Source organism: Epilithonimonas sp. 33E (assembly GCF_059372615.1).
On the sequence record NZ_CM182009.1, the window covers coordinates 807,401 to 865,071 of the forward strand.

The following is a 57,671-nucleotide window of genomic DNA, read 5'->3' on the forward strand; positions in this document are numbered from 1 at the left end:
TCTCAGGACGGAAGCTTTGGAGGATATTGTTCATGTTCATAAAAAAGTGATCAAAAACTTTATAGTGGAATTGAGTAGTTCTGGCTTGAGTAAAAGAAGCATTAACAGGAAGTTGTCATCACTTCGCAGTTTCTATGCTTTTATGCTTCGGCTGGAAGAGATTAAGGTTTCTCCTATGGAAACCATCGATTCTTTAAAATTCTATGCTGAAAAACGAATCCCTTTTTCAAAGGAGGAGATGGAGCTGATGAAGACAGAAGTGGAGGAGAAAGGTAAAATGACGCTTCTTGATAAATTAATCATCGAGACATTATATCAAACCGGAATCAGAAAATCTGAGTTATGTAACCTTTTATTGAACCATGTGGACTTCTCCAAGAAAGAAATCTTAGTTATAGGTAAGGGGAACAAAGCCAGAGTAATTCCAATTTCGGATGAATTGGTTTCAGATTTTCAAACATATCTTAATATAAGAGCGGCTAATGCAGAAAACGAACATTATTTTTTCGTTAATAAGAATGGAAAAAAACTGGGTGAAAAGTTTGTTTATCTGGTCGTTAATAAGTACTTTAGTGTAGTGACTTCGAAGCAAAAAAGAAGTCCTCATATTTTAAGACATACTTTTGCAACCCACGTTCTGAACGAGGGTGCAGAGATTTCTAAAGTTCAGAAAATAATGGGACATTCCAGCTTGGCAAGTACACAGGTCTATACGAGCGCAAATATAGAGAAGTTGAAAGAAGCTTATAGAAATGCACATCCAAGAGAAAAAGAAAACTGATAAAACAAATTATATGAAATGATTTTTACATTTTTTTCATTGTTTAACCATTAAAATCAGACATTATGAAGATTACAATTCAGACTGCAGGTGTTACGCCGCACGAACCATTGAAAGAGAGAATTGAAAAAAAATTAAGTAAACTAGAGACGTTTTATGACAAAATTGTTGAGTCTGCGGTATATCTGAAAGTTGAAAACACATCAGAGAAACAAAATAAAACAATAGAGCTGGTTGTGAAGATACCCGGCAATGATATCGTAGTGAAGAAGACTTGCGCCAGTTTTGAAGAAAGTTTAGACGAATGTGTTGAAACGGCTAAGAAACTGTTAATCAAGAAAAAAGAATTGGCTTAAAAAAATAATTAAATTTTTTTCTAAAAATATTTGTAGATTTCAAAAAAGTGTCTCATATTTGCACTCGCAAAACGGAAGTAACCGCGGCGCAGAAAGACAGTTCTTTTGAAATCTATTTGCCTCCATAGCTCAGTTGGCCAGAGCACGTGATTTGTAATCTCGGGGTCGTGGGTTCGAATCCCTCTGGAGGCTCTAATATAAAAGTATCGGGGAGATACCAGAGCGGTCAAATGGGGCTGACTGTAACTCAGCTGCTTCGGCTACGTAGGTTCGAATCCTGCTCTCCCCACTTTTTATATTTAAAATTTGCAAGTTCAAAAATTTATTTTAAATTTGCATCCACGTTTACCAACATTTTTTGGAAACAAAAATTGCGGAAGTAGCTCAGTTGGTAGAGCGTCAGCCTTCCAAGCTGAATGTCGCGGGTTCGACCCCCGTCTTCCGCTCAAGAATCACAAACCTTACGGAATGTGATTTTTTTTTAGGCCGACTTAGCTCAGGGGTAGAGTGCTTCCTTGGTAAGGAAGAGGTCACGGGTTCAAATCCCGTAGTTGGCTCATATAAGATCCTGAAAGAATATTCAGGATTTTTTTTGGAATCATTTTTATGTTGGGTTAATGTAAATTTGCTTCCGGTTTTGCAAAAATAATGAGCAGATATTTTTATTGAATATCATATCGTTAATTTTTATAGAAAATAATTTTTAATATTTAAAAATTCATTATATTTGCAGACCGAAAAAAACAATAGTTAAATAAATTAAATAATAAAATCATGGCAAAGGAAACGTTTAATCGTAACAAACCGCACTTGAACATTGGTACTATTGGTCACGTTGACCATGGTAAAACTACCTTGACTGCTGCTATTACAAAAGTATTATCAGATAAAGGTTTAGCTGAAAAGAAAGACTTCTCTTCTATTGACTCTGCTCCAGAAGAAAAAGAAAGAGGTATTACAATTAATACAGCTCACGTAGAATACGAAACTGAAAACAGACATTACGCTCACGTTGACTGTCCAGGTCACGCGGATTATGTAAAGAACATGGTAACTGGTGCTGCTCAAATGGACGGAGCTATCCTTGTAGTTGCTGCAACAGATGGTCCAATGCCTCAAACTAGAGAGCACATTCTACTTTGTCGTCAGGTAAACGTACCAAGAATCGTTGTTTTCATGAACAAAGTTGACATGGTTGACGATGCTGAGTTATTAGAATTAGTAGAATTGGAAGTTAGAGATCTTCTTTCTTCTTACGAATATGACGGAGATAACTCTCCAGTGATCCAAGGGTCTGCTTTAGGTGGTCTTAACGGTGATGCTAAATGGGTTGAGAAAATCGACGAACTTATGGCAGCTGTTGATAACTGGATCGAATTGCCAGTTAGAGATCAGGATAAGCCATTCTTGATGCCAATCGAAGATGTATTCTCTATTACAGGTAGAGGTACTGTAGCGACTGGTAGAATCGAGGCTGGTGTTATCAACACAGGTGATCCTGTTGATATCGTTGGTATGGGTGATGAAAAATTAACTTCTACAATTACAGGGGTTGAGATGTTCAGAAAAATCCTAGACAGAGGTGAAGCTGGTGATAACGTAGGTCTATTGTTGAGAGGTATTGAAAAGACTGACATCAAGAGAGGTATGGTTATCGCTAAGAAAGATTCTGTGAAGCCACACAAAAAATTCAAAGCTGAGGTTTATATCCTTTCTAAAGAAGAAGGTGGACGTCACACACCTTTCCACAACAAATACCGTCCTCAGTTCTACGTAAGAACTACTGACGTTACAGGTGAGATCTTCTTACCAGAAGGTGTAGAAATGGTAATGCCTGGAGATAACTTGACAATCACTGTAGAATTGTTACAACCAATCGCTCTTAACGTAGGTCTTAGATTTGCGATCAGAGAAGGAGGTAGAACAGTAGGTGCTGGTCAGGTAACTGAAATTCTAGATTAATTCTTAATCAAAATATAAAAGTTCCGTAAGGAAGCTTACGGAACTTTTAAATCTACGGGCATCGTCCAATGGTAGGATACCGGTCTCCAAAACCGTTGATCAGGGTTCGAATCCTTGTGCCCGTGCAAATATAAAATATGAGCTCATTAATTAATTTTTTAAAAGGTTCTTATACAGAATTCAAAGATAAGGTGGAGTGGCCAAAATGGCCGGACTTACAGTCTTCTACTATAGTCGTAGCTGTTACAACTATAATACTTGCTTTATTTACATTTGGAGTAGATTCTTTATTCAGTGTTACTATAAAGAATTTTATTGCGACTTTTATTAATCTATTTAATTAATCCAAAATTACTTTCCTCATGAGCGAATTGAAATGGTATGTGCTGAAAGCTATTAGCGGCCAGGAAAATAAAGTTAAAAACTACATTGAGAACGAAATGAAACGTTTAGGTTTCGAACAATATGTGACTCAGGTGGTGATTCCTATGGAGAAAGTAATACAAATCAGAAATGGTAAGAAAGTTCCAAAAGAGAAGCCTTACTATCCTGGTTATCTTATGGTGGAAGCTAATCTGGTAGGTGAAGTTCCTCACACAATCAAGAATATTCCTGGGGTAATTTCTTTCTTGAGTCTGACAAAAGGAGGAGATCCGGTTCCAATGAGAAAATCTGAAGTCAACAGAATGCTTGGAAGAATGGATGAACTTTCGGAATTTGCTACTGATGTTGAGATCCCATTCATTGTAGGAGAAAATGTTAAAGTTATAGATGGACCTTTCAATGGATTCAACGGGACAGTTGAAAAAATCCTTGAAGATAAGAAAAAAATTGAAGTTTCTGTTCTTATTTTCGGAAGAAAAACGCCAATGGAGTTGAGTTATATGCAGGTAGAAAAAGTATAATTACTTACTAAAAATATTAAAAAGCCTTTCAATTTGTTGAAGGGCTTTTCTATTTTAATAAAATAATCGCTTAAGTTATTGCAGGTTAGAAAATTATTCTTATTTTTGCAACCTGAAAAGTGGGACTGTCTAATGTGAGAATGGATATCCCGCTGAATAATAAATGCTTCCAAACTCATTAATTATTCAAATTTAAACAACAAAAAATGGCTAAAAAAGTCTTTAAAATGGTAAAACTTCAGGTGAAAGGTGGCGCTGCTAACCCTTCTCCACCAGTAGGTCCGGCTTTGGGTTCTGCGGGTGTGAACATCATGGAGTTTTGTAAACAATTTAACGGAAGAACTCAGGATAAGCCTGGGCAGGTTTTGCCAGTAGTTATTACTGTGTACGAAGACAAATCTTTTGAATTCGTAATCAAAACGCCTCCTGCTGCAATCCAGCTGATGGATGCTGCAAAGATCAAAGGAGGTTCCGGTGAACCAAACAGAAACAAAGTAGGTTCTGTATCTTGGGATCAGGTAAAGAAAATCGCGGAAGATAAAATGGCAGACCTTAACTGCTTTACAATGGATTCTGCTCTTTCTATGGTTGCAGGTACTGCTAGATCTATGGGATTGAGAGTAACAGGAACTAAACCAACTAACGCTTAAAACTTAGAGAAATGGCAAAATTAACGAAGAAGCAAAAAGAAGCTTTAAGCAAAGTAGAAAAAAACAAAATTTACAATCTTGACGAAGCATCTGCTTTGGTAAAAGAAGTGAATTTCGCAAAGTTTGACGCATCTGTGGATATCGCTGTCAGACTAGGTGTAGATCCGAGAAAAGCAAACCAAATGGTAAGAGGTGTTGTATCTCTTCCTCACGGTACTGGTAAAGATGTTAAAGTATTGGCATTGGTAACTCCAGATAAAGAAGCTGAAGCTAAAGAAGCTGGCGCTGATTATGTAGGTCTTGATGAATACTTGCAAAAAATCAAAGAAGGTTGGACAGATGTTGACGTTATTGTAACTATGCCAGCTGTAATGGGTAAATTAGGACCATTAGGTAGGGTTTTAGGGCCAAGAGGTTTGATGCCAAATCCTAAGTCTGGAACTGTAACTATGGAAGTTGGTAAGGCTGTAACGGAAGTTAAGTCTGGTAAAATCGACTTCAAAGTAGATAAATATGGTATTATCCACGCAGGAATTGGAAAAGTGTCTTTTGATGCTGCTAAAATTAAGGAAAATGCTCAGGAATTAATCCAGACATTAATCAAGTTGAAGCCGACTGCTGCTAAAGGAACTTATGTGAAGAGTATCTATTTGTCTTCTACAATGAGTCCTGGAATTGCAATTGATACTAAATCTGTTAACTAATTTAAATCCTAAAGACAATGACAAAAGACCAAAAAGTTGTAGCAATACAAGAGATCAAAGATTTGCTTGAGGGTGCAAAAGTAGTTTATGTAGCAGATCTGGAAGGATTGAACGCTGGAAAATCTTCTGATTTCAGAAGACAGGCTTTCAAACAAAATATCAAAGTAAAAGTTGTTAAAAATACACTTTTGCAAAAAGCAATGGAGCAGATTGAAGGTGTAGACTATTCAGAAATGTTTAGTACTTTCAAAGGTAACTCTGCTGTAATGATTTCAGAAACAGCTAACGCTCCTGCAAAATTAATCAAAGACTTCAGAAAGAAAGAAGAAAAGCCGGCTCTTAAGTCTGCTTTTGTTCAGGAAACTTTCTATGTTGGTGACAATAACCTAGAGACTTTGGCTAACATCAAGTCTAGAGAAGAAATGATCGGTGAAATCATCGGATTGCTTCAGTCTCCAATCAGAAACGTTCTTTCTGCGCTACAAAACAAACCGGAAACTGTTGAAGCTAAAGCTGAAGAAGCTGCACCTGCGGTAGAAGAAGCTAAAGAAGAAACTCCGGCAGCAGAAGAAGCTCCAGAAGCATCTGCTGAAAGCACAGAGGAAACTCCAAGTGCTGAATAATTACACTCAAAAAAATAAATAAAACATTCAACAAAAAACATTACAACAATGTCAGAATTAAAAAATTTAGCTGAAACGCTAGTAAACTTAACAGTAAAAGACGTAAACGAATTAGCTGCTATCCTTAAGGATGAGTATGGAATTGAACCAGCTGCTGCTGCAGTAGTAGTTGCTGCAGGTGGTGCAGGTGAAGCTGCTGAAGAAAAAACAGAATTCGATGTAATTCTTAAGTCTGCAGGTGCTTCTAAATTAGCTGTTGTTAAATTGGTAAAAGATTTAACTGGTGCTGGTCTTAAAGAAGCTAAAGATATGGTAGATGGTGCTCCTGCTCCAATCAAGCAAGGTGTTCCAAAAGACGAAGCTGAAGCGCTTAAGAAGCAACTTGAAGAAGCTGGTGCTGAAGTAGAATTGAAGTAATCATTACTCAATAATATCAAAAGCGACAAGTCAACGACTTGTCGCTTTTTTTTATGTTAAATTTTCTTATCATTGGCTCATAAGTAGTTATTTTTATTAATTTTGCAAAGTGAAAAAAAGTTTATTTCCTTTCTGTGAGAAAGTAAAAGATTATGCCAGTATATCATTTAAATGCTGGCAATTTTCTGTTTTACTTACCTTTTTTTCATTTCTTTCTCTTTCTGCTCAGGAAATAAAACATGATGAGTCTGTTCCTACAGCGGGGATTACTATCGTTGGAGACGCCGTTATCTATTCCAAAGATGAAGCCTTCAATGAGCAAATATCAAAAAGCAAAAACTTACAGCAATATTCCAAAGTCATTAAAATTAATGATGATGAAATAAAGATTATTGCAAAAAATTCTGATGTACGGTCTTCTACAAAACAAAACTCCGAAAGAGCTAAATCTGAGAAGAAACTATTAGTTTCTAAGGAAAAAAAGACTACTGAAATACCGGATTTACCTGAAAAAGAAATAGCTCTGAAAATTTCTAATGGTCTTGACGGTAGTCAGTTTCTGACAGGAACCGGTTCGGGAAATATTTCTTTCATATCTCCCAGTAACGATTATCATAGTGCTAAGCACTTTATAATTTATTATGAAAATTATTCGCGTTCATCATTAGACTTCTTATATTCTACCAATTATTTTTTTACAAATGACAGCTGTACATTACAGATTAAACTCGCTGCTTTTTCTGTAAGGCCACCTCCACAGATTTAATTGATCATAAGCTTTTTTACTAAACATTTTCTTTGGGAATAATTTCTCAAAGCAAATTATTCATTTATTAATAATAATCTTTTATGAAAAAATTAAATCTACTTTTAATAGTAGTGGCTTTTTTATTGGGTAATCACTTGCTCTTTTCTCAAGCTGTTGATAGATTGTATTTATCCGTTTCTGCTACCGGTAGGGTATACGATGTTACTGGTGTACCGGCAACATTTCCTGCACCATTAACAACACCTAACTATTCTGGCGGTACTCCGGAAAGAATAAGTAACTTGGCGGTAGGTTATGATACGCCTGCAGGTAACCCTACAGGTTTGGTTTTTATTCATTCCAATACTGCAGCTGGAAGTACAATATATAAAAATACTGTTTCTACAGGTCAGAGTATTCCTGCAGCAGGTCCACTTATTGGTGGTATAGGAACTAATAATGTCCCTAAAACCGATGGAAACCCTTCTGGAGTAACTTATGGTTTTAGTAATACGACTAAAAATTTGTATCAAATTTATCCTACATATTCAAATTTAGGAACTGTAACTGGTGATGCTGCCTGGAATGGAACAGGAGGTAATACTTCAACTATTTGGGCAACAGATACATTTTTTGATTATCAGAACTTTATATATGTTATTTTACAAAATACGACAAACGGTACAACGTTTACGAGATACCTCTATAGAATCGATCCTGTTGCTTTAACTGCTACAAGAGTTACTACCATTACTGGCCCAGTTGGTACATATACAGCTACAACAACTAACAGTAGTAGTACGACCGTAGGTAATGTTAGAGGTTTGGCTTATCTGAATGGATTAGTATATGCGGTTTCGGTAAATAATGATACGCAATTAAATTTCTACAATATTAATATTTCTACAGGTGCCTCAACTTTTTTACGAACGTATACAGGGTTTACTGGCCTTAATGCAACTAATCAGGATTTGGCATCGGTACCATATTATATCCCTTTCATTTTTAATTGTGGTGGCGCATCAATTGTGGAAACTACACCTTTTGTTGCAGGTGTAAGTTCTACGAAAACTCTTAGAGTGCCGATTTCTACAGTTTATGGTCCGGGAACATATAGAATTAATATTTCCGGGACAGATTTTGCGACCAGTTTCACGGATGTTAACGTAACTTCAACTACAACATATATTGATATTCCGGTTACTTATAATGGTACTGGTAGCAATGGTACAAGAACACTTACTTATAATATTAATGGAAGTACAACTACCTGTGATTTTAATGCTGTTATTGAACGTGATCTTGATGGGGACGGTATCCCGGATATACTGGATTTAGATTCTGATAATGATGGTATTCTAGATATTTTCGAATGTCCGGAAAGTGTGGTGGATGTTAATTACAGTGTTGCGGACGGTAATACTTATACTTTTAATGCACCAGCAGCGGATTTAGGTTTTATTTTCGATGTTTATACACTTGATAATTCATTTAATTTGAATATTAATGGTGTTGATCTTTCAACTTCGAAACTAGAGTTTCAGCCGGATCAGACTGATAACGTGAGGTTTGTTGACGGGGCAACTTATGGTAACGGAACTGTTCCTCAGATTTATAACATGACAGGAAATGCTACTAATCCACTTGTTAGAATTATTATTCACAAGAATGGCTCTGTGAGTATGTATGGAAGTAAAACAAGTGGAGGGCAGCTTTACCCTTTACAATTATACAATGGGAATACTTTTAATACAATTACCTGGAACAGAACTGGATCCAACTCTATCGTCCTAAGTCAGTTAGTTGTGGGGCCTACATATATTACAGGTCGTGGAAATGGTGTTAAAAATGGATTCTGCGATCCTGATTCAGATGGGATTTCTAATCAATTTGATGTAGATAGTGATGGTGATGGTTGCCCCGATGCAATCGAAGGCAGTGAAGCTGTTCGTTATGATCAGGTTCATAGATTAACATTGCCTAATACCGACACAAATTATGCTTATCGAGGTCAGATTAAGACTACTTATAATGGTGTGACTACGGGCACGCCAGCTCAGATTATAAGCACATCTGCTTCTTCTAGCGGAGTGCCGCAATTGGTTAATTATGCAAACTACAACTTTAATTCTACTACAAATCCTTCCAATCTGGCTGGTATTGTTGACAATACGGATGGAACATCGGATATAGGGCAAGGTATAGGCACTTCCCAAAATGCGGCAGCTACTGATGCCGAATGTGGAAGATGTTTCCGTCCGGCAACTACATCTGGAACAACTTTGCCAACTAACCACGGAATTACGGCTCTTTCCAGAGCAGGAGGCAATGCAAGTGATTGGCCGACCAAAGTGAACGGTGCTTATACAGCTTTAGATGCAAAAACAAAAGGCTTTGTAATCAATAGAGTTCCGACATCTGCTCTTAGTTCAATTACACCAGTGGTTGGAATGTTGGTGTATGATACAACAGCTAACTGTCTCAAGATGTATGACGGTACAGGATGGTTCTGCTACACAAAACAAACTTGTAACGATTTTAACCAATAAAAAAATATGAAAACATATATAGTATCATTAGTAATATTGATTTCAGGGATTAGCTTTGGCCAGGTCACGATTGGAAAATCAAGTCCTTACACTCCGGCTAATGCAACAGTGTCTTTAGAGTTTGGAAATGCTAGTGGTGGCGCGAGAGGAATAGTTTTACCTTGGGTAACAGCGGCTGCGAATGTGGCATCTGCAGTTCCTGGTACTTTGATTTTCGATAGCAATGATCAGAAAGTTAAATTCGGTACATCCACAACAGCTAATGCAACCACAGTAGCTAGCTGGACGGATTTGTCTGCTGGTGCATATACGCCGATAACAGCTAATGTTCCTGATGCCAATGCTGAAAATTCTGCAGCTAAAACTTTAATCGGAGGTAATCCCGCGACAGATACAACTCCGGGAATATTGGTGTTAGGTGATGCCAATAAAGCGATGGTCTTGCCAAGAGTGAATTCCTACACCGACATCGTCAATCCAACTGCAGGAATGATGGTGTATGTCACAGGAACAACACCTCAGCAATTGGCTGTTTATAATGGTAGAGAATGGTCTTTCTGGACTAAGCCATAAATTTTTAAATCTAAATATTTCTAAACCACTTCTTTGCGAAGTGGTTTTTTTTGTATATATGAATTTTTTTACTTAAATTTGCAGTTCTTTTGGCGCTAATAATTAATATACTGTAATCAATATGTAACTCTTTCATTTTATGAAAGAGGATTTCTTGTTTATATATTTTAATTACGCCTTTAGAAAATAAAAATATTTTGCACTACTCCGTGAAAAGATATACCGGCGTTGCAGTTAGAAATTAGAATCAAGAACAAAGATTCAAGAATCAAGACTTCTTCTGATAGCGCCAAACATCAAAAGTCTTTCTCTTTTTCTTTCTCTTTATCTGGTTTCTGATATTTTTTTTAAACAAAATATTTTTTAACCCTTTTTTCTTATAATTTTATGAGTAAAACACAGGCCGCTCCTAAAGTTCAAGGTAATGAGAGAATTAACTTTTCTTCCGCGAAAGGTAAAATCGAAACACCTGACTTTTTGGACATCCAAATCCAGTCTTTCAAGGAGTTTTTCCAGTTAGACACGCTTCCTGAAGAACGACAAAAAGAATCTCTTTACAAAACGTTTCAGGAAAATTTTCCAATTACAGATTCTAGAAACCAGTTTGTACTTGAGTTTTTAGATTATCTTGTAGACTCTCCACGTTACTCTATTGATGAGTGCGTAGAAAGAGGATTGACTTATTCAGTTCCTCTAAAAGCTAGGCTTAAATTGTATTGTACAGACCCTGAACACGAGGATTTTCAAACTGTGGTTCAGGATGTATATTTAGGTCCGGTTCCTTATATGACACCTTCTGGTTCATTTATTATCAATGGGGCAGAGCGTGTGATCGTAACTCAGTTACACAGATCTCCGGGGGTATTCTTCGGACAGACTTACCACGCCAACGGAACCAAATTGTACTATTCAAGAATTATCCCTTTCAAAGGATCTTGGATGGAATTTACAACCGATATCAACAGCGTTATGTACGCTTATATCGACCGTAAGAAAAAATTACCTTTAACAACATTACTAAGAGCAATCGGTTACGAATCTGATAAAGAGATTCTTCAGATTTTTGACCTGGCAGAAGAAGTGAAAGTTTCTAAAGCGGCTCTTAAAAAAGTAGAAGGTAGAACTTTGGCTGCGAGAGTATTGAACACTTGGTTCGAAGACTTCGTAGACGAGGATACAGGTGAGGTTGTTTCTATCGAAAGAAACGAGATCATCCTAGACAGAGAAACTGTTCTTGAAAAAGAGCACCTTGATATTATTTTGGATTCCGGAGTTAAGTCTATCCTGATTCACAAAGAAAATTCCAACGAATTCTCTATCATCCAGAATACATTACAAAAAGACCCTACGAACTCTGAAAAAGAAGCGGTAGAGTACATCTATCGTCAGTTAAGAAATGCTGATGCGCCGGATGAGGAAACTGCAAGAGGAATCATTGAAAAATTATTCTTCTCCGAGCAGAGATATTCATTAGGTGAAGTTGGTCGTTACAGATTGAACAAAAAATTAGGTCTTAACATTTCTGAAGATAATCAGGTTTTGACGAAAGAAGATATCATCTCTATCGTAAAACATTTGATCGAATTGGTTAACTCTAAGGCTGAAGTTGATGATATCGACCACTTATCAAACAGAAGAATCAAAACTGTTGGTGAGCAATTGTCAGGTCAGTTTGGTGTAGGTCTTTCCAGAATTGCCAGAACAATCAAAGAAAGAATGAACGTTAGAGATAACGAGATCTTTACACCACTTGATTTGGTTAATGCTAAGACATTAACATCAGTGATCAATTCATTCTTCGGAACTAACCAGCTTTCTCAGTTCATGGACCAGACCAACCCGCTTTCAGAAATCACGCACAAGCGTAGACTTTCCGCACTAGGGCCTGGTGGTTTATCAAGAGAAAGAGCAGGTTTTGAGGTTCGAGACGTTCACCACACACACTACGGTAGAATTTGTCCGATCGAAACACCGGAAGGACCAAACATCGGTTTGATCTCTTCTCTAGGTATGTATGCAAAAATCAACAACCTTGGTTTTATCGAGACACCATATAGAAAAGTAGAGGATGGAAAAGTAGATCTTCAGGCTAAACCGATATATCTGAATGCAGAAGATGAAGAAAACCGAGTAATTGCTCAGGCAAACGTAGCTTTGAGTGATGACGGTAACTTCGAAACGGACAGAATTATTGCTCGTTTGGACGGAGATTATCCGGTTGTAGAACCTCAGCAGGTAGATTTGATAGACGTTGCTCCTAACCAGATTTCCGGTATCTCTGCATCATTAATTCCTTTCTTGGAGCATGATGATGCGAACCGTGCATTGATGGGATCTAACATGATGCGTCAGGCCGTTCCATTATTGAAACCTCAGGCGCCAATTGTTGGTACTGGTTTGGAAAAACAAGTCGCAAAAGATTCTAGAATCTTAATCAATGCTGAAGGAAATGGTGTTGTAGAATATGTAGATGCTGAGAGAATTGTAATTAAATACGAAAGAAGCGAGGAAGATGACTTGGTTAACTTCGATTCTGCAACTAAAACTTACAACTTAACTAAGTTCAGAAAAACTAACCAGAGTACAACGATTACATTGAGACCAAACGTAAGAGTTGGTGATACAGTGGAAAAAGGTCAGGTTCTTTGCGACGGTTATGCAACTGAAAACGGAGAATTAGCGCTTGGTAGAAACTTAGTAGTTGCATTCATGCCTTGGAAAGGTTACAACTTCGAGGATGCGATCGTAATCAATGAGAAAGTTGTTCGTGAAGACTGGTTCACTTCTATTCACGTTGATGAATATTCTTTGGAAGTTCGAGATACCAAATTAGGTATGGAAGAATTGACAGCAGATATTCCGAACGTTTCTGAAGAAGCAACTAAAGATCTCGATGAGAACGGTATGATCCGTATCGGTGCAGAAGTGAAGCCTGGTGATATCCTTATCGGGAAAATCACACCTAAAGGTGAATCTGATCCAACGCCGGAAGAGAAACTTCTTAGAGCGATCTTCGGAGACAAAGCTGGTGATGTAAAAGATGCTTCATTGAAGGCGGATTCTTCTCTACGAGGCGTTGTTATCAACAAAAAATTGTTCTCCAGAAACATCAAGGACAAAAAGAAGAGAAGCGAAGAGAAAATCAAGTTGGAGGAAATCGAAAATACTTACAAAAATAAGTTTGACGATTTAAGAAATATTTTGATTGACAAATTGAATACTTTAGTTTCGGGTAAAACTTCTCAAGGTGTGAAAAACGATCTTGATGAAGAAGTAATCGGTAAAGGAACCAAGTTCACTTTGAAGTTGCTTCAGTCTGTTGAAGATTATGTAAACATCAGTGGTTCTGACTGGACTGTTGATGCTGACAAAAATGAATTGATCAAGCAGTTGATCCATAATTATAAAATTAAATACAACGATCTTTCGGGCGTTAAAAACCGTGAGAAGTTTGCATTATCTATCGGAGACGAGTTACCTGCAGGTATTATCAAATTAGCTAAAGTTTACATCGCTAAGAAACGTAAACTGAATGTTGGTGATAAAATGGCTGGTCGTCACGGTAACAAAGGTATCGTTTCAAGAATCGTTCGTGAAGAAGATATGCCGTTCCTTGAGGATGGAACACCAGTAGATATCGTACTTAATCCACTTGGGGTACCTTCTCGTATGAACATCGGGCAGATCTACGAAACTGTTCTTGGATGGGCTGGTAAGCAGTTAGGTTTGAAATTCGCTACACCAATCTTTGACGGTGCTAGCTTAGAACAAATCACTGAATATACAGACCAGGCAGGTCTTCCTAAATTCGGAAACACACACCTTTATGACGGTGGTACAGGTGAGAGATTTACTCAGCCTGCAACGGTTGGTGTGATCTATATGTTGAAGTTAGGACACATGGTAGATGATAAGATGCACGCACGTTCTATCGGACCTTATTCATTAATTACGCAACAGCCATTAGGAGGTAAAGCGCAATTCGGAGGTCAGAGATTTGGAGAGATGGAGGTTTGGGCTCTTGAAGCATTCGGAGCGTCTAATATCCTTAGAGAAATCCTGACAGTGAAGTCGGATGACGTGATTGGTAGAGCAAAAACTTACGAAGCGATTGCAAAAGGTGAAGCAATGCCAGAACCTGGTATTCCGGAATCTTTCAACGTATTACTTCACGAGTTACAAGGTCTTGGACTTGATGTAAGACTTGAAGAATAATTTTAAATTTTAAATGATGAATTTTAGATGGTCTTAGTTTCTGTGCATTAGCATTTGATCTAAAATCTAAAATCTAAAATCTAAAATCTGATCAAAAAATGTCAAATAAAAATAAAACAAGTCGATTTAATAAAATCACTATTGGTTTAGCTTCACCAGAATCCATTCTTCAGGAATCGAGAGGAGAAGTTCTAAAACCGGAAACGATCAACTATCGTACGCACAAGCCGGAAAGAGACGGTTTGTTCTGCGAGAAGATCTTTGGTCCTGTAAAAGACTACGAATGTGCTTGTGGAAAATACAAAAGAATCCGTTACAAAGGGATTGTTTGTGATAGATGTGGGGTAGAAGTTACAGAGAAAAAAGTACGTAGAGAGAGAATTGGACACATCAACCTTGTTGTGCCTGTGGCTCACATCTGGTATTTCCGTTCTTTACCGAACAAAATTGGTTATCTGTTAGGAATTCCTTCCAAGAAATTGGATATGATTATCTACTACGAGAGATATGTAGTGATTCAGCAAGGTATTGCTAAGAAAGCAGACGGTTCAGATTTCGATGATAAAGAATTCCTGACAGAAGAAGAATATCTGGATGTTCTGGAGACACTTCCTGTAGAGAATCAATATCTTGATGATTCTGATCCGAATAAATTCGTTGCTAAAATGGGAGCGGAAGCGGTTGAAGAATTGCTGAGAAGAATCGATCTTGATTCATTATCATTCGATTTGAGACACAAAGCTCACAACGAGTCTTCTAAACAAAGAAGAACAGAGGCTCTTAAGAGACTTAATGTTGTAGAAGCGCTTAGAGCGGCTAATACAAGAATGATCAACCGTCCGGAATGGATGATTATGAGAGTTCTTCCTATCATACCACCAGAACTAAGACCATTGGTTCCATTGGACGGAGGACGTTTCGCAACTTCTGACCTTAATGACCTTTATAGAAGAGTTATTATCAGAAACAACCGTTTGAAGAGATTATTGGAGATCAAAGCTCCTGAAGTAATCTTGAGAAATGAGAAGCGTATGCTTCAGGAATCAGTAGATTCATTGTTTGATAACACCAGAAAGTCTTCTGCTGTTAAGTCGGAGTCCAACAGACCATTGAAATCACTTTCTGATTCATTGAAAGGTAAGCAAGGTCGTTTCCGTCAGAACTTATTAGGAAAAAGGGTAGATTACTCAGCGCGTTCGGTTATTGTTGTAGGTCCTAGCTTACAATTGCACGAGTGTGGTCTTCCAAAAGATATGGCTGCTGAGCTTTACAAACCGTTTATCATTAGAAAACTAATTGAGAGAGGAATTGTAAAAACGGTGAAGTCAGCTAAGAGAATCATCGACAGAAAAGAGCCTGTAGTTTATGATATCCTTGAAAACGTGATGAAAGGTCACCCGGTTCTTCTGAACAGAGCACCTACGCTTCACAGATTGGGTATCCAGGCCTTCCAGCCTAAGATGATTGAAGGTAAAGCGATCCAACTTCACCCATTGGTAACAACGGCTTTCAACGCCGATTTCGATGGTGACCAGATGGCGGTTCACTTACCATTAGGACCAGAAGCAATTTTGGAAGCTCAGTTATTAATGTTAGGTTCTCAGAATATCCTGAACCCGGCAAACGGTTCTCCAATTACGGTACCTTCTCAGGACATGGTTTTGGGTTTGTATTTTATGACCAAAGAAGCTCATTCTACTGAGGATTACAAAGTAAAAGGTGAAGGTCTGGCTTTCTATTCTCCGGAAGAAGTTGAGATTGCTTATGCAGAAGGGCAAGTGTCTCTTAACGCAAAAGTAAGATGTCGTCTTCCAATCAAAGAGAACGGAGAGATTGTGACTAAATTAACGAACACAACTGTTGGTAGAATCTTGTTCAACCAGATTGTACCTGCGCAAGTTGGATATGTGGACGAGTTATTGACTAAGAAATCTCTTAGAAATGTAATTGGTCAGATCCTTGCGGATACAGATTTCCCAACGACGGTTAAGTTCTTGGATGATATGAAAAACCTTGGATATGCTAACGCATTCAAAGGAGGTCTTTCATTCAGTCTTGGAGATATCGTGATCCCTGCGGAGAAAAAAGCAATGATTGCTCAGGCTGTAGAGAATGTTGATGAGATCAAGGCTAACTATAACATGGGTCTTATTACAGATACAGAACGTTATAATCAGGTAATCGACGTTTGGACTAATACCAATGCAGGTCTTACTGAAATGATTATGAGCAGAATGAAGTCTGACCAAGGCGGATTCAACTCTGTATTTATGATGCTTGATTCTGGTGCGAGGGGTTCTAAGGAACAGATCCGTCAGTTATCCGGTATGAGAGGATTGATGGCAAAACCACAAAAAGCTGGTTCTGTTGGAGCAGAGATCATCGAAAACCCGATCGTTGCCAACTTTAAAGAAGGTTTATCGATCTTGGAATACTTTATCTCTACCCACGGTGCTCGTAAAGGTCTTGCAGATACCGCTCTTAAAACGGCCGATGCTGGTTACTTGACCAGAAGATTGGTAGACGTTGCACAGGACGTTATCATTACGGAAGACGACTGTGGAACATTGAGAGGGACAGAAGTGACTGCACTTAAGAAAAACGATGATATCGTAGAAAGAATCTCTGATAGAATCCTTGGTAGAGTTTCTCTTCACAATATTTACCACCCGGAAACGGATGAATTGTTGGCTAACGCTGATGAATTAATCGTTGAAGCGGTTGCTAAGCAAATCGAGGATGCTGGAATCGAAGCTGTTGAAGTTCGTTCTCCATTAACTTGCGAAGCTAAAAAAGGTATCTGTGCTAAGTGTTACGGACGTAACCTTGCAACAGGAAAAGGAATCCATATGGGAGAAGCTGTTGGTGTAATCGCTGCGCAGTCTATTGGTGAGCCGGGAACTCAGTTAACACTAAGAACTTTCCACCAAGGGGGTACTGCAGGTAACATCTCAGAAAATCCAAGTATTGTTGCAAAACGTGACGGTATTGTTGAGATGGATGAAGTTAGAACTATTAAGTCTGAAGATGAAGAAGGTAACTCAGCGGATATCGTTGTTTCCCGTTCAACAGAATTCAGATTAGTTGCCGATAACGAAGCCAGAACACCGATCATGGTAGCTAACGTTCCTTATGGATCTGTATTGTCTGTATCGCCGGGTGATAAAGTGAAAAAAGGTGATCTTATCGCAAGATGGGATCCGTATAACGCGGTTATCATTGCAGAAACTTCCGGTAAGGTTGAATATGAAGATATCATCCAGGGTGTTTCCTTCCAATTGGAGATCGACGAACAAACAGGTTTCGAAGAGAAAGTAATCTCTGAATCCAGAAATAAGAAAGCCGTACCTACTTTGAAAGTGGTAGATTCTAAAGGTGTTGAGCAAAAAGCTTACAACTTACCGGTAGGAGCCCACCTTATGGTAAACGATGGTGAAAAAATCAAGGCTGGTAAAGTCCTGATCAAGATCCCAAGAAAATCTGCAAAAGCAGGGGATATCACGGGAGGTCTTCCAAGAGTTACCGAATTATTCGAAGCAAGAAATCCTTCTAACCCAGCGGTAGTAACCGAGATTGATGGAGTTGTTTCTTACGGTAAAATCAAGAGAGGTAACCGTGAATTGATCGTAGAGGCTAAAACCGGAGAGATCAAGAAATATCTAGTGAAATTATCAAACCAGATTTTGGTACAGGAAAATGACTTCGTTTATGCTGGTGATCCATTGTCTGACGGTTCTATCACACCGGACGATATCTTGAGAATCAAAGGTCCAACTGCGGTTCAGGAATACTTGGTTAACGAGATCCAAGAGGTTTACCGTTTACAAGGGGTGAAGATTGATGATAAGCATTTCGAGATTATTGTTCGTCAGATGATGACAAAAGTTGAGATTGTTGATGGAGGAGATACTCAGTTCCTGGAAGGTGCGCTTGAGCACAAATATGATTTCTTGGAAGAGAACAACAGAGTTTTCGGACTGAAGGTTGTTGTAGAGCCGGGAGATTCTAAGGTTTTCAAAGCGGGACAAATGATTACTGCAAGAGAACTGAGAGACGAGAACTCGAAGCTGAAGAGAGAAGATCAAGCTCTAGTTGAAGTAAGAGAGGCGCTTCCTGCAACGGCTACACCTGTATTACAAGGTATTACAAGAGCAGCGTTACAGACTAAGTCATTTATGTCGGCAGCGTCATTCCAGGAAACAACCAAGGTTCTTAATGAAGCGGCGGTTTCCGGAAAAATCGACTTCTTGAATGGTCTTAAAGAAAACGTAATTGTAGGACACAGAATCCCTGCAGGTACAGGTCTCAAAGATTATCAAAACGTCATCGTAGGTTCTAGAAAAGAATTCGAAGATATTAACTAATAAATTCATTTGAAATTTGAGGTTTGAAATTATTTTTTATATTTTCACAATCTCAAATTTCAAATTTTAAACAAAATAAATTAAACAAAATGGACAACAACCAAAATCAAGATCCAAACAACATCAATATTGAGCTTAATGAAATGGTAGCTGCTGGTGTTTATGCTAACTTAGCTTTAGTAAACCACTCACCATCAGAATTTGTTTTGGATTTTATCCAATTGATGCCAGGTGTACAGCAGGCTAAAGTAAGAAGCAGAGTTATCGTTGCTCCGCTTCACGCTAAAAGAGTTTTAGCTGCACTTCAACAGAATATTGCTAACTATGAGCAACAATTCGGAGAGATCAAAGAAGTTGAACCTTTCGTATTAGGAGGTAACAACGTTCAGGCTTAAGATATTTCTCTTAACATATCAATCCCGATTCTCACAAGAGTCGGGATTTTATTTTTAAATCACCATGCTAATAAAGCTGTTTTTGCAAATAAATTAGGACTAAAAATCTGTGCGATTTGCTAAATCTGCGAGAATTTCAATATTCAATTCAAGATAAAAAGCTTAAAAACTAATCAGCCTATCGATGGGAAACTGATGGTTGTGAAACCATTTTTAAGTCTAAAAAGTAACTTCTAGATATTAAAAAAATGGACTTCTGCAAGTCCGATGGATAGGGTGTTCCCAAGGGTGCCTCAAAACGCACGTGCCTTTTCATCAAAACGCACGTATCTTTTAATTAAAACGTACGTGTCTTTTTAGCAAAACATACGGAGGTTTTTTTAAGATGCTTTAGTCTTGTCTAAGTTTTGACCTGAGAAATCCTCTAAAACTAAAAGAGAGAACACCAGCAGATGTCCTCTCTTTTTTATTTTTGAATTGAATTAAAATTAATTCTTCAGGCTTTTCATATCGATAACGAATCTGTACTTCACATCACTTTTTAGCATCCTTTCGTAAGCATTGTTGATGTCCTGTATATTGATGATTTCGATGTCAGAAACAATGTTTTTCTCACCACAGAAATCCAGCATCTCCTGTGTTTCTTTGATACCGCCAATCAATGAACCTGCAACAGAGCGTCTTTTATAAATCATCGGTCTTGTACTTACAGCATCATTCTCAAACTCGCCAATGAAGCCAACCAGAACTAAAGTTCCGTTTACAGTCAAAGTCTGCATATAAGGATTGATGTCGTGCTCATAAGGAACAGTATCGATAATCAAATCAAATTTATTGGAAACGGATTTCATCTGCTCCTCGTCTGTTGAGATGACCACATGGTCGGTTCCCAGGGCTTTTGCATCTTCCGTCTTTCCGGGAGTTCTGGAGAACAAGGTCACTTCTGCGCCCAAGCCTTTTGCCAGTTTGATAGCCATATGGCCTAATCCACCCAAACCTACAACTGCAACTTTAGAGTTTTCTGTCACGTTCCAGTGTTTAAGAGGGGACCAGGTTGTAATACCAGCACAAAGAAGTGGTGCAGCGGCTGCCATGTCCAGATTTTCCGGAAGTCTCAGGACAAAATGCTCATCAACTACCACAGACTCAGAATAGCCACCAAAAGTTCTGGTCTCTTCAAAATATTTATCTTTTCCGTTATAAGTTCCCGTGAATCCTTTTTCACAGAATTGTTCTAAATCCTGCTCGCAGCTGTGGCAAGTTCTGCAAGAATCTACCATACAACCTACAGCAACAAGATCTCCAATTTTGAACTTGGTAACTTCTGATCCGACTTGCAATACCTTTCCGACAATCTCGTGACCTGGAACTGCCGGATAAACAGTGCCGCCCCAATCGTTTCTTGCGGTGTGAAGATCAGAATGGCAAACACCACAATAGTAAATGTCGATTTCTATGTCTTTTGGCTGGACTTCTCTTCTTTCTATGGTTAATAATTCCAGATCATTTTCGGCAGCCTGTGTTCCGAAAGCTTTTATTGTGCTTGTTTTCATTTATTTTAAATATTTTTACGTTATAATTTAATTGATGAGGTTATTTGTTAACAGGTATTATCCTGTTTTTATTAATGTTTATACGGTTTGGATTTTGTATCTATTATTTTTTGCCAGTTTTCGTTATTCGCCTGCCGTCTTGTTTGAAATAAAAACTGTTCCATTTGAAACAATAAATGAATATTCAACAAAAGTTATTTTATGGAATAAAACGCAAGCTTTTGAAAATATTTTTGGAAATATTATTTTATTTATTCCCTATGGCTTTCTTGGGATTCTATATCCAAAACTGAATCAATTCAAATGGTTGTTACTTGCATTTTTTATAATAATCAATATCATCGAGTTTTCTCAATATTTTTTCAAAAGAGGTTATGCTGATATTGACGATGTTATTCTCAATACTTCAGGAGCAATCATTGGGTTTGTCATTTATAAGAAGTGGTTTTACATTAAGGACAAATAACTTTCATCTCCGTTCTTCTGTTTAACTGATGCTGTTCCTCTGTACAATCTACGCCATTGCTACATTTGTTCAGAAGTTTTGTTTCGCCATAACCAATGGGCTTTAAACGGATTTTATTAATTCCTTTCGAGACCAGATAATCTACTGCTGCATTGGCTCGATTCTGAGAAAGCGTTTTATTATAATCATCAGAAGCCCGCGAGTCTGTGTGAGACGATAATTCTACATTGATTTTTGGATTATCTTTCATAAACTGAACCAATTTGTTAAGCTCAGCTTTTGCCTCTTCACGGATAAAAAATTTATCCAAATCATAGTGGATATTCTTCAGGTTAATTGGCTTTCCACAAGTTGTTTCCTCCATACAAACCTGGAGATTAAGAAAAAGCGTATCGCTTCTGTTCACTTTTTGGGAAGTGACAGTTTCTGTCTGAGAAAAGTAATTTCCTTTTTTGCCATAGATGTTATAAGTCGAATTCTTATCTGCTTTGAAATAGAATTTTCCATCAATATCGGTTTTCATCTCGTGGTAGATATCCGTTTCATTATTCCTTATAACGACTGTTACATCTCTCAAAGGATTTTTAGAATTGCAGATATTAACCTGCCCCTTCACAAAGAATGTTTCCGGATCTGTAGAGATCTCTTTCTTGATTGTGGAATTTTTTACAAACTCATTTTTAGCGGCTTTGTTTGAAATGAGGTCAATATTATAAAGGCTTCCTTTGATTTCGTAATTGTCAGGCTTAATATTTTTAAAGAAAGCCACACCCTGTGAGTTGGTTCTCGCAAAGTAGGCTCGTTTTCCGTTTTTATAAAGCTCTACAAAAGTATCGGGTAATACCAACCCGGTTTCCTTATCTTTGGCAATCACGGATAGTCCATAATCAGGATTGGAACCACCAGTGGGAATTCTAAAAGTTAGTCCCGCAAAAACGCCAACTGAATGGATCTCGTGATCAAGACTGTTATTTCTTATTTCAGAAGCTGATGGATTAATATGATATTGATTATTACTTTCGGAAAAAGGTATATATCCGGAAACAGAATTGTTATTAATCTGATCTTTAGCTTGGAAGTGTTGTATATAATAACCACCAACATTCAACCCAACATATTCTGAAAAAAACCAGTTCAATTCAACCTGTCCTTTTCCGGTTAGGATATTTTTTTCATTGTAGCCATTGTGATAATTAAGATGGTAAGAATTCGAAACTAAGGATGTTTCTCCACCTTTGATATTAGAGATTCCACCTTTTAATTTAAAGGCTAAACTTAAGTTGTCATTAATAATATATCTGAAGTTTGGCCCAATTCCCAGGAAGTATCTTTCGACCTTATTTTCCTTTAAATTAATATTAGAAAGAGGAGCCGATCCATTATAAAGATTCTCAGTTGGATAGGTGTTTTTTGTAGTGTTTCTTAGATAATCGAAATCAACGCCTAATCCAATCCAATTGAAATAGAAATCAACGGAAGCTCCCAGATTTATACTGTATTTGTAATCAATAAATTGGGTTTGATTATCGTAAGAAGGGAAATCCAGTCCGCCTCGTAATGATGCAGTCAGTTGATGGTTGTCATATAGAGTATTTCTAAATTGACAATTAATAATCTGGCAGAAAATGATAAAAACTAAAGTAATTAATTTTCTCATAATTTAAATTTCGTGGTTAGGACAAATTTACGGAATTATAGGATACCAATAAAAAATGCCGGTTTAACCGGCACTGTATATTTTAAACTGAATTTATTGTTTGATAATCTGAGTGATTTTCTGAGTATTATCATCCAGTACATATCTCATAAGATATTTTCCCGGACGTAGTTTGTCTAATCTCAGCTCGGCGCTGTTGCTGTTAATTGTATATTCAGCAACTTGAGCTCCCAAAATTGAGAAAAAGGTCACAATTCTGATTTTTGCAGAATCATCTTTAGATTTCAAAATCAAAACATCCTTAGTAGGATTGGGATATGCCACCAAAACACCATCATCGGTCTTTTGTCCGGCAATTGTACGAGCTGATTGAGCCTTCATTTCTCCCGAAAATCCAACTGAAACTACCGTAAATATAATAAAAAATAGAAATTTTTTCATTCGCTTTCAAATGTTACATAACATATTACACAAATATATTTTAAATAAATTGATTATGCAATAGTTTATCCGTAAAAGTATAATTAAATTTGCATAAACAATTTTTATCAGGATGATTTCAAGAAACAGAAGACTAAGAACCAATGATTCCATCAGAAGTCTTGTCCGTGAAACTAGCCTTACAACAAACGATTTGGTACTACCAATGTTTGTTATGGAAGGAGACAACAAAAAAGAAGCCATTTCTTCAATGCCAGGCGTTTTTAGACAAAGTTTAGATTTAACGGTACAAACTGTTAAAGAAAATTATGATTTAGGAATCAAGGCAGTTAATCTTTATATGAAGGTTTCTGACAACCTCAAAGACAATACCGGAAAAGAAGCCTGGAACCCGAACGGATTGATGCAGAATACCATAAAAGCGATCAAGGATGCAGTTCCGGGAGTAGTTGTAATGCCGGACGTGGCATTAGACCCTTATTCTATTTATGGTCATGACGGGATTATCAAAAATGGAAAAGTCGATAACGATTCTACGGTAGAAGCCCTAGTGAAAATGGGGATTTCCCACGCCGAAGCCGGTGCTGACATTTTGGCTCCGAGTGATATGATGGATGGCCGTGTGATTGCAATGAGAGAAGGATTGGAAGAAAATGGATTTACGGATGTCGGGATTTTATCTTATGCGGCAAAATATGCGAGTGCATTTTACGGACCTTTCAGAAGTGCTCTGGATAGTGCCCCTGTTGATGCGCAGGAAATCCCTGCAGATAAAAAAACGTACCAAATGGATTTCCATAATTCCCGCGAAGCTATTGATGAAGCGTTGAGAGATGTAGAAGAAGGCGCAGATATCATTATGATAAAACCGGGAATGCCTTATCTGGATATCGTCTCCAAAATCCGTGAGCTTATTACGCAACCAATTGCAGTTTACCAGGTGAGTGGTGAGTATGCAATGCTGAAAGCTGCTACACAAAACGGCTGGCTGGATAATGATAAAGTATTGATAGAAAGTCTGACAAGCTTCAAACGTGCAGGTGCGGATATGATCTTCACTTATGCTGCACCGGAAGTTGCAAAGCTTTTGAATCAATAAATAAAAAAACCGTCTACTTTGACGGTTTTTTTATTCATTTTCCAGTTTCACTTTAGATTCAAGCAACGCATTTTTTTCTTTTTCGGCAAGTTCAGGATATTGCAGATTCATTTCTTCCAATTTATCAATGATAATTTGAATCGCCGCAACTCTGGAAAACCATTTTTGGTCAGCCGGAATTACGAACCAAGGAGCCGAATCAGTAGAGGTTTTGTTGATTGCCTCTTCATAAGCTTTCATATAATCATTCCAAAAACCCCGTTCTGTGACATCTCCAGCAGAAAATTTCCAGTTCTTATCATCTTCATTGATTCTGTCAAGAAAACGTTGTTTTTGCTCTTCCTTGGAAACATTCAGGAAGATCTTGATAATCTTGGTTCCATTATTGGCAAGATGTTTTTCAAAATTTCGGATGCTTTCGTATCTGTTTTCCCAGAATTTCTTGTCAAATTGTTTTAGATCTGTCCAGACTTTCTCGCTGAGGTTATACTCCGGATGAACTTTGCAAACCAAAACACTTTCGTAATGTGAACGGTTAAAAATTCCGATTTTCCCTTTTTCGGGAAGCGCTTGATATTGCCTCCAAAGAAAATCGTGGGAATATTCTTTGGAACTTGGGGTTTTGAAGCTTGTCACCTCACAGCCCTGAGGATTCACTCCTCCAAAAACATGTTCTATCAGGCTGTCCTTACCGGCTGCATCCATCGCCTGGAGGACGATGAGCAAAGATTGACTTCCATCAGCATACAACTTTTCCTGCAAGAGCCGCAGTTTTTCTTTTTCGGTTTCCAAAAGTTCTTTGGCTTCATCTTTATCGATTTTGCCTTTATAACTGGTGCTTTGTTTTTTTATCTCGAATTTTGAATTTTCTTTAACCAGAAAATCATCTGAAAAATTGTAACCCATAAAATTTGATTTAATGTAAAAATAAAAAAAACCGTCTCTAAAAAGAAACGGTTTATAATATTAATTTGTAATCTGCTATTTATTTAGCAGCTTCAACTTTTTTAACAGCCTTTTTAGCAGCTCTGCTGTTAGAGTCGGTAGCAGGAATTGCTTTAACTTGTGCAACAGCCTTAGCTTCAGGAGCAGCAGTTAATTTTGCTTCAGCATTTTCTCCTGCAAGATCTTCAACAGTTCCTTTGATGTAAAGAACCGATCTGTTATTTTGAGGGTCATTAGAATAAACTTCGATCAGTTTATTGAAAGAACCTTTGATGCCGGTATTATAACCAACTTTGATCTGAGCAGATTTTCCAGGTAAGATAGGATCTTTGCTCCATTCAGGCGTAGTACAACCGCAAGAAGGCTTAACTTCGCTGATAATCAAAGGCTTGTCGCCTGTGTTTTTTACAGTGAAAAATCGATGACCATCAGAACCCGCTTTCACGTTTCCGTAGTCAAAAGTTGTTTTGTCGAATGAAATTGTTTGAGCAGATGCAAAAGCGATAGCTCCTGTCATAAATAATCCTGCAAGAATCTTTTTCATATTGTTTTTGTTTTAATTAAATTTTTAAAGTTCAAAGTTATAAATAATTTGAATATGTGCTGTTAATTTTTTCACATTGTGTTATTTTTGCAAATTACAAGCCAAAAAAATATTTTAAAATGCAGATTGCAGACAAATACAATCCACAGGAAACTGAACAAAAATGGTATGACTTCTGGTTAGAGAACAAATTTTTCCATTCCACTCCGGATAACAGACCGCCGTACACTATTGTAATTCCTCCGCCAAATGTGACGGGTATTCTTCATATGGGACATATGCTGAATAATACAATTCAGGATGTATTGGTCAGAAGAGCAAGAATGCAGGGTTTCAACGCTTGTTGGGTTCCGGGAACGGACCATGCTTCTATTGCTACAGAAGCAAAAGTTGTTGCGAAACTGAAGGCTGAAGGTATCAACAAAAAAGATATCACGAGAGAAGAATTCCTGAAACATGCCTGGGAATGGAAAGAAAAATACGGAGGAACCATTCTGGAACAATTGAAAAAACTGGGTTGCTCCTGCGACTGGGACAGAACAAGATTCACGATGGAGGACAATCTTTCTAAGTCTGTTATCAAAGTTTTTGTTGATCTTTATAATAAAGGGCTAATTTACCGTGGTTACAAAGTTGTCAATTGGGATCCGGAAGCGAAAACCAATATTTCTGATGAAGAAGTCATTTTCAAAGAACAAAATGGGAAATTATTCTATCTTAAATATAAAATCGAAGGTTCAGAAGATTTCTTAACCGTTGCAACTACACGTCCGGAAACTATTTTCGGAGATGTTGCAGTTTGTGTAAATCCGAATGACGAAAGATATCAGAGCCTCAAAGGCAAGAATGTAATCGTTCCAATCGTAAATCGTGTAATTCCAATCATCGAAGATGATTATGTTGACATCGAATTCGGAACCGGCGCTTTGAAAATTACGCCGGCTCACGATATTAATGACTACGAAATCGGGCAAAGACATAACTTGCCAATCATTGATTCTATGGATGATGATGCAGTTCTTAATGAACACGGAATGCATTATCAGGGAATGGGAAGATTCACGGTAAGAAAAGAAATCGCCAAAGAATTAGAAAAAAATGATCTTCTTCTGAAAGCGGAAGATTATGTAAATAAAGTTGGAACCTCTGAAAGAACAGGTGCTGTTATCGAACCTAAAATCTCCGTGCAATGGTTCTTGAAAATGTCAGAATTGGCAAAACCGGCTTTGGATGTGGTGATGGATGACACAATCAAATTCCATCCTGAAAAGTTCAAAAATACGTACCGTCACTGGATGGAAAATGTTCATGACTGGAACATTTCGCGCCAGCTTTGGTGGGGACAGCAGATTCCGGCTTTCTATTACGGAACGGGCGAAAATGATTTCGTAGTTGCTGAAAATATAGAAGATGCTTTGGTTTTAGCTAAAGAAAAAACTAATAATCAACAACTGACAACCGAGAACCTTAAACAAGACGAAGATGCCTTGGATACTTGGTTTTCATCTTGGTTGTGGCCAATGTCGGTATTTGAAGGTATTTTAGATCCGGAAAATAAAGATATCAATTATTATTATCCAACCTCGGATTTGGTAACTGGTCCGGATATTATTTTCTTCTGGGTCGCCAGAATGATTATGGCCGGCTTGGAATATAGAAAAGATGTTCCTTTCAAGAATGTTTATTTCACAGGAATAGTGAGAGATAAGCAAAGACGAAAAATGTCTAAGCAATTAGGTAATTCACCCGATCCAATTGATCTTATTGAAAAATATGGAGCTGACGGTGTAAGAGTCGGAAGTTTGTTGAGTTCTGCTGCAGGTAACGATCTGTTGTTTGATGAAGATCTAATGTTGCAAGGAAGAAACTTTGCTACGAAAATCTGGAATGCTTACAAATTGATCCAGGGTTGGAAACGTGATGGAAATATCAAGGCTAAAGAATCTGATAAGCAGACTATCAATTGGTTTGGAGAACAATTGAATAAAACAATTGCTGAAATTGAAGATCAATTCTCAAAATTCAGGATTTCTGATGCATTGCATTTGGTTTATAAACTGATTTGGGACGATTTCTGTGCTTGGTATTTGGAAGCAATCAAACCTAATTTTGGAGAAGCGATTAGTGAAGAAGTTTATCAGAAAACCATTGCTTATTTTGAGGAATTGATGAAATTGTTGCATCCATTTATGCCTTTCTTGTCAGAAGAACTTTGGCAGAATATCTCCGAAAGAAGTATTTCCGAAGCCTTGGTAATTGCTCAACAGAAAAAATCAGAACCTTATAATGAAGATAAAATTAAGGATTTCGATTTTGCTAAAGAAGTCATTTCCGGCATTAGAAACTATCGTCAATCCAAAGGGATTTCGCCAAGAGAAGCAGTTGAAGTTTTCACGAATGTTTCCGGATTGGCAAATGCTGAGGTGATTCAGAAATTGGCGAATATTTCAGAAATTAATTTCAATCAAAAAACGGACAAGCCAAGTTTCACATTCTTGGTTGGAGCTAATGAATTTTCTATTCCGTTAAGTGAAAATCTTGATCTAAGTGAAGAAAAAGCAAAGACCGAAGAGGAAATCAAATACCTGAAAGGTTTCTTGATATCGGTTGATAAAAAGCTTTCCAATGAGAAATTTGTGGCCAATGCAAAACCAGAAATTGTAGAAGTTGAGCGTAAAAAACAAAAAGATGCGCAGGATAAAATTGCGCTTCTTGAAGAAAAACTGAAAAGTTTGTAATGACTCACATAGAAAATATTAAAAAATTGTTCTCCCGGGACTTCGTAGAAAATCCATTATTGGAAACCTACGAAGTCGGGAAGATTCATATCTCATCCGGACAAGTTGTGGCCAGTGATGTTTTGATTTCACCTGACCATTCTGCATTTACACAAGAATTTCCGAAAGGTGATTTTCCGGTTTTTGTACATAAGGAAAGAGAATCCAATTGCATAGCCTATGCAGAAATTGTTTTTGATAAGAATCAATTGGCAGAGAATTGGGTTTTGGCACTTTGTGATCATCAGAATCCTGAAGATCTTAAAGAAGGGGAAATCTTCGGCTATCCTGTAGAATCAGGAATGGGAAGTTTTATGGACAAAGATGCTCAGAGTTCTCTTAATCAATTGGAGCAGGAACTTTTTCATAAAAAAGGAGCTGACTTTATGGGGATCTATGAAGAGTTTTTTCATTCTCATTTCTTTGATGAAAACGGAGCGATTGACCAGTTTGCAGTTCTCAAACCTTACGACGGAAAGAAGGAAAATATCATTGCTTTCGAGACTGGTTATGGCGAAGGTTTTTATGCTAGTTATATAGGTTATTCTTCTGGAAATAAGCCAGTTAAATTAATTTCTGAGTTTATTGAAATCGGAACCGATTAATTGATTACATTAGCTCAAATGAAATCGGTGTAGTGATTATACTTGATTTTAAAAAAAAGTACGGGTATTTGTAAATGAAACTAAATAATATAAAACCTCAGATTGTAGTTGTAGGAAGTTCTTCCATAGATTTGATCCTCAGAACCAACAAAATTCCAACGGCCAATGAAACTGTTCTTGCTCAGAATCTGAGAAGCTATTTGGGTGGAAAAGGTGCTAATCAGGCAATTGCAACGTCGCGTTTGGGAGCGCAGACATCTCTTATAAGCAGAGTAGGAATGGATCCTTATGGACAACAGGTCTTAAGAAATCTGGATGACGAGGAAGTGAACGTTGCTTATGTTTTCGAGGATGAAGACGAAGATACAGGAACAGCTTATGTTACGGCTTCGGAAGAAGGAAACTCGATTACGGTAATTCCTGCGGCCAATTATAACCTGTCTCCTTCAAATATTGATGAAGCGGAGAAATATCTGGTTAATGCAGATCTGATTCTGACCCAACTTGAAATCCCTTCAAAAACTGTTGAATATCTTTTCAGAAAAGCTAAAAATCTTGGAAAAAAAATAGGGATCTATGCTGCTCCTGCGAGCAGGCTTTCTGATGAAATTATAAATTATGCTACATTTATTGTTGCAAAAAGTACAGATCTTGAAGTTATTTTTGGTAAAGGCAATCATGATGACATTATCAAACATCTGCCCAATAAATTATTCGTAAGAGACGGTGCCAACAGCACAAGTTATTTTGATGGTTCCGAAATGAAATATTTCCGAAAAGATCCTAAAAGCCATGCACACAACATGGGATTGGGTGATGCTTTCACATCTGGGTTTTCTATTGCTCTGCTTCACAATAATTCGATTGAGGATTGTGTGAAATTCGGGAATGAAGTTGCGTTGAAAGCTGCTGATTACAGAGGTTCCCAGAAAGGTTTACCTTATCTCAAGGATTTTCAGAAGTAATATTTTCAGCATATCGAAATATAATTCTCATCGGTTTGAATTTTCTACTTTTATAAAGTGATTCTCTTAAATCAGTTTTAATGCAAAGTATTAATATTTTAACCGAGGATAATTACAGTTTATCCGCACATCTTTTTGAATCCAAAAATTCCAATAGAAAATTATTGTTGATTAACTCTGCAACAGGTGTTAAGCAACAGATTTATTTCTCCTTTGCTCAATTTTTTTCGGAGCAAGGATTTACGGTGATAACTTATGACTACAGAGGAATTGGACTTTCTAAGCCTGATGAAATGAAAGGTTTTGAAGCTTCGATGAGAATTTGGGGAACTAAGGATTATAAAGCGGTTACGAATTATATTAAAACCAATTTTCCGGATGATCAGAAATTCTGCCTCGGACATTCGGTTGGAGCATTGATTTTAGGAATGAATAAGGATTCCGAGATGTTTGATGAGTTTATTTTTGTAGGAACACAGAACGCTTTTGTCGGAAATCTAAAATTAAGAACAAAAATTGAAGCTTACCTCGGTTTTGGAATTGCTCAACCTTTATCGACCCGATTATTAGGCTATTTTCCAGCCAATTGGTTTGGTTTGGGCGAAAGTCTGCCTTCCGGAAGTGCCTTTGATTGGCGAACTTTGATTCTTAATAAAAACTCAACTAACAAATTATTAGAAAAAGTCGATGATTTTTCCCGAAATTTGACTCAGAAAGTTTTCGTTATTAGGGCAGAAGACGATGTTTGGCTGACGGAAAAAGGTGTAAAATCTTTATTAGAAAATACGTATCCCAAGCTGAAACCGACTTACAGATTAGTCAAAACTTCGGAATCTGAGAAAGGAGAAATAGGACATATTAATTTTTTCAGAAGCTATAATAAAAAGCTCTGGAATATTATTCTAAAAGAACTGAATTAATGGAATTGATTAACAAAACAATAGAACTTGTCAAAGAAAAATTAGAAGGAACAGAATCCGGCCACGATTGGTTTCACATCGAACGTGTTTGGAAACTGAGTCTTAAAATTCACGAAAAAGAAGGCGGTAATCAATTAATTATAGAGTTAGCATCACTGTTGCATGACATCGCTGATCCAAAATTCCATAATGGTGATGAAACGATTGCTTCAAAAATCGTTAACCAATTTTTAACAGAACAAAGCCTGGATCCGGAAACGATTGAAAAAGTAATTTTCATCATAGAAAATATGTCATTTAAAAACCGCAATGATGCGCCGAAAGATCTGCCTCTGGAACTTAAAATTGTTCAGGATGCTGACAGGCTGGATGCGATTGGCGCGATTGGAATTGCAAGAACTTTCAATTTTGGAGGATATAAAAATAATCTGATGTATCATCCCGATATCGAACCCAAACTGAATCAGTCAAAAGAAGAATATAAAAAATCCAACGGAACCACAATCAATCATTTCTATGAAAAATTATTGCTTCTTAGGGATTTGCTCAACACGGATACGGCTAAAGAAATCGCTGAACACAGGCATCAGTTCATGCTTCAGTTTCTTGACGAGTTCTACAAAGAATGGAATGTCACTTTTTAATTAAAGATAAACCACTATCTTTGTTTTAATGATAATCATTTTAATCCTCATTTTTCTCATAGTTGCTTTATTTTTGTCCGGTTTTCGTTCAGAAAAGTGGAATCTATGGAGTAAGATTGTCAGAGCTGTTATCACGATTTCGGCAGCCGCTTATTTTACATTTTGGTTCGTAGAAAGAAGTTTATCACAATTTTTGGAAAATTCTCTGGCGGTCCAGGTGGTCAATTATTTGCCACAGCCGATAGATTTTTATATTATCAGGATCCAGGATGGAAATGATAATCAGAGATTCAGTTCAAAACATGTTGGTCAGATTCGCCCGGAATATTTCCGAATCGAGTATCTTAATATGCAGAAGTCCAATGAGTTTTGGGTCGTTGGATACATCGGGAAAGACAAACTCGTCTATTTTTCTCAGGTCGCTGTTCCCAACAAAAATGAGGATCAAATTGTAGAGGTCAGAAACTACATTAATCATAGTCTCAAATTGTCCGCTGTTGCAACAGAAAAAGTAGCAGAGCTCAAGTACGACAATATCAAGCTCAGCATTTGGGTGACGCTGGATTTGCTTCTTATTTTTCTCAATTCGGTTTTGCTTTTCAGAGGTAGCAAAAAACATTAGATGGTAATTGGGGCGACTTTAGCCGCCTTCTGTTTCCACTTGTCACTCTGAGTCCCGAAGAGTTCGAGTCGGGCCGCTGCCATTCTCTGTTTTAAAATTATTTCTAAAATAGAATTGCATTATTCATAAAAATTAATAATAAAATTTAAATAAAATATCAAAATAGATTTTGAGATTCTGGTCAACTTTGTACATTTAGCGAGTAGAAAAATGGTACAATTACTGCAACCTTAATAGATCAAATAAAATTAAAAATGAATTTATCAAAACATATTGATTCAGCAAGCGATGCTTTTAAAGATTGGAAAAAAGTCCCTTTCGAAGATCGTCAAAAATTACTTATCAACCTCGCTGATGTTCTTGAAAAAAATAAGGAAAAATTTGCGAAAACCATAACGACCGAGATGCACAAACCCATTTCACAAGCTATTGCTGAAATTGAAAAAAGTGCGGGAATGATAAAATATTATGCAGCCGCAGAAAATATTCTGAAACCTGAAAAAATCAAAACCGAGTTCAGTGTAAGTGAAGTTCATTACGAGGCGATGGGAATTATTTTGGGTGTAATGCCCTGGAATTTTCCTTTCTGGCAGGTTTTGAGGTTTGCGATTCCGGCAATTCTTGCAGGTAATGTAGTCATTTTGAAACATGCATCCATATGTTTTGGAAGTGGTGACGAAATTGAACTGGCCTTTAAAGAAGCTGGTTTTCCTGAATATGTTTTCAAAAATTTGAAAATCGGGCACGATGAAATCAAAGAGATTTTGGAAAATCCTTTGGTAAGAGGTGTCAGTCTCACAGGAAGCGAGAAAGCTGGTGGAAGTGTTGCAGCTCTGGCTGGGAAAAATATTAAAAAATCAGTTTTGGAATTGGGCGGGAGCGATGCTTTTATTGTTCTTGAAGATTCCGATTTTGAGAAAGCAGCGAAAGACGGACCCTGGGCAAAGCTTCAAAATACAGGGCAGATTTGCAACGCTGCTAAACGTTTTATCGTTCATAAAGATGTTGAGAAAGATTTTGTCCCAAGATTTATTGAAGAATATAATTCTTACCAACCAGCTGATCCGATGAAGAAAGAAACTAAGCTTGGAAAAATGGCAAGACCGGATCTGGCGGATGAACTGGAAAATCAATATAAAAAAGCTTTGAAAAATGGAGCAGAAGTAGTTCTGGCTTTAAAACGCATTTCAGAGAATGAGTTTCGTCCGGGAATTATCTTGGTAAAGGAAGGTAATCCGATTTTGCAGGAAGAATTGTTCGGGCCATTAGCTATTCTGATGATTGGAAAAAACGATGAAGAGATCCTGAAACTTGCGAATGATATTCCGTTTGGTTTAGGAAATTCGGTTTGGACTAGGGATAAAAAACGCGCTCAGTTTTTCATAGAGAATCTGGAATCGGGAACTGTTTCTATTAACAAAGCCACAAGTTCTGATACAAGGCTGCCTTTTGGTGGTGCAAAATCTTCCGGTTATGGCGTTGAGTTGTCTTTGCATGCTTTGAAGGAATTTACACAAGTTAAAACAGTGGTTGGAAATATTTAAAATTGACTTGACTGAAGAAAATAAAAAACCGCTCAAATTTGTTTTGAGCGGTTTTTGTTTTATTGACAAATCTTGCTTTATGTTGGATTTTATAGCCCCGATTGCAACGGTTACCCCACAGCACGCTTTGGAAAAGCACTGGCGCGAGGAGTATGAGTGGAAAGCGGGATTAAGCTCCCTAAAATTAATTCATACTAGCCGAATCTTTGGTTTTAACAGCAAGTAGTGAGTCAGCTTTTGCTTTTTTCTCCATTTCAATTTGCTTTACAACTGTTTCTCGGTTGTCCTGTTCCTTAATGATTTCTGACAGCTGAGGTTCAATGATTTTGTTCATCTCATCTTCCGAAATATTGTTAGCATCTGGCGAATCGAGCAGTTTTTTCCATGGACGTCTTTTTCCCCAAGGATAATCACCGTAAACGATCAAAGGAGTTCCTTTGGCCCTGGTAGTTGCTCCGCCTTTGTTCAGGATCCATGTGTCTACCCAGGTGTACATCCATTTGGCGTCTTCTTCCAGCATCCTAAGACAAGAGTGGGATGCAGGATAACCAGGCATTGCGTACTGATGCCAGCCAATGCCGTCAAAATTGGCAACATTGACATTCCAACGGAGTTTCCACTCGTCACTAACCGTTGATATGGCAACTTCTTTTTTCCAGTTGGCGAACATTAATCCCTTTTTTGTAGGTGTTGATTTTTTTCCCATACTGGTTGGTCCCCATTTAATAAGGTTTCCGTATTCGTAAACGCCAAACGCCTGAATCGGATAGGAAAAAAAGACAAACTTTTTCACATTTTCCAAAGTTGTAACATGGCCTGGGAATGGTGAATATCTCAAGAAATCTTCTTCTATTTTTGCAGGAACAACCAGTGTATCTGCATTGCCAATGTTGGCTCTGTCAAGCCGATTAAGTGCCAGGATGGTGTAAAGGGCTTTGCCGGTAAATTCTTTTTTATTTTGTTGAGAAACAGAATCCTTGTTTTTGTAAACCCAGGGGAAAAAACCGAAATCTTTTCTCGGAATTACAACATCCGGGACTTCCGGTTTTTCTTCTTTCTTTTCCTCCTCTTTTTTCTCACCGGGATTCAAAATTTCTGTTATCGGATTGTTTTTTTTATCCGGCGAAGACACAGATTCGTCTTTTTTACATTGAATCAGAAACAGGGAAAAAGCGATAAATAAAGGAAATGTGTTTTTAATAGTTTTTATGTTCATGGTTTTTTCTTTCTCCGTCTTTAAGTTACAAAAAGAATACCATTTGATGGGAAAAAATAAGAACAATATATTATTTAAGACAAAATTTAATTTTTAGAAATAATGTCTTTGATAATCTGTTTAGCGTGAATTCTGGAATTTTCTATGAACCAAAGATGTGTATCCCTTCCACCGCAAACAACGCCAGCGAGATAGATCCCATCCACATTGGTTTCCATAGTTTCGGGATTGTAGTCAGGATTCTGACATTCGCCTTTTAAAGTAATTCCAAGATTTTTTAAGAATTCAAAGTCAGGAAGGTAGCCTGTCATAGCGAGAACAAAATCATTTTCGATTTCACGAATTTCCCCTTTATTGGTTTTGAAAATAACGGAATACGGTTTCACTTCCAAAAGCTCCGCCCCGAAAAAAGCATTGATGCTCCCTTCTTTGATTCTGTTTTCGATGTCTGGTTTTACCCAATATTTGACACTTCTGGAAATCTCTTTGTTACGAATAATCATTGTAACATTGCCACCTTTTCTGTAGATTTCCAAAGCCGCATCTACTGAAGAATTGCTGGAACCGACTACGACAACATTTTGAAAAGCATAAGGATATGGTTCTGTGTAATAATGCTTAACTTTTGGTAAATCTTCTCCCGGGATTTCCATCATATTCGGTATGTCGTAAAAACCGGTTGCGATGACTACATTTTTTGCAAAATAAATTTGCTTGCTGGTTTCAACCTGGAAAAAAGTAGATTTCCGGATATTGATAACTTTTTCGTAAGGTTTTATATTGATTTCTTTTTGTCGCGCAATTCCCTGATAATATTCCAAAGCATCTTGTCTGCCGGGTTTAGGCTTGGCCGTGATGAATGGTATTTCGTCAATTTCCAGCCGGTCAGCTGTTGAGAAAAACGTCATATATAAGGGATAATTGTAAAGACTGTTTGCCACCGTTCCTTTTTCGATAACGATATATTTCAGGCTGTTTTTCTTCGCCTCCAAAGCACAGGCTAAGCCAATTGGACCTCCGCCAACAATAAGAACATCATATAATTCCATTTCACAAATTTACAAAGAAAAACGGCTAAAACTCTGCATCTTCCCAGCTTTCAAATTTTGAGACATTATGGAGTAACCGCCTGTTTTCACTTCTTAATTCTTCCATTTGACTCAAAAGTTTATGAATAATTTCGATCCCCGGTAAATTAACCTCCAGATCGTAGTGCCAGTTTGCAAAACGCTCAAGATGGGGTAACTCTTCGTAGATAATATAACGGACGCTATTCTCAGTTTCCGGATGTAGCAATTCCGAATCTATCAGTTGGTCAAGAAAAGTGTAATCTATTTTATATAACCTGATAACTTCTTCTATAGAGATTCTTTCGTTCATAGTTAAGAATTTTTGAGTTGTTGAAACAGTTCTTTTTGTTTTTCGCTCAGGTTGGTCGGGATTTTTACATTGTAAGTCACATACAAATCACCTGCTTCGCCTTCCTTTTTATAGACCGGAAAACCTTTGCCTTTCAGCCTTACGGTTGTTCCGTTTTGAGTTTCCGGTTTCACTTTCAGATTAACCGAACCGTCAAGGGTCTGGATATTAATATTACCTCCCAAAACGGCCGTGTAAAGATCTAGGTTGACAGAAGTCCTCAAATTATCACCTTCACGTTTAAAATCTTGATCTTCAGAAATGTTGAACGTAATATAAAGATCACCATTCGGTCCGCCATTTATTCCCGGATTGCCATGACCTTTTAGTTTGATTTGCTGTCCGTCATAAACACCTGCGGGAATTGTGATTCTCACTTTTTTGCCATTGATTTCAAAAGTTTGCTGATGGGTTTTTGCGGCATCTCTCAAACCGAGATTCAATTCAGCTGAAACGTCCTGACCTTTGAATTTTCCACTCGCACTTCCTCTTGAGCTCCTGCCAAAACCACCGCCACTTCCGCCAAACATCGACTGGAAAAAATCGGAAAAATCCTCGCCTTCTCCAAAATCCGCTCCGGAAAACCCGCTGCCGTAGTTCCCGGAATATTGTTGCTGCTGTCTCTGCTGTTGCTGTGCGCGTTCGTATTCTTCGCCATGTTTCCAGTGTTCGCCATATTTGTCATACTTTGCACGGTTTTCCGCATTGCTTAGAACCTCATTGGCTTCATTGATTTCTTTAAATTTTTTTTCCGCTTCCTTATCATTCGGGTTCATATCCGGATGATATTTTCGCGCCAGCTTTCTATAGGCTTTCTTAACATCATCTGCTGATGCATTTTTATCAATGCCGAGAATTTTATAATAATCTATAAACGCCATTATCAATTGGTTTTTATCTGGATTTAGTTGTTCTAAGTTAGCAATTTGCTGCCAAAAGACAAATTATTAATGCTTATTTTTCAGGAGCACCAACAGGCGGCTACTTTTCACTTTCGTTCATATTGCCATTTATTTCTGTTCAACCCAAATTAAGTCAGAAGTTTTGTAACCGATTTCTTCAGCTTTTTTCAGAAACCGGTTTTTGATAGTTTCAGGAATGGTTTTCTCTCGCGAGAGAAGCCAGAGGTATTTCAGGTTATTTCCAGCAACCAAAGCATATTTGTAATCATCATCCAGGTCTATCACATTATAACCTGCCCAAAACGGTTTGAAGAACGAAACTTTAAGCCTGGCCTCATTTTCAGAATTGACGAATCTCGCTTCGCCTATACTTTGTTTCCATTCTTTTTTGACATAATCATAACCTTGGTTATCCACTTTTATTGTTCCGTCCGGATTTTTGGAATAAGTTGCTGTTACTTGATTCATATTTTTCTCAAAACGATAATCGAAACGGGCAATCTCGTACCATTTACCAAGATATTTATCCGGATCAAAATTCTTTATAGCTGTCGCTTTATCAGGGATTCCCACAGAACAAGAATTGAGAAGAAAAATTCCTAAAATACTGAGGGAAACAGGAACTGCTAATTTTATGAATGCTTTTTTCATATTAAATTTTTTTCAGGATTTATTCAAAAATAATTCCATCATAGCAGTTTAATAATCCCGAAGTTGAAATATAAATGGGAAATTGATTATTTTTACATAAAATAAAAGTTAAATAATTAATAATCAATGAAACTAAAATTACTTTCTGTTCTTTCTCTTGTGCTATTTAACCATGCTTTTGCGCAGTCAGAGAAGTTCTATGCTACCACAGATTCTGAAAATGCAAAAGAGTTGAAGGCGAAATTCCCTGGAGAGATTGAAATTGTTGGAGTGGAGGGAAACCAGTCCGCAATTCATCTTACAAAAAATGCTGCTGAATTTCTTCATCACAATGTTATTACACACGGTCCCGGATATGTTTACAAGTCGTCCAAGGAACAGGCTTTAGCAGCAATTAATAAAATAAAAAAAGCAAACAAAGTTTTGGCGTTTACAATTGACCAGGATGCCATTGTAAATTCTGCTATTGCAAAAGTTAATGCTGACAATATCAAGACTCATATTCAGGCTTTGGAAAATTACGGAACACGTCATCACACAACGGCAAAAGCTAAAACGGCTGTTCAGGATCTGAAAGCAAAATGGCAAAATCTGATTACTGCTTCCGGAAGGAATGATGTTTCCGTTAGAATTGTAGACCATGTCGGAACGACAATGCCTTCTTTGGTTTTAACAATCAACGGAACTACAGCACCTAATCAATTTGTAATTGTTGGCGCTCACATGGATTCGATTACTAATAATACGAATAATGCACCCGGAGCGGATGACGATGCATCGGGAATTGCTACAATCTCTGAGATGATAAGGGTCTTGCTGAATATCAATTACAAACCCTCCAAAACTGTTGAGTTTATGGCTTATGCTGCAGAGGAAATCGGTTTGGTTGGTTCATCAGAAATAGCCCAGGATTATGCGATGAATAATAAGGATGTGATTTCTTTTGTTCAGTTTGACATGACCAATTATAAAGGTTCCGCAAAAGATGTTTACCTCACTACGGATTCTTATAATAGTAATGACCTTAATCTGTTCCTGATCGAACTGATGGAGCATTATAACAAAACCGGAACACATGCTTTTACTTACGGCAATACGATTTGTAACTATGGCTGTTCCGATCATTTTAGCTGGGCGGATAATGGCTACGATGCGGCTTTTCCTTTCGAAGCTTCTTTCTCACAGTATAATCCTAATATTCATACAACCAGTGATAAGCTTTCCAATATGGGCAACAGCGCAACACACGCTGCCAAATTTGCAAAATTGGGATTGGAGTTTATTATTGAAACCGCAAAAGGTTCTGTCTTGTCGGTTTCCGATGCAGGTAATACAGTTAATATTTTTGTGAAAGATAAATTCCTGAACTACCAGTTAGGAAAAGAAACTGTGGAATCTGTTGTTGTTATTGATGCAAGCGGAAGACAGCTTTTAGAATCTCATCAGCTTATCTCTTTTGGAAAAATTGATCTGAATAAAATCAATAATGGATTTTATTTAGCAGTTTTTACAACCAAATCCGGAAAAGTAATTACTAAGAAGTTTATTTTAGAATAATTATTAATTTAACATAAATGAAAACATAAAGAGAAAATAGAATTGCTATTTTCTCTTTTATTTTATATCAAATATTTAGATTTAATATTCCGGAGCTAATTCTACTACAAGTCCTTCCAATTCCGGAGTTACAGGAATCTGGCAGCCTAATCTGCTGTTGGGTTTCACATTGAAAGCTTCGGAAAGCATTGCTTCTTCGTCCGGTAGCATCTCTGGGAGAGGAACATTTTCGCTTAGAACATAACACTGACAGGAAGCGCACATTGCCATTCCTCCACAGATACCGATCGTTCCTTCCTCTGCCAATTCGTAAGCACGAACCACTTCCATAATGCTCATTGCCATATCTGTTGGTGCAGGAATTGTGTGAGAAACGCCTTCTCTGTCTATGATTGTAATATTAACGTCTGACATAGTGCAAAGATAAGAATAGATGTTAGACAATAGAAGTAAGAAGTTAGAAATTTAATTGATAGTTTCGATATTGCCAATAAAAAAGAGGATTACAAAATCCTCTCTATATATTATTAAAAAAATATTGAAAACTATTTTCTAATCGATAGATTTTACCACTGCTTTTTCAGCTTCTTTTCTAGTTCCGTCGAAACCGTCAACACCACTTACCGTAGTATATTTTAAAACAAATTTTTTACCTGGGTTTAGTCTGTTGTAAACACTTTGAACCATCAGGGTTGCTTCGTGGAAGCCACAAAGAATTAACTTCAGTTTTCCTGGATAAGTATTGATATCGCCAATGGCATAGATTCCATCAATATTGGTTTGATAATCCAAGGCATTATTGACTTTGATGGCATTTTTCTCAATTTCTAATCCCCATTCGGCTAGTGGACCTAACTTAGGTGTCAATCCGAATAATGGAATCAGATAATCTGTTTCGATAACCGATCTTTCTCCGTTTTTTTCAATTTCGATAGCGGTTAAGGTTTCATCACCAATTAATCCTGTCACTTCTGCAGGCGTAATCAAGTTGATTTTTCCTTGATGCTTCAATTCTGTCACTTTTTCTACGGAATCCAAAGCGCCTCGAAACTCATTTCTCCTGTGTATCAGAGTCACTTCTGATGCAACATCAGCCAGGAAAACAGACCAGTCCAAAGCAGAATCACCACCTCCTGCAATTACGATTTTCTTATCGCGGAACATTTCCGGCTCTCTTACGAAATATTCGACACCATTTTCTTCGTATTTTTCTATATTTTCCAGCTCAGGTTTTCTTGGATCAAAACTTCCCAAACCACCGGCAATGGCAATGGCTTTACCTTTAACTTTTACGCCTCGGCTTGTTGTTACAATGAAATCACCTTCTTCCGTTTTCTCATAGCTAACTGCCTTTTGGGCCAATGAAAATTGGGGCTCGAACTGTTTGATTTGCTCCATCAGGTTATCTACCAAAACACCTGCGTCCACACTGGGAAATCCTGGAATATCGAAAATCGGTTTTTTAGGATAAAGTTCTGTTAATTGACCACCGGGCTGAGGAAGTGCATCTATGAGATGGCATCTTAGTTTCAGTAATCCCGCTTCGAAAACAGCGAAAAGCCCTGTTGGACCAGCGCCTATTATGATAATATCCGTTTCAAACATTTATATAAAAATTTTGGATACAAATTTAAGTATTAAATATGATTTAGAATGATTCTAAAATATGATATTGATTAGTAACTCAGAATGAATTAAACAAGGTATCTTATATTTATTAATAGTCGATTAATTAAATTAAACTATAGCTGTAAAAGATTCATATTGAATTAAATTTTAAATAATAAAAGTTTGTTTTTCTTACCAAATGATAAGATTTTTTCTAAAAATATATCTTAGTTTTGCACTTTCATCATTTGTGTTTTTAATTCCTGCAGATTATTTATTTGATCTCAGGAATTTTTTTATCCATTACGTTTTATTAATGCCATATAGAAACCGTCGTAACCTTCGCTAGGCATTATTTTTTCATCCTTGATGAGAGTGAATTCCGGATTGTTTTCCAAAAATGTTTTGACTTGCTCATTATTTTCTGATGGTAGAATTGAGCAAGTTGCATAGATCATTTGTCCTCCTTTTTTAAGAATTTTCGAATAATCTTGTAAGATTTGCTGTTGTTCACCTTTTATTCTGTCGATAAAATCCTGATCGATTTTCCATTTGGAATCCGGGTTTCTTTTCAAAACGCCTAATCCGGAACAAGGCGCATCAATCAATAATCTGTCTGCTTTTTCATGGAGCCTTTTAATGACTTTGTTATCAGAAATCACTCTGGTTTCTATATTATGAGCACCAGCTCTTTTTGCACGTCTTTTAAGCTCTGCTAATTTCCATTCGTAAATATCAAGAGCAATGATTTGTCCTTTGTTTTTCATCAGAGCGGCCAGATGCAGAGTCTTTCCGCCAGCTCCAGCACACGCATCTACAACACGCATCCCTTCTTTCACATCCAGTAATTCTCCAATTTTCTGAGAACTGGCATCCTGAACTTCAAACAAACCATCTTTAAAAGCAGAAGTAAGGAAAACGTTCTTTTTTTCTTCCAATTGAACCGCATCCGGATAATTTTTGATCGTGAAAGATTCTACATTTTCATCCTTAAGATCAGCGATTAATTCTCTAGGAGTTGTTTTAAGAGTGTTAGTTCGTAAAACTGTTGGTGCTTGCTCATTAAGAGCCAGCATTTCTCTTTCCCAGTTTTTGCCTAATTCTTTTTCAAGAGTTTCTGCTAGCCATTCCGGAATAGAATATTCAATAGCTTTTGTAGGAACAGTGCCTTTTTTGAGTTTGGTAAGAATATCGGCAATTTTGATTCCATCGAACTCTTCGAATTTTTTGTAATGACTTTTGCTCCAAAGAAGATATGCCAGTATCAGTTTATAAACATTATTCGGTTTTACACCTTCGCCCATATAATATTCGAGGCGTTTTTTCCAGCGGATGATGTTGTAAAAAATCTCAGAAACAGTCTGCCTGTCTTGGCTTCCCCACTTTCTGTGAGCTTTCAGCAGACGTTCTATAACTTTATCAGCATATTTTTTTTCCTGGAAAAATGTTTCCTGAAGTGCATCATGAATCCCGATTAAAAGATTTCGGTGAATTAGTTCCATAAAAATTAATGAAGTAAATAAGTCTGCAAATCTACTAAAAATAAAAGTGTCAATAAATTCTAATGAAAAGTGTGTTTATGATTGCTAATTCTTGTCTTATGTAAAGTGAGGAAGAGATGCACTATGTTAATTTTGTATTAAATTTTCAAAATTGTTTAATTTTATTGTTTAACAATTTTGTCAACAAAATAAAATTAATTTAAATTTGCACAAATTTGTTTAACAAAAATGTCAAATCAAGCAAAAAAAGACCAAACACAAGAATTAATCAAAGAAACAGCTAAGAATCTTTTCTTTGTTCAGGGTAGATTTGATGCTACAACACAAGAGATTGCAGATGAAGCTGGTGTTAATAGAACGTTGATTAATTATTATTTCCGCTCTCAAGATAATCTGATTCAGATTGTTTTTGAAGAAGCACAAAGGGTTGAAAAGGAAAAATCAGAAGTCATTCAAAAATCTGATTTACCATTCAAAGAGAAGATCGCTCATTTTATAGAGAACGGTTTACAAACAAGTTTGCAGTATCCTTATCTGGAAACTTACATAGTTTCTCAGATCAATAAAGGAAGTTTTCACAGAAAAGAAATTGATGAAGAACACAAGGAGCAAATTCTTAAAGATATCAAAATTGAGATGGATAAAGGGAATATAGAAAAAATGGAGCCGATCCAATTTATTTTCAATATGGTATCCCTTCTTGTATTTCCAAGTGCTGTAAGACCACTTTTTATGGAGAACATGATGATTGATGATAAGGAATTTGACAGACTGATTGCGGACAGAAAGAACATTATTCTCAATATGCTTTTCAAAAATTAAAATAATGTTAAGGTATTTTCCGGATATAATCGTCCGTAGTAAGTAAAAGATTAAAAAATAAACGATTATGAAATTAAACTATGTAATAAATTATGATAAGTAACAAGATGATAAAGTGGAGAAAACTGGCTTTAGGCATTTTGACTGTAACAGGGTCTTTATTGTACTCTCAGCAGACAATTACCTTGAAACAAGCCATAGAATATGCTTTGCAGAACAAATCTGATGCACTGAAAGCAAAGCTTGATATTACAAATGCTGATGCGAAAATTCTGGAAGCAAAAGCCGGAGCTCTTCCTAAGATTAATGGGACAGCCAATCTTAATTATAATCCAATTTTGCAGAAAAGCGCTTTGCCTGGTGATTTTTTTGGCGCGCCAGGAACAATAGTAATGGTTCCATTTGGGCAGAAATGGATTGCCGGAGCAGGTGTCCAGTTGCAGCAAGCATTATTCGATCAGCAAGTATTTATAGGCTTAAAAGCTGCGAAATCAACCAAAGAGTTTTATCAGCTGAATGCAGATCTTACAGATGAGCAGATCATCGAAAGGGTTTCTAACGCTTACTTTCAGGTTTTTACGGCTCAGGAAAAGAAAAATACTCTGGAAAGTAGCTTTGCAAGTACAGAAAAAGTAAGGAATGTCATCAAAAGTTTGTTTGATAACGGATTGTCAAAAAAAATCGATCTCGATAGAACCAACGTTAATTTAACGAATATCGAAACCAGTATCAAGCAAAGTAATAATGGAATTGCTCAAGCAGAAAATGCGCTTAAGTTTTATATGGGAATGCCGATTGAAACTAAGATTCAGCTCGTGCCTGGAGATATGGAAGTAACACCGCATCTTTTGGAAGATATGATAAGTACAGACAGTAGAACAGAAGTAAAGGTTTTATTGAAAAATAAGGAACTTCTCGAATATCAGAAAAAGGCTACAATTGCAAGATACTATCCGACAGTTAACCTGACTGCTAACTATAACTGGCAAGGTTTGGGAGCCAAGTTTCCTTTAACTAATGGTAAATCTAACGGTGTATATTGGTCAGACTATTCTGCAATCGGTTTAGGTATTAATATTCCGATTTTCAATGGTTTTGCTACCAAAGCCAAAGTCCAGCAAAATCAAATCGAGATCGATAAGCTGGAAGCAGACTTAAAAGATACCAAACTTGGATTGGATCAAGCTTACCAAAATGCAAAATCACAAATCGAAAATAGTTTGTCATCAATTGAAAATCAAAAAGCAAATGTACAACTGGCTGAAAGTGTATTGGCTGATACAAAAAGCAATTATCAATACGGATTGGCAACATTGACAGATTTACTTGATGCTGAAAATTCCTTGGTGCAGGCTAAAAATAATTATACCAACGCAATTCTTGATTATAAAATAGCAGAGATCCAGTATTACAAATCAAAAGGTGAGCTTAAAACTTATTTAAAATAAACTACGAAATAAATATTCCAAATGAAAAAAACTTTAATATATATCATCGTTGCAGCAGTTCTGGTTGGTCTGGCTGCTTACAAAATTGTTGATAACAAGAAAAAGCAGGAAGCTGAAGTAAAAGAGGTCGCAAAGCAGGTGGACAAAATCAATGTGAATGTAGTGACGGTTTCCAGACAGGATGTTAATACGGAGTATTCGGCGAACGGAACATTCATTCCAAAACAGGAATCTAACCAGTCGGCTGATATTGCGGGAAGAGTAGTAAATGTCTTCGTGAAGGAAGGCTCAAGAGTTGCAGCCGGCCAGGTTTTGGCGACAATCAAAAGAGATGCGATAGAAGTAGATGTTACCCAGGCACAAAATAATTTACAAAATGCCATTATTGATAACCAACGTTATGAAAATGCCTATAAAACAGGTGGTGTGACAAAACAACAACTGGATAACTCAAGACTTCAGCTGAAAAATGCCCAGTCAGCAGTAAGAGCGCAGGGTGTAAGAGTCAATGATACCAGTGTGAGAGCCGGAATCAGCGGTATGATTAACAAAAAAATGGTAGAGCCGGGAATGGTTGTTGCAACCGGAACAGCTTTGTTCGAAATCGTCAATATCAATTCGTTGAAACTTTCTGTTCTTGTTGATGAAAGTCAGGTTGGTAGAATCCAGATTGGGCAGGAAGTTGATATTAATGTTAATGTTTTACCTGATGAAAAATTCACGGGAAGAATAACATTTATTGCGCCGAAAAGTGATGCTTCTCTCAATTTCCCGGTGGAAATAGAAGTTCAGAACAGAGGAAACCTGAAAGCCGGTATGTATGCAACGGCACTTTTCAAAACCAATCACGGTGCAGAAACCCAAAATATGCTGACAGTTCCGGCAGAAGCTTTTGTAAACGGTGTAAGCTCAGGTCAGCTTTTCATAGTTAATAACGGAACGGCCAAATTAATAAAAGTGACAACCGGAAAGGTTTATGGAGATAAAGTTCAGATCCTGAGCGGCCTTAATGGCGGTGAGCAGGTAATTACCAGCGGACAGATCAACCTGGACAACGGTTCTAAAATCAATATCGTAAAGTAAGAGAAGATGAAGTTAGCAGAAATATCCATTAAAAGACCGTCGTTGGTTATCGTATTGTTTACGATTCTCACGCTGGGAGGTCTGTTGAGTTACTCTATGATGGGGTACGAATTGATCCCGAAATTTGAAACCAATATGGTAACGATTTCCACAGTATATCCTGGAGCGTCACCAAGTGAGGTGGAAACCTCGGTAACGAGAAAGATTGAAGATGCCGTTGGTTCTCTTGAGAATGTGAAAAAAGTGGAAGCCTCTTCTTATGAAAGTCTCTCGGTGATTATGGTTCAGCTGAATGCAGGTGCCGATGTCAATTATGCATTGAATGATGCACAGCGTAAGGTTAATGCGGTTCTTGCAGACCTTCCGGATGATGCAAAAACACCTTCACTGAATAAATTCTCTTTGGATGATCTACCGATTATCACAATGAGTATTTCTAGTGATAAAATGAATAACAAGCAGCTATACGATCTCCTTGATAAAAAGATTGAGCCGATTTTTTCCCGTGTGAACGGTGTGGCTCAGGTTGACCTGATTGGTGGTCAGGAGAGAGAGATTCAGGTTAATCTGGATGAGAAAAAACTGCAAGGTTACGGATTGGCCATTTCTGATGTTCAGCAGGCTATCCTTTCCTCTAACCTTGACTTCCCGACTGGTGCGCTGAAAACGAGAACTTCCAAATCTACAATCAGATTAGAAGGAAAATATAAATCCGTTGCGGAACTGAACAACCTTGTGATTTCATCTAAAAATGGTGCTCAGGTAAGATTGTCTGATATTGCTACAGTTTTCGACTCACAGAAAGATGTGGAAAAAGTAGCGAGATTCAATCAGTTACCGACTATTTTGATGCAAATCAAGAAACAATCGGATGCCAACGCAGTTTCCGTATCGGAAAGCATTACGAAAACGGTGGATGAGGTAATGAAGAATTACGCTGCTCAGGGTGTTAAAGTTAAAATTGTTGATGACAGTACAGATTTTACTTTGGAAGCAGCAAATCACGTAATCTTTGACTTGTTCCTGGCGATTATTCTGGTGGCTGTAGTGATGTTGTTATTCCTTCATAATATCAGAAATGCCTTTATCGTAATGGTTTCCATTCCGGTTTCATTGATTGCAACGTTCATCGGGATGAATCTGATGGGCTACACTTTGAACCTTATGAGTTTACTCGGATTGTCATTGGTTGTAGGTATTCTTGTGGATGATGCGATTGTGGTTCTTGAAAACGTTTACCGGCATATGGAGATGGGTAAAAGCCGAATCCGTGCCGCTTACGATGGTGCTGCAGAGATTGGATTTACGGTTTCCGCTATTACTTTGGTAATTGTGGTTGTATTCCTTCCAATTGCGATGAGTACAGGTTTGGTGGCGAATATCCTGGCACAATTCTGCGTCACGGTGGTTATTGCAACTTTATTCTCATTATTGGCATCGTTTACGATTATTCCTTGGTTATCTTCAAGATTTGGGAAATTGGTTCATCTTACCGGGAAAAATCCTTTTGAGAAATTCATTCTTTGGTTTGAGAAACAATTGGACAAATTTACGCACTGGATCACAGGAATCTTGGAATGGTGTCTGAAAACGACATTAAGAAGAATAATGACCGTTATTGTAACATTTCTTATATTGATAGGTTCATTTATGTTAGTGGCATTTGGGTTTATTGGTGGGGAATTCTTCCCTAAAATGGACAGAGGTCAGTTCCTTGTTCAGATGGAATTGCCGAAAGATGCTTCAGTTGAAAAAACCAATCAGGTAACCCTGGAAGTTGAAAGATTCCTTAGAAACGACAAAGACGTTGTGGATTTGATTACGACAGTTGGTCAGCAGTCCACCGGTTTTGGTGGTGCACAGGCAACACTTTATCAATCAGAGATCCAGGTGATTCTGACAGATAAATCCGAACGTTCTGAAAGTACCGATATCAAATCAGCCAAAATCAAAAGAGCGTTGGCCGAAAAATTCACCGGTGTTGAATTTAAAACTGCACCAATTGGTCTGATGGGAGCGGACAATGCACCTATCGAATTGGTAGTAACGGCGCAGGATAACGAGACAGCAAACAAAGAAGCTAACCGAATTCTCGCATTATTGAAAAAAGTGCCGGGAGCTGTAGATGCGGAATTATCCACCGATACAGGAAATCCGGAAGTTCAGGTGAATATCGACAGAGATAAAATGTCCGCTTTGGGACTGAATCTTTCCAGCGTTGGGCAGACGATGCAGACAGCATTCAACGGGAATACGGATGGGAAATTCCGTGCCGGTGAATATGAATATGACATTAACATCCGTTTTGGAGATTACAACAGACAATCCATTGATGATGTTAAAAACCTGATATTTACCAATCCAAAAGGTGAGCAGATCAGATTAAGTCAGTTTGCTCAAGTTAAAATGGGTTCCGGTCCGAGTTTGCTGGAACGTAGGGATAAAGCACCTTCTGTAAAAGTAAAATCAAAAGTGGTGGGTCGTCCGGTCGGTGACGTTGCCAACGAATGGGCAGCCATGTTTATGAATAATGAAAAAACTAAACCTGCTGGTGTAGAATACATCTGGAGTGGTGATATGGAAAACCAGACCGAAGGTTTCGGTACTTTAGGTATTGCTTTATTAGCAGCTATCGTGTTGGTTTACCTGGTAATGGTTTCGCTTTATGACAGTTTTGTTTATCCGTTCGTGGTATTGTTCTCTATTCCACTGGCATTGATTGGAGTAATGTTGATTCTGGCATTGACCGGAAACTCTCTCAACATCTTTACGATGCTCGGGATGATTATGTTGATTGGTCTCGTAGCGAAGAACGCGATCCTGATTGTCGACTTTACCAATATGCGAAAAGCGGCAGGCGCTAATACACACGATGCTTTGGTTCAGGCCAATCACGCCCGTCTCCGTCCGATTTTGATGACCACGATTGCGATGATTTTCGGGATGTTGCCGATTGCATTGGCAAGTGGAGCAGGAGCGGAGATGAACAAAGGTCTTGCTTGGGTAGTTATCGGTGGTCTGACGTCATCATTATTCCTGACCCTGATTATCGTTCCTGTGGTTTATTCCTTATTTGATTCGATTTTGAGAAGAATGGGCAAACACGAGAAAGTGGATTATGAAGCCGAAATGAAAGCTGATTATGTTCACAAAGAACTCAGCGAAGACGGTTACACGCCGAAACACGTAGATTAATCTCAATTATTTATTATACACTTTAGGCAGCCTTCGGGCTGTCTTTTTTGTGATGTTTAAATAAAAAAACTCCCGGAACCGAGAGCTTTAATTATTTTATATCCGAAAATTAATCTACCATTACTTCGCCGGATTTTCTGTAAATAAAATTCCCGTAGATGTGTCTTCTGGCAAAACGGCTTGGCGAGTCGGAGTTTACCATTTTGATGTAAGTATTTCTTGGAACGCCGATATATTCGAACATTTTCCCATTCAGATGTTGGACTTTCAGTATGGATTTTTCAAGATAGAAATCTGCAATGATAGAATTTGAAATAGTGTCCGCATATTCTTCTTTATATTTTTCCTGAGTTTCTTCGTTGATACTTACCAGGAAATGATAAGCTTCTATAACAGATTTACTTTTCTCCTCAGCTTCCAGTTTTCCCGCTTCATCATTGATGAATTTATCTGGATGTGTATCCTTCATTGTGTTTCTGTAGATATTTTTCAGATCTTTCAGAGTTACATTTTTATCTACATCAAGAAGTTTTCTGTATTCAGCAATTTTTTTCATTATGATATTTCTTAATTTCGGGATGCAAAATTAGACTTTTAAAATTTATTAATTATAACTAATTCATTATTATTAAGTTAATTGTATTATAAAATTATTATTTTGAGTGGCCTTAATTTTAAGTTATTGACAATAATATATGTTAAAAAGAAAACATTATCTTTGAAAGGTAATTATTACAAAAATGAAACACCGGTTTCAAGACTGTCCGAACAAGACAAGGTTTAACGGTGTTACGTCTTACTATAAAAAATAAATCTGAACAGATGAAAAATCTTTTTTTAACAACAATATTATCACTAATCATTGTTTCTTGTACAAGCAGAGTAGGGAATGCATCTAAGCTGGGAAAGAATCAGGCACCGATTACTGGTACACAATGGGTTTTGGCAGATGATATCGCCAATAAGCCGACATTGTTGATCGAGCAAAACAGAATCTCTGGCAATGCGGGCTGCAACAACTATTTTTCAGATGCTACAATTGATACATCTGCGGGAAATTTCTCGGCAAAAAATATTGGCTCAACAAAGAAGATGTGTAATAATATGACTTCTGAAACAAGTTACCTGAGCGTATTACAGGAAGTTAATAAATATGTAGTTACAGATACTACGTTAGAACTTTATAAAGATAATCTGTTATTGCTAAAGTTTAATAAACAGTAATAGCCTCGGTAAGGCACATCTGTATAAAAGGCTGCCTAAGAAGGCAGCCTTACTTGTCCGGATAAGGTCGAACAAGTCATGTGGATATGGATTTGTAATTATTTATTATTTTCCCAAGTGGCTTCTTGACCCTGCGGGGCAGCACCGCCCTGAGATTCAGTTATTGGTGTTTGTTCCTGATTGATATGATAGATGTAGGCCGCAACTTTTTCAGCGTCTCTACTTGTAATAATGCCTTCTTTTATAAAAGCTTTCATTGTAGGGTTGTTTGGTGATCCGTTTTGCAACATCCAGAACACATTTTTGAAAAGGCTTTTCTGCTTGATGTTGATCCAATATTTATCGGTCAGGTTAGGACCTATGCCACCTTTTCCGCCCGCTGAGTGGCAGGAAACACAATTGGTCTTGAAGATCTGTTCTCCTTCGGCAATATTGTCCGAACTGTAGACTGCATTATCTATGTCTATTGCAGGAGCTGTCTTTTCGTACTCGCTGATGGACGCCAGCTGAGCTTTGGCTTCATTCTGATATTCAGCGTCGGGATGGGCATAATCTGTAAAGGCGAATGCGACGAGATATACCAAGCAGTAGGCAATCGTGAAGTAGAACAGGCCCAGCCACCATTTTGGCAAAGCATTGTCCAGCTCGGTGATACCATCAAAGCCGTGGTCAATGAGCAGACTTTTTTCTTCCTTGTCTGTCTGCTTTTTGAATGCAGCGTTCCAGAGTTTTTGGAAATAAGGGATAGCCTTGTCTTCCAGATATTGCTTTTTTTCTTCTTCCGAAAGCATCTTAAAGTTTGTGCTTTCTACCAGGTCCATTATAGAATCGGCTATCAAAACAAGCAGTATGAATATAATGAACATTCCCCAAAATAATGGTGACCTGAAATAATCTGTGGTATCTGATACTTCAAAGATGAGAATGTTAATGATGATAATGGCGGCAATTCTGATAAAAATCGGGGTTCTCGTTTTCATTTCAATAAATTTTCACGGTTAATTACTGTATGCTGGCAGTTTTTATTTCTGTTGTTTTGATATCGGTTCCCAGCCTTTGCAGGTAAGATATCAATGCCACAATCTCTCTCTTTTCAAGCGGTACAAATTGCTCACCGGCTTTTGTCTTATTAGCCTTGGCTTCTGCAAAAGATTTTTTAACATCATCAGCTTCCGCAAATACATTCTTAACAATAGCATTCGCCTGGTGATTCATCCAATTGTCCATCGTATCAATCTGTGCTGTTGTATATGGAACATCGAAAGTATTTTTCATCAGTTCCAACTTAGCTTTTGTTTTGCTTCTGTCAAGAGTATTCTCGATTAACCAAGGATATCTAGGCATAATGGAACCTGCAGATGTCGATCTTGGATTGTACATATGTTTGAAGTGCCAAGAATCCGGTCTTACACCGCCTTCTCTTTGCAAATCCGGCCCTGTTCTCTTAGATCCCCAAAGGAAAGGTCTGTCATAGATGAATTCTCCTGCTTTAGAGTACTGTCCATTTTTCCCGTTGAATCTTACCACTTCATCACGGAAAGGACGGATCATCTGTGAGTGACAAGCGTTACATCCTTCTCTTATATAGATATCTCTACCTTCCAATTCCAATGGAGAATAAGGCTTAACCGCGGAAATCGTAGGGACGTTGTCTTTTACAAAGATCGTAGGAAATATTTCCAACGCTCCACCAATGGCTAATGCAATAAACGCGAATATTGAAAAATACAATGGTGTTCTTTCTAACCAGAGATGAAATGATTCTCCGTTTTTCCTTGTTTTATTGGTATTGGTCAATGCTGGAGCCTCAACGGAAACTTCTTTTTGGAATGAGCCATTTCGGGCGGTTGCTATGGTATTGATTACCATGAGAATCGATCCTGTGAAATAAAGTAGCCCACCAACAAATCTCATTTTGAAATAAGGAAGAATTGCCGTTACGGTATCCAGCCAGTTTTTATAAACCAAAGTCCCATCCGGATTGAACTGTTTCCACATCAACCCTTGTGTGAATCCTGAGATGTACATAGGAACGGCGTAGAAAATAATTCCCAATGTTCCCAACCAGAAATGCCAGTTAGCTAATTTCACAGACCAAAGTTTGGTTCTCCACATGATTGGAACGAGATAATAGATCATTCCAAATGCCATGAATCCGTTCCATCCAAGTGCACCGATATGTACGTGACCAATTACCCAATCGGTATAGTGTCCAACTTTGTTTAATGTCTTTGTAGCCAGAAGTGGTCCTTCGAAAGTTGCCATACCATAACAAGTTACAGCTACTACGAAGAATTTAAGAACCGGATTTTCTCTTACTTTATCCCAAGCTCCTCTCAGTGTAAGAAGTCCGTTCAGCATACCTCCCCAAGATGGTGCGATCAGCATAATAGAAAAACCTGTTCCTACAGCCTGAGCCCAAGCTGGCAATGCGGTGTATTGTAAATGGTGAGGTCCAGCCCAGATATAAACAAAGATTAATGACCAGAAGTGGATAATTGATAATTTGTATGAGAAAACTGGTCTGTCAGCAGCTTTTGGTACAAAATAATACATTATACCGAGTACCGGGGTTGTTAAAAAGAATGCTACAGCATTATGACCATACCACCATTGCACTAAAGCATCTTTAACACCCGCATAGGCAGAATATGATTTCCAGGTTGTAAATGATAATGGAACTTCTAAGTTGTTGAATATATGGAGCATCGCCACCGCAACCCAAGTTCCGATGTAGAACCAGATTGCCACATATAAGTGTCTTACTCTTCTTACGGCGATAGTCCCAAACATATTGATACCGAAAATGACCCATACTACAGTGATCAGGATATCAATCGGCCACTCATGCTCTGCGTATTCTTTGGAAGTATTAATACCTAAAAGAAAGGTAATAACAACAGATAGGATCATCAGCTGCCATCCCCAAAAATGAATCCAGGACAATGTATCACTCCACATCCTGGTTTTGAGAAGTCGTTGCAGAGAGTAGTAAATACCTGCAAAAATTGAATTGCCAACAAAGGCAAAGATCACAGCGCTGGTATGGAGCATTCTGATTCTTCCAAATCCCAAGGCTCCTTGCGTGCTGATAAGACCTTGTATATTTCCACTGCGTAGACTCTGGATAGTTGTGTCATCTGTCCCAAATAAGAACTCTGGCAACTCCGGATAGAATAGCATCAGCGCAGCGGTAATTCCTAAAAGAAAGCCAATAAGCCCGAATATTACGGTAGCATACAGAAATGCTCTGACAATATTATTGTCGTAATAAAATTTTTGTGTTTCCATATTCATATTTTAAGGAGGGAATCCATTTTTTTTCAGGGCTTTTCTGCCCAAAAAATGAATATCATCCTCAGGATTATATGTTTTCACAAAGGTATTTTGTAGTTTTGTGTATGGCTAGTAGGTTTACCTCTAAACTATACTAAAAACTACTAAAACAAAAAGCTATGAAATTGTGCGGTGAAAATATCAGAAAAATTAGAAGGGAAAAGGATTTGACACAGGAGTATATGGCATTTGAGATGGGAATTTCCCAAAAATCCTATTCGGATATCGAGAATTCTAAGGTCAGGATCAATTTTGAAATTTTACAAAAAATATCTGCAATTCTGGATATTAAACCTTCGGATGTTTGCAGCATTTCGGATCAATGTGGTAGAAATGATTATGAACAGAAATACAATGATCTGCTCCAGTTCTTAAAAAAAAATAATATATCTGTACCAAAAGAACTTTAATAGTGTATATTATTGCCAATCTCATTAAGACAAATGAGGGATTGTTAAAAAGATTTAAGTGTTTTAATCTAAAATTATTATGATTTAAAATAAAAAAGGAGCTTATTTGAGCTCCTTGATTTTATTCTTCGTCTTCGTCGTCGTATTTTGCAAGTTCTTCATCACACCATTTGAAAGCTTCTTCAACAACTTTCGTAGCTTCGTTAGCTACAGTTTCTTCATCGTCTCCTTCCAAGTCATCCAACCACTCAACATCCTCTTCTTCTACATTAAGGATAAAACGCGGATACTCTGTGTGTACTACAAAAAGATCTTCTGGAAATTCAGAATTGTCTGCTAATAAAAACTTAGGTAATTTCATAATATAAAATTTTAAAATAAATCAGAGTATTTGTGACTCTCACTCCATTTTTCAAAGATAGAAAAATTCCCGGAACAAATTATTGATAATTATTTTTTTTGATATTGATTTTCTTTTCCACTTTATATCTTGTCAGAACATCTTTTTTAAGAGTATCTGAAGCCTTGGCTGTGATATAAATCCTTGGATTAACCGTACTGATAAGTTCGGCAGTTTGCCCGTCATTATCAAATTGATCCTTTACATAGAATTTTAATTCTTTGTCTATGAGTTTTTCACTCGTCAAAAACTGTGTGATAGATTTTCTGTTGTCGAGATAACTGCCCTTTGATAACCATGTAAAAACAAATCCCGTCAGTAAGCTCAGAAAAGCAATACTGTAAGTTGCGTCATCAAAAAATAAAAATATTCTCCTCAAAAAAACAATCCAAATTCCTATAGAAAAAGGAGCCAGTAATCGGTAATCTATGGCGTTAACCGAATATACGTACTGAACAAAATAGGATAAAATAATTGTTACTGATGAAATAATCAGAATGAATTTCTCTGTCTCGGAAATTTTGGCTCTGATAAAAAGAAAAACCATAATCATTATTGTGATTGCGCCAATTCCGTAGATACCGTAATTGATAATTCCACCATTGGGATCTGCGATATGAATAAAAGGATTAAATGTTGTCGTTAATCCCTGGAATAGTTCCAATAACAATTGTGGAGTAGATTTTAAACCGATTTCCAAAAAGGTATTGACATAATCTTTATTAAAATAATCGATAAAAATTATTTTGTAAAGTCCGTAAAATCCTATTCCCAAAAAACCGGAAATGGCGAAGGATTTCCAGTAATGTTTCCCGATTTTCATCACACCGAAAATCAAACTTCCTATACAAAAAAACAAGGCACTGTAACGGATATTAAGAAGTATGATCAGCAAGAGACTTAGATATAAAATACCTTTCACCTGGCTTATTCGGTTCTTAATGATTTGGCGTGCTGTGTAAAAAAAAAGGATCACAAAAGGTAATGTCAGGGCTTCGCTCATGGTGTAAGAATAGATGCTTACAAAACTGAACAAGGCAGAGGTAATCAATGATTCTTTAAAGAAAAATCTTTTTTTGTAAGCAAAGATCAGGATAAAAGTGTAAGCAAGAATCCCGATCAGTTTGCTGCTCCAGAATTCGTCCAATCCGAAAAAAGTAAAGAATTTTATGAATAAAGAATATCCTAACGGTGCAGTTGTATTATCTATGACAGGAAACATATCTGCTTGCCGCATGTATCTGATAGAATCCGGATTTACACGTCCTTTTTCATTTAAAAGAAACCTCAGGATGATCATTACATAGGTTGTAATGATCAAAAAAACCTGAAGGATTTTTTCATATTTTGAATTGAGTTTTATCGAAATCATGGTTAAAAATAAAAAAACTTTGTCAAAAAACGATTTGACAAAGTTAAATATCGTAATTTAAATCTATGATTAAATGTTAATTAGATTGATTCGAAAACATTTTCGAAACTTTTTCTGCTTTCTTACTTTCAGAATAATCGTAAAAACCTTCGCCGGATTTCACACCTTTTTTGCCTGCCATTACCATATTGACTAATAAAGGATTCGGGGCATATTTAGGGTTTTTAAAGCCGTCATACATGACATTTAAGATAGCTAAACAAACATCAAGACCAATAAAATCTGCTAATTGCAAAGGTCCCATTGGATGTGCCATCCCCAGTTTCATTACCGTATCTATTTCTTCAACACCGGCAACACCGTTGTAAAGCGTTTCAATGGCTTCGTTGATCATCGGCATCAGGATTCTGTTCGCAACAAATCCCGGATAATCATTCACTTCTACAGGAACTTTTTCCAGTTGTTTTGACATTTCGAAAATCGTATCAAAAGTTTCCTTAGAAGTAGAGTAACCTTTGATGATTTCTACCAGTTTCATAATCGGGACAGGATTCATAAAGTGCATGCCGATCACCTTTTCCGGACGTTTGGTTGCAGCTGCGATTTGCGTTATGGAAATGGATGAAGTATTAGTTGCCAGAATGCAATTTTCTGGAGCTAGTTCATCAATCTGAGCAAAGATTTTCAATTTCAGATCAAGATTTTCTGTCGCTGCTTCTACAATAAGATCAGCATTGGGAGCAGCATCTTTAAGATCCGTGAATGTTGTAATGTTGCCCAGAGTTTGATTTTTTTGCTCCTCCGTTAGATTTCCTTTCGCAATAATGCGATCAAGATTGATGGTAATTGTTTTCAGTGCTTTATCAAGATTCTCTTGCTTTACATCAACAAGATTAACGGTAAATCCGCTTTGAGCAAAAGTATGAGCGATGCCGTTCCCCATAGTTCCGGCGCCTATTACAACAATGTTTTTCATTATATGTTTCTAAGATTATTATTTAATTTAAATTTTTTGATCCGGCTGTAAATATATCATATTTTCAGAATCCTGAAATTAACCTTTCTGTATCAACCTCATAATCTCCAAAGCCACCTTCAAAGCTTCGGTTCCGTCTTCCAAAGAAACTTCTACTGGAACATCATTTTCAATGGCGTTCGCAAAGCTTTCCAATTCATCAAGAATCGCATTGTTGGGTTGAATATTTGGATATTCGAAAAGGATCTGGTTTTTCTCGCCTTCCGCATTTTCGATAATCATATCAAAGTCGGACGGATTTTCCGGCGCCGGTTTCATTCGGATAACTTCTGCTTTTTTCTCCAGAAAATCTACGGAAACATAAGCATCTTGCTGGAAAAATCTAGATTTTCTCATCGCTTTCATCGATATTCTGGAAGTCGTGAGATTTGCTACACAACCATTTTCAAACTCGATTCTGGCGTTACAAATGTCAGGCGTTTTGCTCACAACAGAAACACCGCTGGCGTGGATTTGTTTCACTTTC

At 37.3% G+C, this 57,671-nt stretch carries 51 protein-coding genes and 5 tRNA genes (2 of these 56 running past the window's edge); 36 read left to right on the forward strand and 20 right to left on the reverse strand.

Going from position 1 to position 57,671, the window contains the following annotated elements; genetic code table 11:
* From AC5P2S_RS03865 to AC5P2S_RS03960, 20 genes are all read left to right on the forward strand, one after another.
* Window positions 1-781: the 3' portion of a phage lytic cycle repressor MrpR family protein gene (locus AC5P2S_RS03865; protein ID WP_494556291.1), read on the forward strand. 101 nt of this gene lie to the left of the window's left edge; only the last 781 of its 882 coding nucleotides appear in the window; its start codon lies beyond the left edge, outside the window; the stop codon is at window positions 779-781.
* Window positions 782-846: 65 nt separating this feature from the next.
* Window positions 847-1,137, forward strand: coding sequence for a ribosome hibernation-promoting factor, HPF/YfiA family (gene hpf, locus AC5P2S_RS03870; protein ID WP_283416447.1), 291 nt, complete (start codon window positions 847-849; stop codon window positions 1,135-1,137).
* A 118-nt stretch (window positions 1,138-1,255) separates the two neighbouring features.
* Window positions 1,256-1,329: transfer RNA gene (locus AC5P2S_RS03875), tRNA-Thr, on the forward strand.
* Between the two features lie 16 nt (window positions 1,330-1,345).
* Window positions 1,346-1,426 (forward strand) — tRNA-Tyr (locus AC5P2S_RS03880).
* Between the two features lie 84 nt (window positions 1,427-1,510).
* A tRNA-Gly gene (locus tag AC5P2S_RS03885) sits at window positions 1,511-1,583 on the forward strand.
* 39 nt (window positions 1,584-1,622) lie between these two features.
* Window positions 1,623-1,694, forward strand: a tRNA-Thr gene (locus AC5P2S_RS03890).
* A gap of 217 nt (window positions 1,695-1,911) precedes the next feature.
* A complete protein-coding gene (gene tuf / locus AC5P2S_RS03895) occupies window positions 1,912-3,099 on the forward strand; it encodes an elongation factor Tu (RefSeq protein WP_283416448.1) in 1,188 nt (395 codons plus the stop codon).
* A 54-nt stretch (window positions 3,100-3,153) separates the two neighbouring features.
* Window positions 3,154-3,224: transfer RNA gene (locus AC5P2S_RS03900), tRNA-Trp, on the forward strand.
* 12 nt (window positions 3,225-3,236) lie between these two features.
* Entirely contained in the window at window positions 3,237-3,443 is a 207-nt protein-coding gene (gene secE / locus AC5P2S_RS03905) for a preprotein translocase subunit SecE (RefSeq protein WP_283416449.1), read from the forward strand.
* Between the two features lie 18 nt (window positions 3,444-3,461).
* Window positions 3,462-4,004, forward strand: coding sequence for a transcription termination/antitermination protein NusG (gene nusG / locus AC5P2S_RS03910; RefSeq protein ID WP_283416450.1), 543 nt, complete (start codon window positions 3,462-3,464; stop codon window positions 4,002-4,004).
* Window positions 4,005-4,210: 206 nt separating this feature from the next.
* The gene (gene rplK, locus AC5P2S_RS03915; protein ID WP_089796334.1) at window positions 4,211-4,654 is read left to right on the forward strand and encodes a 50S ribosomal protein L11; all 444 of its coding nucleotides are present in this window, start codon (window positions 4,211-4,213) and stop codon (window positions 4,652-4,654) included.
* An 11-nt stretch (window positions 4,655-4,665) separates the two neighbouring features.
* A complete protein-coding gene (gene rplA, locus AC5P2S_RS03920; RefSeq protein WP_283416451.1) occupies window positions 4,666-5,358 on the forward strand; it encodes a 50S ribosomal protein L1 in 693 nt (230 codons plus the stop codon).
* A gap of 17 nt (window positions 5,359-5,375) precedes the next feature.
* A complete protein-coding gene (rplJ, locus tag AC5P2S_RS03925; RefSeq protein WP_283416452.1) occupies window positions 5,376-5,981 on the forward strand; it encodes a 50S ribosomal protein L10 in 606 nt (201 codons plus the stop codon).
* 48 nt (window positions 5,982-6,029) lie between these two features.
* Window positions 6,030-6,398 carry a 50S ribosomal protein L7/L12 gene (gene rplL / locus AC5P2S_RS03930; protein ID WP_283416453.1) on the forward strand — a complete coding sequence of 123 codons (369 nt, stop codon included), beginning with the start codon at window positions 6,030-6,032 and terminating at the stop codon, window positions 6,396-6,398.
* Between the two features lie 109 nt (window positions 6,399-6,507).
* The gene (locus AC5P2S_RS03935; RefSeq protein ID WP_494556292.1) at window positions 6,508-7,164 is read left to right on the forward strand and encodes a hypothetical protein; all 657 of its coding nucleotides are present in this window, start codon (window positions 6,508-6,510) and stop codon (window positions 7,162-7,164) included.
* 83 nt (window positions 7,165-7,247) lie between these two features.
* A complete protein-coding gene (locus AC5P2S_RS03940) occupies window positions 7,248-9,695 on the forward strand; it encodes a phage tail-like protein (RefSeq protein WP_494556293.1) in 2,448 nt (815 codons plus the stop codon).
* A 6-nt stretch (window positions 9,696-9,701) separates the two neighbouring features.
* Window positions 9,702-10,268, forward strand: coding sequence for a phage tail-like protein (locus tag AC5P2S_RS03945; protein WP_494556294.1), 567 nt, complete (start codon window positions 9,702-9,704; stop codon window positions 10,266-10,268).
* Window positions 10,269-10,655: 387 nt separating this feature from the next.
* Complete coding sequence (gene rpoB, locus AC5P2S_RS03950; protein WP_494556295.1) at window positions 10,656-14,483, forward strand: DNA-directed RNA polymerase subunit beta; 3,828 nt, start codon at window positions 10,656-10,658, stop codon at window positions 14,481-14,483.
* Window positions 14,484-14,581: 98 nt separating this feature from the next.
* Window positions 14,582-18,847: a DNA-directed RNA polymerase subunit beta' gene (rpoC, locus tag AC5P2S_RS03955; RefSeq protein ID WP_283416458.1), complete on the forward strand. Its 4,266-nt coding sequence runs from the start codon at window positions 14,582-14,584 to the stop codon at window positions 18,845-18,847.
* 89 nt (window positions 18,848-18,936) lie between these two features.
* On the forward strand, window positions 18,937-19,242 hold the full coding sequence (locus AC5P2S_RS03960) for a DUF3467 domain-containing protein (RefSeq protein ID WP_283416459.1): 306 nt from the start codon (window positions 18,937-18,939) through the stop codon (window positions 19,240-19,242).
* Between the two features lie 488 nt (window positions 19,243-19,730).
* Here AC5P2S_RS03960 and AC5P2S_RS03965 read toward each other — a convergent pair whose 3' ends face one another.
* Window positions 19,731-20,795: an NAD(P)-dependent alcohol dehydrogenase gene (locus tag AC5P2S_RS03965; protein WP_494556296.1), complete on the reverse strand. Its 1,065-nt coding sequence runs from the start codon at window positions 20,793-20,795 to the stop codon at window positions 19,731-19,733.
* A gap of 34 nt (window positions 20,796-20,829) precedes the next feature.
* Here AC5P2S_RS03965 and AC5P2S_RS03970 point away from each other — a divergent pair, with 34 nt between their 5' ends.
* On the forward strand, window positions 20,830-21,261 hold the full coding sequence (locus AC5P2S_RS03970) for a VanZ family protein (RefSeq protein WP_494556297.1): 432 nt from the start codon (window positions 20,830-20,832) through the stop codon (window positions 21,259-21,261).
* On the opposite strand, the gene AC5P2S_RS03975 is transcribed toward AC5P2S_RS03970, so the two are convergent.
* Together AC5P2S_RS03975 and AC5P2S_RS03980 are read right to left on the reverse strand one after the other, a co-directional pair.
* Window positions 21,248-22,918 carry an OmpA family protein gene (locus AC5P2S_RS03975; protein ID WP_494556298.1) on the reverse strand — a complete coding sequence of 557 codons (1,671 nt, stop codon included), beginning with the start codon at window positions 22,916-22,918 and terminating at the stop codon, window positions 21,248-21,250. The genes AC5P2S_RS03970 and AC5P2S_RS03975 overlap by 14 nt on opposite strands.
* Before the next feature lie 93 nt (window positions 22,919-23,011).
* A complete protein-coding gene (locus AC5P2S_RS03980) occupies window positions 23,012-23,359 on the reverse strand; it encodes a T9SS type A sorting domain-containing protein (protein ID WP_283416463.1) in 348 nt (115 codons plus the stop codon).
* A 106-nt stretch (window positions 23,360-23,465) separates the two neighbouring features.
* On the opposite strand from AC5P2S_RS03980, the gene hemB reads away from it, so the two are divergent.
* Window positions 23,466-24,458 carry a porphobilinogen synthase gene (hemB, locus tag AC5P2S_RS03985; RefSeq protein WP_494557001.1) on the forward strand — a complete coding sequence of 331 codons (993 nt, stop codon included), beginning with the start codon at window positions 23,466-23,468 and terminating at the stop codon, window positions 24,456-24,458.
* A gap of 30 nt (window positions 24,459-24,488) precedes the next feature.
* On the opposite strand, the gene AC5P2S_RS03990 is transcribed toward hemB, so the two are convergent.
* Together AC5P2S_RS03990 and AC5P2S_RS03995 are read right to left on the reverse strand one after the other, a co-directional pair.
* Window positions 24,489-25,364 carry a polyphosphate kinase 2 family protein gene (locus tag AC5P2S_RS03990; RefSeq protein WP_494556299.1) on the reverse strand — a complete coding sequence of 292 codons (876 nt, stop codon included), beginning with the start codon at window positions 25,362-25,364 and terminating at the stop codon, window positions 24,489-24,491.
* A 79-nt stretch (window positions 25,365-25,443) separates the two neighbouring features.
* The gene (locus AC5P2S_RS03995; RefSeq protein ID WP_283416465.1) at window positions 25,444-25,947 is read right to left on the reverse strand and encodes a DUF1573 domain-containing protein; all 504 of its coding nucleotides are present in this window, start codon (window positions 25,945-25,947) and stop codon (window positions 25,444-25,446) included.
* Window positions 25,948-26,066: 119 nt separating this feature from the next.
* Here AC5P2S_RS03995 and AC5P2S_RS04000 point away from each other — a divergent pair, with 119 nt between their 5' ends.
* From AC5P2S_RS04000 to AC5P2S_RS04030, 7 genes are all read left to right on the forward strand, one after another.
* The gene (locus AC5P2S_RS04000; protein WP_494556300.1) at window positions 26,067-28,685 is read left to right on the forward strand and encodes a valine--tRNA ligase; all 2,619 of its coding nucleotides are present in this window, start codon (window positions 26,067-26,069) and stop codon (window positions 28,683-28,685) included.
* Window positions 28,685-29,329: a DUF4241 domain-containing protein gene (locus AC5P2S_RS04005; RefSeq protein WP_494556301.1), complete on the forward strand. Its 645-nt coding sequence runs from the start codon at window positions 28,685-28,687 to the stop codon at window positions 29,327-29,329. The genes AC5P2S_RS04000 and AC5P2S_RS04005 overlap by 1 nt, the downstream gene beginning before the upstream one ends.
* 74 nt (window positions 29,330-29,403) lie before the next feature.
* Window positions 29,404-30,294, forward strand: coding sequence for a PfkB family carbohydrate kinase (locus tag AC5P2S_RS04010; protein WP_494556302.1), 891 nt, complete (start codon window positions 29,404-29,406; stop codon window positions 30,292-30,294).
* Window positions 30,295-30,374: 80 nt separating this feature from the next.
* Complete coding sequence (locus AC5P2S_RS04015) at window positions 30,375-31,214, forward strand: alpha/beta hydrolase family protein (RefSeq protein ID WP_494556303.1); 840 nt, start codon at window positions 30,375-30,377, stop codon at window positions 31,212-31,214.
* Window positions 31,214-31,858 (forward strand): HD domain-containing protein, encoded by a 645-nt coding sequence (locus AC5P2S_RS04020; protein ID WP_494556304.1) that lies wholly within the window; start codon window positions 31,214-31,216, stop codon window positions 31,856-31,858. Before AC5P2S_RS04015 ends, AC5P2S_RS04020 begins: the two co-directional genes overlap by 1 nt.
* A 28-nt stretch (window positions 31,859-31,886) precedes the next feature.
* Window positions 31,887-32,480, forward strand: coding sequence for a hypothetical protein (locus AC5P2S_RS04025; RefSeq protein ID WP_283418184.1), 594 nt, complete (start codon window positions 31,887-31,889; stop codon window positions 32,478-32,480).
* Between the two features lie 254 nt (window positions 32,481-32,734).
* On the forward strand, window positions 32,735-34,024 hold the full coding sequence (locus tag AC5P2S_RS04030; protein WP_494556305.1) for an aldehyde dehydrogenase family protein: 1,290 nt from the start codon (window positions 32,735-32,737) through the stop codon (window positions 34,022-34,024).
* 184 nt (window positions 34,025-34,208) lie between these two features.
* Here the strand turns inward: AC5P2S_RS04030 and AC5P2S_RS04035 are convergent, their stop codons facing one another.
* From AC5P2S_RS04035 to AC5P2S_RS04055, 5 genes are all read right to left on the reverse strand, one after another.
* Window positions 34,209-35,240: a L,D-transpeptidase gene (locus AC5P2S_RS04035; protein WP_494556306.1), complete on the reverse strand. Its 1,032-nt coding sequence runs from the start codon at window positions 35,238-35,240 to the stop codon at window positions 34,209-34,211.
* Between the two features lie 86 nt (window positions 35,241-35,326).
* Window positions 35,327-36,289: a YpdA family putative bacillithiol disulfide reductase gene (locus tag AC5P2S_RS04040; protein WP_494556307.1), complete on the reverse strand. Its 963-nt coding sequence runs from the start codon at window positions 36,287-36,289 to the stop codon at window positions 35,327-35,329.
* A 25-nt stretch (window positions 36,290-36,314) separates the two neighbouring features.
* Window positions 36,315-36,620, reverse strand: a complete 306-nt coding sequence (locus AC5P2S_RS04045; RefSeq protein ID WP_494556308.1) for a chaperone modulator CbpM — start codon at window positions 36,618-36,620, stop codon at window positions 36,315-36,317.
* Window positions 36,621-36,622: 2 nt separating this feature from the next.
* Complete coding sequence (locus AC5P2S_RS04050) at window positions 36,623-37,540, reverse strand: DnaJ C-terminal domain-containing protein (RefSeq protein WP_494556309.1); 918 nt, start codon at window positions 37,538-37,540, stop codon at window positions 36,623-36,625.
* 129 nt (window positions 37,541-37,669) lie between these two features.
* Window positions 37,670-38,212, reverse strand: a complete 543-nt coding sequence (locus AC5P2S_RS04055) for a lipocalin family protein (RefSeq protein ID WP_494556310.1) — start codon at window positions 38,210-38,212, stop codon at window positions 37,670-37,672.
* 126 nt (window positions 38,213-38,338) lie between these two features.
* Here AC5P2S_RS04055 and AC5P2S_RS04060 point away from each other — a divergent pair, with 126 nt between their 5' ends.
* Window positions 38,339-39,769 (forward strand): M20/M25/M40 family metallo-hydrolase, encoded by a 1,431-nt coding sequence (locus AC5P2S_RS04060; RefSeq protein ID WP_494556311.1) that lies wholly within the window; start codon window positions 38,339-38,341, stop codon window positions 39,767-39,769.
* An 81-nt stretch (window positions 39,770-39,850) separates the two neighbouring features.
* Here the strand turns inward: AC5P2S_RS04060 and AC5P2S_RS04065 are convergent, their stop codons facing one another.
* The 3 genes from AC5P2S_RS04065 to AC5P2S_RS04075 form a co-directional block, all read right to left on the reverse strand.
* On the reverse strand, window positions 39,851-40,183 hold the full coding sequence (locus AC5P2S_RS04065) for a 2Fe-2S iron-sulfur cluster-binding protein (protein ID WP_283418192.1): 333 nt from the start codon (window positions 40,181-40,183) through the stop codon (window positions 39,851-39,853).
* Window positions 40,184-40,321: 138 nt separating this feature from the next.
* Entirely contained in the window at window positions 40,322-41,374 is a 1,053-nt protein-coding gene (locus tag AC5P2S_RS04070; RefSeq protein WP_283418193.1) for an NAD(P)/FAD-dependent oxidoreductase, read from the reverse strand.
* Between the two features lie 299 nt (window positions 41,375-41,673).
* Complete coding sequence (locus tag AC5P2S_RS04075) at window positions 41,674-42,879, reverse strand: RsmB/NOP family class I SAM-dependent RNA methyltransferase (protein ID WP_494556312.1); 1,206 nt, start codon at window positions 42,877-42,879, stop codon at window positions 41,674-41,676.
* Window positions 42,880-43,107: 228 nt separating this feature from the next.
* On the opposite strand from AC5P2S_RS04075, the gene AC5P2S_RS04080 reads away from it, so the two are divergent.
* From AC5P2S_RS04080 to AC5P2S_RS04095, 4 genes are all read left to right on the forward strand, one after another.
* Entirely contained in the window at window positions 43,108-43,701 is a 594-nt protein-coding gene (locus AC5P2S_RS04080; RefSeq protein ID WP_494556313.1) for a TetR/AcrR family transcriptional regulator, read from the forward strand.
* Window positions 43,702-43,808: 107 nt separating this feature from the next.
* On the forward strand, window positions 43,809-45,149 hold the full coding sequence (locus AC5P2S_RS04085) for a TolC family protein (protein ID WP_494557002.1): 1,341 nt from the start codon (window positions 43,809-43,811) through the stop codon (window positions 45,147-45,149).
* 21 nt (window positions 45,150-45,170) lie between these two features.
* Window positions 45,171-46,232: an efflux RND transporter periplasmic adaptor subunit gene (locus AC5P2S_RS04090; RefSeq protein WP_494556314.1), complete on the forward strand. Its 1,062-nt coding sequence runs from the start codon at window positions 45,171-45,173 to the stop codon at window positions 46,230-46,232.
* A 6-nt stretch (window positions 46,233-46,238) separates the two neighbouring features.
* The gene (locus tag AC5P2S_RS04095; RefSeq protein ID WP_494556315.1) at window positions 46,239-49,427 is read left to right on the forward strand and encodes an efflux RND transporter permease subunit; all 3,189 of its coding nucleotides are present in this window, start codon (window positions 46,239-46,241) and stop codon (window positions 49,425-49,427) included.
* Between the two features lie 109 nt (window positions 49,428-49,536).
* On the opposite strand, the gene AC5P2S_RS04100 is transcribed toward AC5P2S_RS04095, so the two are convergent.
* Window positions 49,537-49,983 (reverse strand): KTSC domain-containing protein, encoded by a 447-nt coding sequence (locus tag AC5P2S_RS04100; RefSeq protein WP_494556316.1) that lies wholly within the window; start codon window positions 49,981-49,983, stop codon window positions 49,537-49,539.
* Between the two features lie 266 nt (window positions 49,984-50,249).
* On the opposite strand from AC5P2S_RS04100, the gene AC5P2S_RS04105 reads away from it, so the two are divergent.
* A complete protein-coding gene (locus AC5P2S_RS04105) occupies window positions 50,250-50,651 on the forward strand; it encodes an META domain-containing protein (RefSeq protein WP_283418199.1) in 402 nt (133 codons plus the stop codon).
* A 98-nt stretch (window positions 50,652-50,749) separates the two neighbouring features.
* On the opposite strand, the gene AC5P2S_RS04110 is transcribed toward AC5P2S_RS04105, so the two are convergent.
* Both AC5P2S_RS04110 and ccoN read right to left on the reverse strand, forming a co-directional pair.
* The gene (locus AC5P2S_RS04110) at window positions 50,750-51,631 is read right to left on the reverse strand and encodes a cbb3-type cytochrome c oxidase N-terminal domain-containing protein (RefSeq protein WP_494556317.1); all 882 of its coding nucleotides are present in this window, start codon (window positions 51,629-51,631) and stop codon (window positions 50,750-50,752) included.
* Between the two features lie 22 nt (window positions 51,632-51,653).
* A complete protein-coding gene (gene ccoN / locus AC5P2S_RS04115) occupies window positions 51,654-53,942 on the reverse strand; it encodes a cytochrome-c oxidase, cbb3-type subunit I (RefSeq protein WP_494556318.1) in 2,289 nt (762 codons plus the stop codon).
* Window positions 53,943-54,106: 164 nt separating this feature from the next.
* Between ccoN and AC5P2S_RS04120 the strand changes: the two genes are divergently transcribed.
* Window positions 54,107-54,397 carry a helix-turn-helix domain-containing protein gene (locus AC5P2S_RS04120; RefSeq protein ID WP_494556319.1) on the forward strand — a complete coding sequence of 97 codons (291 nt, stop codon included), beginning with the start codon at window positions 54,107-54,109 and terminating at the stop codon, window positions 54,395-54,397.
* Window positions 54,398-54,518: 121 nt separating this feature from the next.
* Here the strand turns inward: AC5P2S_RS04120 and AC5P2S_RS04125 are convergent, their stop codons facing one another.
* The 4 genes from AC5P2S_RS04125 to AC5P2S_RS04140 all read right to left on the reverse strand — a co-directional run.
* Complete coding sequence (locus tag AC5P2S_RS04125) at window positions 54,519-54,758, reverse strand: DUF8828 family protein (RefSeq protein ID WP_120213461.1); 240 nt, start codon at window positions 54,756-54,758, stop codon at window positions 54,519-54,521.
* Between the two features lie 79 nt (window positions 54,759-54,837).
* Window positions 54,838-56,169, reverse strand: a complete 1,332-nt coding sequence (locus AC5P2S_RS04130) for a hypothetical protein (protein WP_494556320.1) — start codon at window positions 56,167-56,169, stop codon at window positions 54,838-54,840.
* Window positions 56,170-56,245: 76 nt separating this feature from the next.
* Complete coding sequence (locus tag AC5P2S_RS04135) at window positions 56,246-57,145, reverse strand: 3-hydroxyacyl-CoA dehydrogenase family protein (protein WP_494556321.1); 900 nt, start codon at window positions 57,143-57,145, stop codon at window positions 56,246-56,248.
* Between the two features lie 78 nt (window positions 57,146-57,223).
* Window positions 57,224-57,671 carry the 3' portion of a Gfo/Idh/MocA family protein gene (locus AC5P2S_RS04140; protein ID WP_283417403.1) on the reverse strand. Its footprint extends 521 nt past the window's final position, so 448 of the gene's 969 nt are visible here — the last part of the coding sequence; the start codon falls outside the window, past its right edge; it ends in the stop codon at window positions 57,224-57,226.

Coding starts and splice junctions, on each gene's coding strand:
- AC5P2S_RS04075 (WP_494556312.1), bottom strand. CDS start 42,879: ATGGAACTAATTCACCGAAATCTTTTAATCGGGATTCATGATGCACTT.
- AC5P2S_RS04025 (WP_283418184.1), top strand. CDS start 31,887: ATGATAATCATTTTAATCCTCATTTTTCTCATAGTTGCTTTATTTTTG.
- AC5P2S_RS03945 (WP_494556294.1), top strand. CDS start 9,702: ATGAAAACATATATAGTATCATTAGTAATATTGATTTCAGGGATTAGC.
- AC5P2S_RS04135 (WP_494556321.1), bottom strand. CDS start 57,145: ATGAAAAACATTGTTGTAATAGGCGCCGGAACTATGGGGAACGGCATC.
- AC5P2S_RS03960 (WP_283416459.1), top strand. CDS start 18,937: ATGGACAACAACCAAAATCAAGATCCAAACAACATCAATATTGAGCTT.
- AC5P2S_RS04095 (WP_494556315.1), top strand. CDS start 46,239: ATGAAGTTAGCAGAAATATCCATTAAAAGACCGTCGTTGGTTATCGTA.
- AC5P2S_RS04105 (WP_283418199.1), top strand. CDS start 50,250: ATGAAAAATCTTTTTTTAACAACAATATTATCACTAATCATTGTTTCT.
- hpf (WP_283416447.1), top strand. CDS start 847: ATGAAGATTACAATTCAGACTGCAGGTGTTACGCCGCACGAACCATTG.
- AC5P2S_RS03990 (WP_494556299.1), bottom strand. CDS start 25,364: ATGGGTTACAATTTTTCAGATGATTTTCTGGTTAAAGAAAATTCAAAA.
- rpoC (WP_283416458.1), top strand. CDS start 14,582: ATGTCAAATAAAAATAAAACAAGTCGATTTAATAAAATCACTATTGGT.
- AC5P2S_RS04020 (WP_494556304.1), top strand. CDS start 31,214: ATGGAATTGATTAACAAAACAATAGAACTTGTCAAAGAAAAATTAGAA.
- AC5P2S_RS04060 (WP_494556311.1), top strand. CDS start 38,339: ATGAAACTAAAATTACTTTCTGTTCTTTCTCTTGTGCTATTTAACCAT.
- AC5P2S_RS04015 (WP_494556303.1), top strand. CDS start 30,375: ATGCAAAGTATTAATATTTTAACCGAGGATAATTACAGTTTATCCGCA.
- AC5P2S_RS04130 (WP_494556320.1), bottom strand. CDS start 56,169: ATGATTTCGATAAAACTCAATTCAAAATATGAAAAAATCCTTCAGGTT.
- rplJ (WP_283416452.1), top strand. CDS start 5,376: ATGACAAAAGACCAAAAAGTTGTAGCAATACAAGAGATCAAAGATTTG.
- AC5P2S_RS04055 (WP_494556310.1), bottom strand. CDS start 38,212: ATGAAAAAAGCATTCATAAAATTAGCAGTTCCTGTTTCCCTCAGTATT.
- AC5P2S_RS04010 (WP_494556302.1), top strand. CDS start 29,404: ATGAAACTAAATAATATAAAACCTCAGATTGTAGTTGTAGGAAGTTCT.
- AC5P2S_RS03940 (WP_494556293.1), top strand. CDS start 7,248: ATGAAAAAATTAAATCTACTTTTAATAGTAGTGGCTTTTTTATTGGGT.
- secE (WP_283416449.1), top strand. CDS start 3,237: ATGAGCTCATTAATTAATTTTTTAAAAGGTTCTTATACAGAATTCAAA.
- AC5P2S_RS03980 (WP_283416463.1), bottom strand. CDS start 23,359: ATGAAAAAATTTCTATTTTTTATTATATTTACGGTAGTTTCAGTTGGA.
- AC5P2S_RS03995 (WP_283416465.1), bottom strand. CDS start 25,947: ATGAAAAAGATTCTTGCAGGATTATTTATGACAGGAGCTATCGCTTTT.
- AC5P2S_RS04040 (WP_494556307.1), bottom strand. CDS start 36,289: ATGGAATTATATGATGTTCTTATTGTTGGCGGAGGTCCAATTGGCTTA.
- rpoB (WP_494556295.1), top strand. CDS start 10,656: ATGAGTAAAACACAGGCCGCTCCTAAAGTTCAAGGTAATGAGAGAATT.
- AC5P2S_RS04000 (WP_494556300.1), top strand. CDS start 26,067: ATGCAGATTGCAGACAAATACAATCCACAGGAAACTGAACAAAAATGG.
- nusG (WP_283416450.1), top strand. CDS start 3,462: ATGAGCGAATTGAAATGGTATGTGCTGAAAGCTATTAGCGGCCAGGAA.
- AC5P2S_RS04035 (WP_494556306.1), bottom strand. CDS start 35,240: ATGAACATAAAAACTATTAAAAACACATTTCCTTTATTTATCGCTTTT.
- AC5P2S_RS03975 (WP_494556298.1), bottom strand. CDS start 22,918: ATGAGAAAATTAATTACTTTAGTTTTTATCATTTTCTGCCAGATTATT.
- AC5P2S_RS03970 (WP_494556297.1), top strand. CDS start 20,830: ATGAGGTTATTTGTTAACAGGTATTATCCTGTTTTTATTAATGTTTAT.
- rplA (WP_283416451.1), top strand. CDS start 4,666: ATGGCAAAATTAACGAAGAAGCAAAAAGAAGCTTTAAGCAAAGTAGAA.
- AC5P2S_RS04050 (WP_494556309.1), bottom strand. CDS start 37,540: ATGGCGTTTATAGATTATTATAAAATTCTCGGCATTGATAAAAATGCA.
- AC5P2S_RS04070 (WP_283418193.1), bottom strand. CDS start 41,374: ATGTTTGAAACGGATATTATCATAATAGGCGCTGGTCCAACAGGGCTT.
- AC5P2S_RS04100 (WP_494556316.1), bottom strand. CDS start 49,983: ATGAAAAAAATTGCTGAATACAGAAAACTTCTTGATGTAGATAAAAAT.
- AC5P2S_RS04005 (WP_494556301.1), top strand. CDS start 28,685: ATGACTCACATAGAAAATATTAAAAAATTGTTCTCCCGGGACTTCGTA.
- rplL (WP_283416453.1), top strand. CDS start 6,030: ATGTCAGAATTAAAAAATTTAGCTGAAACGCTAGTAAACTTAACAGTA.
- AC5P2S_RS03965 (WP_494556296.1), bottom strand. CDS start 20,795: ATGAAAACAAGCACAATAAAAGCTTTCGGAACACAGGCTGCCGAAAAT.
- AC5P2S_RS04090 (WP_494556314.1), top strand. CDS start 45,171: ATGAAAAAAACTTTAATATATATCATCGTTGCAGCAGTTCTGGTTGGT.
- ccoN (WP_494556318.1), bottom strand. CDS start 53,942: ATGGAAACACAAAAATTTTATTACGACAATAATATTGTCAGAGCATTT.
- AC5P2S_RS04045 (WP_494556308.1), bottom strand. CDS start 36,620: ATGAACGAAAGAATCTCTATAGAAGAAGTTATCAGGTTATATAAAATA.
- AC5P2S_RS04085 (WP_494557002.1), top strand. CDS start 43,809: ATGATAAAGTGGAGAAAACTGGCTTTAGGCATTTTGACTGTAACAGGG.
- AC5P2S_RS04125 (WP_120213461.1), bottom strand. CDS start 54,758: ATGAAATTACCTAAGTTTTTATTAGCAGACAATTCTGAATTTCCAGAA.
- rplK (WP_089796334.1), top strand. CDS start 4,211: ATGGCTAAAAAAGTCTTTAAAATGGTAAAACTTCAGGTGAAAGGTGGC.
- AC5P2S_RS04120 (WP_494556319.1), top strand. CDS start 54,107: ATGAAATTGTGCGGTGAAAATATCAGAAAAATTAGAAGGGAAAAGGAT.
- AC5P2S_RS04110 (WP_494556317.1), bottom strand. CDS start 51,631: ATGAAAACGAGAACCCCGATTTTTATCAGAATTGCCGCCATTATCATC.
- AC5P2S_RS04065 (WP_283418192.1), bottom strand. CDS start 40,183: ATGTCAGACGTTAATATTACAATCATAGACAGAGAAGGCGTTTCTCAC.
- tuf (WP_283416448.1), top strand. CDS start 1,912: ATGGCAAAGGAAACGTTTAATCGTAACAAACCGCACTTGAACATTGGT.
- AC5P2S_RS04080 (WP_494556313.1), top strand. CDS start 43,108: ATGTCAAATCAAGCAAAAAAAGACCAAACACAAGAATTAATCAAAGAA.
- AC5P2S_RS04030 (WP_494556305.1), top strand. CDS start 32,735: ATGAATTTATCAAAACATATTGATTCAGCAAGCGATGCTTTTAAAGAT.